This window comes from Micromonospora sp. NPDC005299, assembly GCF_042872345.1.
In the GTDB taxonomy this organism is placed as follows: Bacteria; Actinomycetota; Actinomycetes; order Mycobacteriales; family Micromonosporaceae; genus Micromonospora.
The window spans coordinates 365,447-422,075 of record NZ_JBIAKG010000004.1; the positions used below are offsets into that span (position 1 = coordinate 365,447).

General features: G+C 73.1%; 48 protein-coding genes and 4 pseudogenes (2 of these 52 cut by a window edge). 25 read left to right on the forward strand and 27 right to left on the reverse strand.

Annotated elements, in window-relative coordinates; genetic code table 11:
* The 3 genes in view from ACFYPD_RS14800 to ACFYPD_RS14810 are tightly spaced (at most 8 nt apart) and all read right to left on the reverse strand, a layout consistent with a single transcriptional unit that may run on beyond the window.
* On the reverse strand, positions 1-655 hold the beginning of the coding sequence (locus tag ACFYPD_RS14800) for a tripartite tricarboxylate transporter permease (protein WP_387113047.1). The gene continues 875 nt to the left of window position 1, outside the view; 655 of the gene's 1,530 nt are visible here — the first part of the coding sequence; its start codon is at positions 653-655; its stop codon lies off the left edge, out of view.
* An 8-nt stretch (positions 656-663) separates the two neighbouring features.
* Positions 664-1,266: a tripartite tricarboxylate transporter TctB family protein gene (locus tag ACFYPD_RS14805; protein WP_387113049.1), complete on the reverse strand. Its 603-nt coding sequence runs from the start codon at positions 1,264-1,266 to the stop codon at positions 664-666.
* Positions 1,263-2,270 (reverse strand): Bug family tripartite tricarboxylate transporter substrate binding protein, encoded by a 1,008-nt coding sequence (locus ACFYPD_RS14810; RefSeq protein ID WP_387113051.1) that lies wholly within the window; start codon positions 2,268-2,270, stop codon positions 1,263-1,265. The genes ACFYPD_RS14805 and ACFYPD_RS14810 overlap by 4 nt, the downstream gene beginning before the upstream one ends.
* A gap of 139 nt (positions 2,271-2,409) precedes the next feature.
* Here ACFYPD_RS14810 and ACFYPD_RS14815 point away from each other — a divergent pair, with 139 nt between their 5' ends.
* The 10 genes from ACFYPD_RS14815 (at position 2,410) to ACFYPD_RS14860 (ending at position 15,067) form a co-directional block, all read left to right on the forward strand.
* Entirely contained in the window at positions 2,410-3,300 is an 891-nt protein-coding gene (locus ACFYPD_RS14815; RefSeq protein WP_387113053.1) for a LysR family transcriptional regulator, read from the forward strand.
* A gap of 134 nt (positions 3,301-3,434) precedes the next feature.
* The gene (kdgD, locus tag ACFYPD_RS14820; protein ID WP_357937304.1) at positions 3,435-4,382 is read left to right on the forward strand and encodes a 5-dehydro-4-deoxyglucarate dehydratase; all 948 of its coding nucleotides are present in this window, start codon (positions 3,435-3,437) and stop codon (positions 4,380-4,382) included.
* Complete coding sequence (locus tag ACFYPD_RS14825) at positions 4,379-5,710, forward strand: enolase C-terminal domain-like protein (RefSeq protein ID WP_387113055.1); 1,332 nt, start codon at positions 4,379-4,381, stop codon at positions 5,708-5,710. The genes kdgD and ACFYPD_RS14825 overlap by 4 nt, the downstream gene beginning before the upstream one ends.
* Before the next feature lie 27 nt (positions 5,711-5,737).
* Positions 5,738-6,883: a mandelate racemase/muconate lactonizing enzyme family protein gene (locus ACFYPD_RS14830; RefSeq protein WP_387113057.1), complete on the forward strand. Its 1,146-nt coding sequence runs from the start codon at positions 5,738-5,740 to the stop codon at positions 6,881-6,883.
* A gap of 23 nt (positions 6,884-6,906) precedes the next feature.
* On the forward strand, positions 6,907-8,421 hold the full coding sequence (locus ACFYPD_RS14835; protein ID WP_387113059.1) for an aldehyde dehydrogenase (NADP(+)): 1,515 nt from the start codon (positions 6,907-6,909) through the stop codon (positions 8,419-8,421).
* Positions 8,422-8,505: 84 nt separating this feature from the next.
* Positions 8,506-9,432, forward strand: coding sequence for an AEC family transporter (locus tag ACFYPD_RS14840; RefSeq protein ID WP_387113060.1), 927 nt, complete (start codon positions 8,506-8,508; stop codon positions 9,430-9,432).
* 76 nt (positions 9,433-9,508) lie between these two features.
* On the forward strand, positions 9,509-11,017 hold the full coding sequence (gene mqo, locus ACFYPD_RS14845; RefSeq protein ID WP_387113062.1) for a malate dehydrogenase (quinone): 1,509 nt from the start codon (positions 9,509-9,511) through the stop codon (positions 11,015-11,017).
* Positions 11,014-12,441, forward strand: coding sequence for an FAD-binding oxidoreductase (locus tag ACFYPD_RS14850; RefSeq protein WP_387113064.1), 1,428 nt, complete (start codon positions 11,014-11,016; stop codon positions 12,439-12,441). Before mqo ends, ACFYPD_RS14850 begins: the two co-directional genes overlap by 4 nt.
* A gap of 205 nt (positions 12,442-12,646) precedes the next feature.
* Positions 12,647-13,933, forward strand: coding sequence for a dicarboxylate/amino acid:cation symporter (locus ACFYPD_RS14855; RefSeq protein WP_387113403.1), 1,287 nt, complete (start codon positions 12,647-12,649; stop codon positions 13,931-13,933).
* Between the two features lie 66 nt (positions 13,934-13,999).
* Complete coding sequence (locus tag ACFYPD_RS14860) at positions 14,000-15,067, forward strand: NADH:flavin oxidoreductase/NADH oxidase (protein ID WP_387113066.1); 1,068 nt, start codon at positions 14,000-14,002, stop codon at positions 15,065-15,067.
* 95 nt (positions 15,068-15,162) lie between these two features.
* Here ACFYPD_RS14860 and ACFYPD_RS14865 read toward each other — a convergent pair whose 3' ends face one another.
* The 6 genes from ACFYPD_RS14865 to ACFYPD_RS14890 form a co-directional block, all read right to left on the reverse strand.
* Positions 15,163-18,657 (reverse strand): ATP-binding cassette domain-containing protein, encoded by a 3,495-nt coding sequence (locus ACFYPD_RS14865; protein WP_387113068.1) that lies wholly within the window; start codon positions 18,655-18,657, stop codon positions 15,163-15,165.
* Between the two features lie 89 nt (positions 18,658-18,746).
* On the reverse strand, positions 18,747-19,340 hold the full coding sequence (locus ACFYPD_RS14870; protein ID WP_154225200.1) for a TetR/AcrR family transcriptional regulator: 594 nt from the start codon (positions 19,338-19,340) through the stop codon (positions 18,747-18,749).
* Positions 19,341-19,350: 10 nt separating this feature from the next.
* The gene (locus ACFYPD_RS14875) at positions 19,351-21,501 is read right to left on the reverse strand and encodes a YhgE/Pip family protein (protein WP_387113070.1); all 2,151 of its coding nucleotides are present in this window, start codon (positions 21,499-21,501) and stop codon (positions 19,351-19,353) included.
* Positions 21,498-22,190, reverse strand: a complete 693-nt coding sequence (locus ACFYPD_RS14880; RefSeq protein ID WP_387113072.1) for an ATP-binding cassette domain-containing protein — start codon at positions 22,188-22,190, stop codon at positions 21,498-21,500. Before ACFYPD_RS14880 ends, ACFYPD_RS14875 begins: the two co-directional genes overlap by 4 nt.
* A 187-nt stretch (positions 22,191-22,377) precedes the next feature.
* Entirely contained in the window at positions 22,378-23,217 is an 840-nt protein-coding gene (locus ACFYPD_RS14885) for a GNAT family N-acetyltransferase (RefSeq protein WP_387113074.1), read from the reverse strand.
* Positions 23,218-23,295: 78 nt separating this feature from the next.
* The gene (locus tag ACFYPD_RS14890; protein ID WP_387113075.1) at positions 23,296-24,522 is read right to left on the reverse strand and encodes an MFS transporter; all 1,227 of its coding nucleotides are present in this window, start codon (positions 24,520-24,522) and stop codon (positions 23,296-23,298) included.
* Between the two features lie 121 nt (positions 24,523-24,643).
* Between ACFYPD_RS14890 and ACFYPD_RS14895 the strand changes: the two genes are divergently transcribed.
* Positions 24,644-25,234 (forward strand): PadR family transcriptional regulator, encoded by a 591-nt coding sequence (locus ACFYPD_RS14895; protein WP_387113077.1) that lies wholly within the window; start codon positions 24,644-24,646, stop codon positions 25,232-25,234.
* 63 nt (positions 25,235-25,297) lie between these two features.
* Here ACFYPD_RS14895 and ACFYPD_RS14900 read toward each other — a convergent pair whose 3' ends face one another.
* Entirely contained in the window at positions 25,298-26,119 is an 822-nt protein-coding gene (locus tag ACFYPD_RS14900; protein WP_387113079.1) for a class I SAM-dependent methyltransferase, read from the reverse strand.
* Between the two features lie 127 nt (positions 26,120-26,246).
* On the opposite strand from ACFYPD_RS14900, the gene ACFYPD_RS14905 reads away from it, so the two are divergent.
* Positions 26,247-26,933 (forward strand): winged helix-turn-helix transcriptional regulator, encoded by a 687-nt coding sequence (locus ACFYPD_RS14905; RefSeq protein WP_387113080.1) that lies wholly within the window; start codon positions 26,247-26,249, stop codon positions 26,931-26,933.
* Between the two features lie 60 nt (positions 26,934-26,993).
* On the opposite strand, the gene ispG is transcribed toward ACFYPD_RS14905, so the two are convergent.
* From ispG to ACFYPD_RS14925, 4 genes are read right to left on the reverse strand one after another with little or no spacing between them, the layout of a single operon-like run.
* A complete protein-coding gene (gene ispG / locus ACFYPD_RS14910) occupies positions 26,994-28,169 on the reverse strand; it encodes a flavodoxin-dependent (E)-4-hydroxy-3-methylbut-2-enyl-diphosphate synthase (RefSeq protein WP_387113082.1) in 1,176 nt (391 codons plus the stop codon).
* Positions 28,170-28,178: 9 nt separating this feature from the next.
* Positions 28,179-29,426, reverse strand: coding sequence for a M50 family metallopeptidase (locus ACFYPD_RS14915; RefSeq protein WP_387113083.1), 1,248 nt, complete (start codon positions 29,424-29,426; stop codon positions 28,179-28,181).
* Complete coding sequence (dxr, locus tag ACFYPD_RS14920; RefSeq protein WP_387113085.1) at positions 29,426-30,637, reverse strand: 1-deoxy-D-xylulose-5-phosphate reductoisomerase; 1,212 nt, start codon at positions 30,635-30,637, stop codon at positions 29,426-29,428. The genes ACFYPD_RS14915 and dxr overlap by 1 nt, the downstream gene beginning before the upstream one ends.
* Positions 30,634-31,302: a GNAT family N-acetyltransferase gene (locus ACFYPD_RS14925; protein WP_387113087.1), complete on the reverse strand. Its 669-nt coding sequence runs from the start codon at positions 31,300-31,302 to the stop codon at positions 30,634-30,636. The genes dxr and ACFYPD_RS14925 overlap by 4 nt, the downstream gene beginning before the upstream one ends.
* Between ACFYPD_RS14925 and ACFYPD_RS14930 the strand changes: the two genes are divergently transcribed.
* Both ACFYPD_RS14930 and ACFYPD_RS14935 read left to right on the forward strand, forming a co-directional pair.
* On the forward strand, positions 31,208-32,050 hold the full coding sequence (locus ACFYPD_RS14930; protein ID WP_387113089.1) for a YhjD/YihY/BrkB family envelope integrity protein: 843 nt from the start codon (positions 31,208-31,210) through the stop codon (positions 32,048-32,050). The two genes, ACFYPD_RS14925 and ACFYPD_RS14930, sit on opposite strands and share 95 nt — an antisense overlap.
* Before the next feature lie 76 nt (positions 32,051-32,126).
* Entirely contained in the window at positions 32,127-33,728 is a 1,602-nt protein-coding gene (locus ACFYPD_RS14935; RefSeq protein WP_387113091.1) for a phytoene desaturase family protein, read from the forward strand.
* Here the strand turns inward: ACFYPD_RS14935 and ACFYPD_RS14940 are convergent.
* Both ACFYPD_RS14940 and ACFYPD_RS14945 read right to left on the reverse strand, forming a co-directional pair.
* The gene (locus ACFYPD_RS14940) at positions 33,709-34,362 is read right to left on the reverse strand and encodes a TMEM175 family protein (protein WP_387113405.1); all 654 of its coding nucleotides are present in this window, start codon (positions 34,360-34,362) and stop codon (positions 33,709-33,711) included. The genes ACFYPD_RS14935 and ACFYPD_RS14940 overlap by 20 nt on opposite strands.
* Before the next feature lie 106 nt (positions 34,363-34,468).
* Entirely contained in the window at positions 34,469-36,049 is a 1,581-nt protein-coding gene (locus ACFYPD_RS14945; protein ID WP_387113093.1) for a Rieske 2Fe-2S domain-containing protein, read from the reverse strand.
* Positions 36,050-36,284: 235 nt separating this feature from the next.
* Here ACFYPD_RS14945 and ACFYPD_RS14950 point away from each other — a divergent pair, with 235 nt between their 5' ends.
* Complete coding sequence (locus ACFYPD_RS14950; protein ID WP_387113095.1) at positions 36,285-36,509, forward strand: DUF2631 domain-containing protein; 225 nt, start codon at positions 36,285-36,287, stop codon at positions 36,507-36,509.
* A gap of 75 nt (positions 36,510-36,584) precedes the next feature.
* Here the strand turns inward: ACFYPD_RS14950 and ACFYPD_RS14955 are convergent, their stop codons facing one another.
* From ACFYPD_RS14955 to ACFYPD_RS14990, 8 genes are all read right to left on the reverse strand, one after another.
* A complete protein-coding gene (locus ACFYPD_RS14955) occupies positions 36,585-37,676 on the reverse strand; it encodes a DivIVA domain-containing protein (RefSeq protein WP_387113097.1) in 1,092 nt (363 codons plus the stop codon).
* Between the two features lie 29 nt (positions 37,677-37,705).
* Entirely contained in the window at positions 37,706-38,851 is a 1,146-nt protein-coding gene (gene rlmN / locus ACFYPD_RS14960) for a 23S rRNA (adenine(2503)-C(2))-methyltransferase RlmN (protein ID WP_387113099.1), read from the reverse strand.
* A 104-nt stretch (positions 38,852-38,955) separates the two neighbouring features.
* The gene (locus ACFYPD_RS14965) at positions 38,956-40,368 is read right to left on the reverse strand and encodes a phosphatidate cytidylyltransferase (RefSeq protein WP_387113101.1); all 1,413 of its coding nucleotides are present in this window, start codon (positions 40,366-40,368) and stop codon (positions 38,956-38,958) included.
* A 256-nt stretch (positions 40,369-40,624) separates the two neighbouring features.
* The gene (gene frr, locus ACFYPD_RS14970; RefSeq protein WP_387113103.1) at positions 40,625-41,182 is read right to left on the reverse strand and encodes a ribosome recycling factor; all 558 of its coding nucleotides are present in this window, start codon (positions 41,180-41,182) and stop codon (positions 40,625-40,627) included.
* An 87-nt stretch (positions 41,183-41,269) separates the two neighbouring features.
* On the reverse strand, positions 41,270-42,037 hold the full coding sequence (gene pyrH / locus ACFYPD_RS14975) for a UMP kinase (RefSeq protein WP_091268664.1): 768 nt from the start codon (positions 42,035-42,037) through the stop codon (positions 41,270-41,272).
* 165 nt (positions 42,038-42,202) lie between these two features.
* Positions 42,203-43,030, reverse strand: coding sequence for a translation elongation factor Ts (gene tsf / locus ACFYPD_RS14980; protein ID WP_387113105.1), 828 nt, complete (start codon positions 43,028-43,030; stop codon positions 42,203-42,205).
* Positions 43,031-43,157: 127 nt separating this feature from the next.
* A complete protein-coding gene (gene rpsB, locus ACFYPD_RS14985; protein WP_387113107.1) occupies positions 43,158-44,084 on the reverse strand; it encodes a 30S ribosomal protein S2 in 927 nt (308 codons plus the stop codon).
* A gap of 411 nt (positions 44,085-44,495) precedes the next feature.
* Positions 44,496-45,587: a hypothetical protein gene (locus tag ACFYPD_RS14990; protein ID WP_387113109.1), complete on the reverse strand. Its 1,092-nt coding sequence runs from the start codon at positions 45,585-45,587 to the stop codon at positions 44,496-44,498.
* A 173-nt stretch (positions 45,588-45,760) separates the two neighbouring features.
* Between ACFYPD_RS14990 and ACFYPD_RS14995 the strand changes: the two genes are divergently transcribed.
* Positions 45,761-46,537, forward strand: a complete 777-nt coding sequence (locus ACFYPD_RS14995; protein ID WP_387113111.1) for a recombinase family protein — start codon at positions 45,761-45,763, stop codon at positions 46,535-46,537.
* A 194-nt stretch (positions 46,538-46,731) separates the two neighbouring features.
* On the opposite strand, the gene ACFYPD_RS15000 is transcribed toward ACFYPD_RS14995, so the two are convergent.
* The gene (locus ACFYPD_RS15000; protein ID WP_387113113.1) at positions 46,732-46,923 is read right to left on the reverse strand and encodes a hypothetical protein; all 192 of its coding nucleotides are present in this window, start codon (positions 46,921-46,923) and stop codon (positions 46,732-46,734) included.
* 238 nt (positions 46,924-47,161) lie between these two features.
* Here ACFYPD_RS15000 and ACFYPD_RS15005 point away from each other — a divergent pair, with 238 nt between their 5' ends.
* From ACFYPD_RS15005 to ACFYPD_RS15015, 3 genes and pseudogenes are all read left to right on the forward strand, one after another.
* A complete protein-coding gene (locus tag ACFYPD_RS15005; protein ID WP_387113115.1) occupies positions 47,162-47,884 on the forward strand; it encodes a TIGR02391 family protein in 723 nt (240 codons plus the stop codon).
* Positions 47,885-47,954: 70 nt separating this feature from the next.
* Positions 47,955-48,341 (forward strand): hypothetical protein, encoded by a 387-nt coding sequence (locus ACFYPD_RS15010; RefSeq protein ID WP_387113117.1) that lies wholly within the window; start codon positions 47,955-47,957, stop codon positions 48,339-48,341.
* Positions 48,342-48,455: 114 nt separating this feature from the next.
* Positions 48,456-49,393, forward strand: a pseudogene (locus ACFYPD_RS15015) (DNA-processing protein DprA); the annotation flags it as partial.
* 3 nt (positions 49,394-49,396) lie between these two features.
* On the opposite strand, the gene ACFYPD_RS15020 reads toward ACFYPD_RS15015, so the two are convergent.
* Positions 49,397-49,738, reverse strand: coding sequence for a hypothetical protein (locus ACFYPD_RS15020; RefSeq protein ID WP_387113119.1), 342 nt, complete (start codon positions 49,736-49,738; stop codon positions 49,397-49,399).
* A 569-nt stretch (positions 49,739-50,307) separates the two neighbouring features.
* Between ACFYPD_RS15020 and ACFYPD_RS15025 the strand changes: the two are divergent.
* From ACFYPD_RS15025 to ACFYPD_RS15040, 4 genes and pseudogenes are all read left to right on the forward strand, one after another.
* Positions 50,308-50,722: pseudogene (locus ACFYPD_RS15025) on the forward strand (site-specific integrase); the annotation flags it as partial.
* A 140-nt stretch (positions 50,723-50,862) separates the two neighbouring features.
* A pseudogene (locus ACFYPD_RS15030) lies at positions 50,863-51,363 on the forward strand (tyrosine-type recombinase/integrase); the annotation flags it as partial.
* A gap of 169 nt (positions 51,364-51,532) precedes the next feature.
* Entirely contained in the window at positions 51,533-53,023 is a 1,491-nt protein-coding gene (locus ACFYPD_RS15035) for a recombinase family protein (protein WP_387113121.1), read from the forward strand.
* Between the two features lie 305 nt (positions 53,024-53,328).
* Positions 53,329-54,519 (forward strand): aminotransferase class V-fold PLP-dependent enzyme, encoded by a 1,191-nt coding sequence (locus ACFYPD_RS15040; protein WP_387113123.1) that lies wholly within the window; start codon positions 53,329-53,331, stop codon positions 54,517-54,519.
* A 76-nt stretch (positions 54,520-54,595) separates the two neighbouring features.
* Here ACFYPD_RS15040 and ACFYPD_RS15045 read toward each other — a convergent pair.
* Positions 54,596-55,141: pseudogene (locus ACFYPD_RS15045) on the reverse strand (M23 family metallopeptidase); the annotation flags it as partial.
* Positions 55,142-55,366: 225 nt separating this feature from the next.
* Between ACFYPD_RS15045 and ACFYPD_RS15050 the strand changes: the two are divergent.
* Together ACFYPD_RS15050 and ACFYPD_RS15055 are read left to right on the forward strand one after the other, a co-directional pair.
* Positions 55,367-56,017, forward strand: coding sequence for a class I SAM-dependent methyltransferase (locus tag ACFYPD_RS15050; protein ID WP_387113125.1), 651 nt, complete (start codon positions 55,367-55,369; stop codon positions 56,015-56,017).
* Positions 56,018-56,037: 20 nt separating this feature from the next.
* Positions 56,038-56,629, forward strand: the 5' portion of a protein-coding gene (locus tag ACFYPD_RS15055) for a sulfite oxidase (protein ID WP_387113127.1). It continues 515 nt past the right edge of the window; 592 of the gene's 1,107 nt are visible here — the first part of the coding sequence; it begins with the start codon at positions 56,038-56,040; the stop codon falls past the right edge of the window.

The window sequence follows — 56,629 nt, forward strand, 5'->3', positions numbered from 1 at the left end:
GGATCTCGCCGAGGCCGAAGAGACCCATCGCGATCGGCACGAAGTCCAGGCCGTCGGCCAGCGACAGGTTCTCGAAGGTGAACCGCTCCGCGCCGGTGAAGCTGTCCCGGCCGACCGTGGCCAACAGCAGGCCGACGCAGGCGGCGATCACGGCCTTGAGCCGTCCGCCGCTGCTCACCGTGGCCACCAGCAGGATGCCGAGCAGTGCCAGGGCCGTGTACTCGGGTGGACCGAAGTCCAGCGCGAAGCCGGCCACCACGGGCGCGACCAGCGTCAAGGCGATGATCGAGACGGTGCCGCCGATGAAGGAACCGACGGCGGCGACGCCGAGGGCGGTACCGGCCCGACCCTGCCGGGCCAGCGCGTGGCCGTCGAAGACGGTCACCACCGAGGACGCCTCGCCGGGCAGCCGGAGGAGCACCGAGGTGATGGTGCCGCCGTACTGGGCGCCGTAGAAGATGCCGGCGAGCATGATGATCGCGGTCACCGGCTCGATGCCGAAGGTGACCGGCAGCAGGATCGCGATGGTGGCCGCGGGACCGAGGCCGGGCAGGACGCCGACCAGCATGCCGATGACGACGCCGATCAGGCAGTACAGCAGGTTCGTCGGTTCGAGTACGACGCCGAAGCCGTCGAGCACGGGCGCGAAGTCCACGGGCCCTCCTAGAAGAGGTGCGGGATGGGAACGGAGAGGGCCGCGACGAAGACGAGGTAGAACCCGACCACCACGCCGAGGCTCGCCAGGACGGACGTCCGCCAGCCCTCCCGGCCGAGGAACCGCAGCCAGACGAAGGCGAGCAGGGCGGCGGGGATCTCGAAACCGATCGTCCCGATGACCGCGACGAACACGACCATGGTGGCCAGGCCGCCGAGGACCAGCCAGCTCGCCCTGGAGAAGCGTTCCGCGTCCGTCGTCCGTCGGGCGGCGGCGAGGAGGCCGAGGCCCAGCACGACGAGCGCGGCGCTCACCAGCAGCGGCCAGGTGCCGGAGTCGGGGCTGCGCACCGTCCCGAGTCCGAGGCGGGCGGAGCCGACCAACGCGGCGACACCGAGTGCGACGACGGCGACAGCGACGAGAACGTTGCTCCGCCGCCCGGCCGCGGGCGGCCGGCCCTCGTGCTCGGCCTCCTCGACCCGGTGGATCGCCTCGTCGAGGCTGAGCTCTTCGAGGGGACGTTCCTCGTCCGTCTCCGCCCGGGTGGCCCCGGCGGCCGCGTGGCCACCGGGGCTTCCCTGGATTGGCAGGCCGCCGTGGGCAGCGGTCACTTCGCTCCGCCGAGGTTGATGGAGTACTTCTCGACCACGCCGCGGTACTTGTCCAGGTTTCCGGTCCACTGCTTGCGCAGCTCCTCGCCGTCGGCCTCGTTCGGGGTGAGCTGGTTGTCCTCGTTGAACTTCTTGTACGCGTCGGCCTGGAACGCCTTCTGGAAGGCCTGACGGAGCCGGTCGATGACCTCCTTCGGCGTGCCCTTCGGAGCGAAGATCGCCCGCGACTGCTGCACCGGCACGTCGTGGCCCGCCTCCACGGCGGTCGGGGTGTCGGGCAGGTACGACGGCCGCTTCTCGGCGAAGGTGACGATCGGGGTCAGCTTGCCGGCCTGGATCTGCTCGATCGCCTCGCCCAGCTGGATCGACCCGACGTCCACCTGGCCACCGAGGACCGCGGTCAGCGTGGGCGACCCGCCGTCGAACGGAACGGCCTTGGCGTTGATGTTGGCCTGCCTGAACAGCAGCTCCTGGGAGAGCTGGCTGCCCGTCCCGACACCCGTGGTGCCGAAGGTGATCTGCCGCCCGGCCTTGGCCAGGTCGTCGACGGTCTTGAAGCCGGACTTCGGCGCCGTCACGAGCACGTAGTCGTCCTGGCTGATGCCGGTGACGATCTCGTAGTCCGCGATGTCCGGCGCCTGGCCCTTGGCGACGGCCAGCGGCGTGATGTACGCCAGGCTGCCGTTGTAGACCATCAGGGTGTGCCCGTCGGCCTTCTTGCCGGCCAGCTCCTTCGCGGCGAGGGCGCCGTTCGCGCCGGGCTTGTTCTCCACCGTGACGGGCACACCGAGGTCGGTCTTGACCTGGTCGGCCAGTGCCCGGGCGATGAGGTCGGTGCTGCCGCCCGGGTCCTGCCCGACGAGAATCGTGATCGGGGAGTCACCCGGGAACTTCGCCTCGTCGCTGGATTCCCCGCCGACGTTGCCGCCGCAGGCGGCGAGCGAGAGGGCCAGGGCCATCCCGGCACCCGCCGTCGCCCACTGGCGCACGCGGTTGATGCTCATGTCGTTCTCCTCTTAGCAGAGCCATGTTTCAGCCGTGGGCGCTGTGAGTGGGGTCACGGACGCCTGGATGACGGCAGCGTAAGAACCTCGGCTCATGCCTGTCCAAATCCAATGGAGCATCAATTGATACCTTCTTGACATGGCGTTCACGCTGGAGCAACTTCGCGGTTTCGTGGCCGTCGCCGACGAGCTGCACTTCGGCCGCGCTGCCGCCCGGCTGCAGATGACGCAGCCTCCCCTGAGTCGTCAGATCCAGAAGCTGGAACGGGTGGTGGGTGCCCAGTTGCTGGAGCGGGACAACCGTCGGGTCACCCTCACGGCGGCGGGCACGGCGTTCCTGGTCGAGGCCCGCCGCCTGCTCATTCTCGCCGACTCGGCACCGGAGCTGGCCCGGCGGGTGTCGTCCGGGGCCAGCGGTGTGGTCCGGATCGGGTTCACGGCCGCGTCGGCGTACGGGGTCCTCGGAGAGCTGCTGAACGGCCTGAGCCGGGAGCTGCCCGACGTCGCCGTCGACCTGACCGAGATGGTGACCCGCGAGCAGGTGGCCGGCCTGCTCAAGGAGGAGGTCGACCTCGGGCTGGCCCGACCACCCTTCGACGAGGAGGCCTTCGGCTCTCGGCTGCTGCACCGGGAGGCGCTGCTCGTCGCCGCGCCCGCGGGTCACCGGCTGCTCGAGCTGGGCCGGCCGGCGGTGGCCGCGGACCTGGCGGGCGAGCCCGTCGTCATGCACTCGCCGACCAAGGCCAAGTACTTCTACGACCTGGTCGCGGGCGTCGTGCCGATCGCCGCCGAGAACACCGTGCACACCGTGAGCCAGGTGCTCACCATGCTCTGGCTCGTGGCAGCAGGTCGTGGTGTCGCGTTCGTCCCCGCGTCCGCCGCACGCCTGCCCATCGAGGGGGTGGGGTTCGTCCGGCTGGAGACACCCACACCCGAGCCGGTCGAGCTTCACCTGTTGTGGGCCAGGAGTTCGAAAAACCCGGCCCTGTGGCGGGCGCTGGCCGCGCTGGAGCGGCCGGTCGCCTCCTGATACCTGGTGGGCATCGTTCGATGCGGAACTGCTCTTGGACATGCATCATGGCCGGTTCTTACCGTGATCGTGACCACCGTCCGCACCGCCGGCTGACTCCGGCGCGGACCCGGACCCCCAAGGACACGATCACCGTGACGCTGCTGCCCCCGGACGTTCTCGCTGACCGGCTGAAGTCGGGCCTGCTCTCCTTCCCGGTCACCCACTTCGACGCCGACCTGCAGTTCGACGAGGCCCGGTACCGGGAGCACCTCGCGTGGCAGGCGAGCTTCGACGTGGCCGGCCTGTTCGCCGCGGGCGGCACCGGCGAGGGGTTCTCGCTGACCTCGGCCGAGATGGACCGCGTCGTCCGGGCCGCCGTCGGCGAGGTGGCCGGGAAGGTTCCCGTCATCGCGCCGGCCACCGGCGGCACCGCCGTCGCCGTCGCCCAGGCCCAGGCCGCCCAGGCCGCCGGTGCCGACGGTCTGCTGCTGTTCCCGCCGTACCTCACCGAGGCCAGCCAGCAGGGCCTGGTCGAGCACGTCAGCGCCGTGTGCCGCGCGACCGACCTCGGCGTCATCGTCTACAGCCGCGCGAACGCCGTGCTCACCGACGCCACCGTGGCCGAGATCGCCGACCGCAACCCCAACCTGATCGGGCTCAAGGACGGAATCGGCGACATCGAGCAGATGACCCGGACCTACGCCCGGGTCGGCGACCGGCTGATCTACGTTGGTGGGCTGCCGACCGCCGAGACGTTCGCACTGCCGCTGCTCCAGCTCGGGGTGAGCACGTACTCCTCCGCGCTGTACAACTTCCTGCCCGAGTTCGCGCTCCGGTTCTACGCCGCCGTACGCGCCCAGGACCGCCCGGCGGTCTACCAGATGCTCACCGACTTCGTGATCCCGTACCTGGACATCCGGGACCGGACCAAGGGGTACGCCGTCTCCATCGTGAAGGCCGGCCTGACCGCGGTCGGCCGCGACGGCGGCCGGGTCCGCCCCCCGCTGGCGGACCTGACCGAGACCGAACTGGCCGAGCTGACCACCCTGGTCGAGAAGATCTCCCTGACCCAGCTCCCGGCCCCGCGAGGACGGCGATGACCGGCCGCACCCCGACCGTGGCCCGCGTCGAGGCGGTGCCGGTCGCCGGGTACGACAGCATGCTGCTCAACCTCAGCGGCGCCCACGGGCCCTTCTTCACCCGCAACATCGCCGTCGTCACCGACAGCGAGGGGCGGATCGGCGTCGGCGAGGTGCCGGGCGGCGAGGCGATCCGCCGGACCATCTCCGACGCCGGCGAGCTGCTCGTCGGGCAGCCGGTCGCCCGGTTCGCCCGGCTGCTGCGCGCGGTGGCCGACCGGTTCGCCGACCGCGACGCCGGCGGGCGCGGGCTGCAGACCTTCGACCTGCGCACGACGGTCCACGCGGTGACCGCGCTGGAGTCGGCGCTGCTGGACCTGCTGGGTCAGCACCTCGGCGTGCCGGTGGCGGAACTCCTCGGCGACGGGCAGCAGCGCGACACCGTACCGATGCTCGGTTACCTCTTCTACATCGGTGATCGCCGCCGCACCGACCTGCCCTACCTGGCGGAGGCCGCACCGGCCGACGACTGGGAACGGCTGCGCCGCGAACCGGCACTGACCCCCGACGCGATCGTGGCGCTCGCCGAGGCGGCGCAGGCGCGCTACGGGTTCACCGACTTCAAGCTCAAGGGCGGCGTGCTGGCCGGCGAGCAGGAGATCGCCGCGGTCCGGGCCCTCGCCGAGCGGTTCCCGGACGCCCGCATCACGCTCGACCCGAACGGCGGCTGGCTGCTGGCCGAGGCCGTCGAACTCTGCCGGGACCTGGCCGGCGTGCTCGCGTACGCCGAGGACCCGGTCGGCGCCGAGGGCGGGTTCTCCGGGCGCGAGGTCATGGCGGAGTTCCGGCGGGCCACGGGGCTGCCGACGGCCACCAACATGATCGCGACGGACTGGCGGCAGATGGCCCACGCGGTCCGGTCGAACGCGGTCGACATCCCCCTCGCCGATCCGCACTTCTGGACGATGCGCGGCTCGGTCCGGGTCGCGCAACTGTGCCACGACTTCGGCCTCACCTGGGGTTCGCACTCCAACAACCACCTCGACATCTCGCTGGCGATGTTCACCCACGTGGGCGCGGCCGCACCGGGCGAGATCACCGCGCTGGACACGCACTGGATCTGGCAGGACGGGCAGGCGCTCACCCGTGCGCCACTGTCGATCCGGGACGGGCGGATCGCGGTCCCCACCGCACCCGGACTCGGCGTGGAGCTGGACCGCGACGCCCTGGCCGCGGCGCACGAGCTGTACCTGGAGCACGGCCTCGGCGCCCGGGACGACGCCGTGGCGATGCGGTACCTCGTGCCCGGCTGGGCGTTCGACCCCAAGCGACCCTGCCTGGTCCGCTGACCCGCTGTTCTCTGACGAAGGAGAGACATGACCACCGCCCCCGCAGTCCTCGACCGGATCGAGTCGGTGACGCTCTCGTCCGTCACCCTCCCGCTGCCCACCGGGATCAGCGACGCGAAGGTCCTCACCGGCCGACAGCGGCCGATGACGGAGATCGCGTTCCTCTTCGCCGAGATCCGCACCGAGGCCGGGCACGAGGGCGTCGGCTTCAGCTACTCCAAGCGGGCCGGCGGGCCGGCGCAGTTCGCGCACGCCCGCGAGGTCGCCCCGGACCTGATCGGCGAGGATCCGAGCGACATCGGCCGGCTGTGGACGAAGCTCGTCTGGTCCGGCGCGTCGGTGGGGCGCAGCGGCGCGTCCACCCAGGCGCTCGCCGCGATCGACGTCGCGCTCTGGGACCTCAAGGCCAAGCGCGCCGGGCTGCCGCTGGCGAAGCTGCTGGGCGCGCACCGCGACTCGGTCCGTTGCTACAACACGTCGGGCGGCTTCCTGCACGAGTCGATCGGGCAGGTGCTGGAGAACGCCACCCGCACCCTCGAATCGGGCGTCGGCGGCATCAAGATCAAGGTCGGTCAGCCGGACTCGGCGGAGGACCTGCGCCGGGTGCGCAAGGTGCGGGAGCACCTCGGCGACGGCGTCCCGTTCATGGTGGACGCCAACCAGCAGTGGGACCGGCCGATCGCCATGCGGGTGGGCCGGGCGCTGGAGGAGTTCGGCCTCGTCTGGATCGAGGAGCCGCTGGACGCGTACGACGCGGTGGGGCACGCCCAGCTCGCCCGGTCGCTGGACACCGCCGTCGCGACGGGTGAGATGCTGACCAGCGTCGCGGAGCACTACGAGCTGATCCGGGCCGGCGCGGTGGACATCCTGCAGCCGGACGCCCCCCGCATCGGCGGCATCACCCAGTTCCTCAAGCTCGCCACCCTGGCCGACCACAGCAACCTGCAACTGGCGCCGCACTTCGCGATGGAGATCCACGTGCACCTGGCGGCCGCCTACCCGCACGAGCCGTGGGTGGAGCACTTCGACTGGCTGTACCCGCTGTTCAACGAGCGCCTGGAGACCCGCGGCGGGCGCATGTACATCTCGGACCGCCCCGGACTCGGCATCACCCTGAGCGATCAGGCCCGCGCCTGGACCGTCGACAGCGTCCACGTCGACGCGTCCCGCTGAACCACAACATGGAGGTACCCCGCATGTCCGACGTCGTGAGCATCGACCCCCGGACCGGCCAGGCGGTCGAGGTCGTCGCCCGGGAGACGACCACCGAGGAGGTGGACCGGCTCTGCTCGGCGGCGCAGGCCGCCGCCGCCGGACTAGAGACGCTGGGCCGCGACGGGCGCGCGGCACTGCTGCGTGCCCTGGCTGACGCGCTGGAGGACCGGCGGGAGGACGTCGTCGCCGTCGCCGACCGGGAGACGGCGCTCGGACCGGTGCGGCTGAACGGTGAGCTGACCCGCACCTGCTACCAGCTGCGCCTGTTCGCCGAGGTCCTGGGCGAGGGCAGCTACGTCGAGGCGGCGATCGACCACGCCGGGGACACTCCGATGGGTCCCCGCCCCGACCTGCGCCGGATGCTCGTCCCGATCGGCCCGGTCGCGGTCTTCGGCGCCAGCAACTTCCCGCTGGCCTTCTCCGTGCCCGGCGGCGACACCGCCTCCGCGCTCGCGGCCGGCTGCCCGGTCGTCGTCAAGGCGCACGGATCCCACCCCGCGACGTCGCAGCTCGTGTTCGACATCCTGGCCGCGGCGGCGGAGAAGGCCGGCGCCCCGGCCGGCACGCTGGGCGTCGTCCACGGCGTCCAGGCCGGCGCCGACCTCGTCGCTCACCCGGCGATCCGCGCCGTCGGTTTCACCGGCTCGGTCACCGGCGGACGGGCGCTGCTGCAGATCATCGAACAGCGCCCGGACCCCGTGCCGTTCTTCGGTGAGCTCAGCAGCCTCAATCCGGTCGTCGTGACGCCGAAGGCCGCCGCCGAGCGCGGCGCGACGATCGGGATCGAACTCGTCGGCTCCTTCACCCTCGGCGGCGGCCAGTTCTGCACCAAGCCGGGGCTGGTGTTCGTGCCGGCCGGCGCCGACGGCGACGGGGTGGTCGAGGCGATGGCCGCGGCGGTCCGGGAAGCCGGAGCGCCGGTGCTGCTCAACGAGGGCATCGCCACCGCGTACGGGCGCATCGCCGGTGGGCTCGCCGACGCCGACGGTGTCGAGGTGCTGGCCCGCGGCGCGCAGCCGGCGGGAGCCGGCTTCCAGGCCGCGCCGCTGCTCCTCACCACGACGGCCGCCGACCTGCCCGACGAGGTCACCGAGGAGTGCTTCGGGCCGGTGTCGGTCGTGGCCCGCTACGAGGGCACGGCAGACCTGTTCGGGGCGCTGGCGGAGATGCCATCGTCGCTGACCGCGACCGTGCTGCGCGGGCAGGGCGAGACGGAGCTGCCGCTGGCGGTCTCCGCGAAGCTGCGTCCGCGGGCCGGCCGGATGATCTACGACGCCTACCCCACGGGCGTGGCCGTCTCCTGGGCCCAGCACCACGGTGGACCGTGGCCGTCGACCAACTCCCAGCACACCTCGGTGGGCACCACCGCGATCCGGCGCTTCCTGCGTCCGGTCACCTGGCAGGGGGCGCCCGCCGACCTGCTCCCGCCCGAGCTGACCGACGACTACCGCGGCATCCCGCGGCGCGTCGACGGCGTCCTGGAGCTGCCGCGATGACCATGCGGTGCACACCACCGGCGCGGCCGGCGGACACCGCGCCCACCCCCGTGGCGTGAACCGCGCGGCGGCGGGCACGGCCGGGTGAACGGGGTCATCGGCGGCTTCGCCGCCCTGGTCGCGGTGATCGCCGTCGGCTGGATCGTCGGCAGGACAGGCGCGCTGGGCGCCGACGCCGGTGGCGTGCTGTCGCGGCTGTCCTACTTCGTGGCGACGCCGGCCCTGCTTCTGCTCACGCTCGCGAAGGCGGATCCGGCGGCGCTCCTGTCGGCGGCCCTCGTGGCGACCGCCGGCAGCGCGGTGCTCAGCGCGCTGCTGTACGTGGCGCTGGCCCGCTGGCGCTGGCGGCTGTCGCCGGCCGAGCTGACGGTCGGCGGCCTCACCTCGTCGTACGTCAACGCGGGCAACCTGGGCGTCCCCATCTCGGTGTACGCCCTCGGTGACGCGTCGTTCGTGGCCCCGGTGCTGCTGTTCCAGGTGCTGGTCATGGCACCGGTCGGGCTGGCCGTGCTGGCCGGCTCGCGCACGGCGGGCGACGCCCCGCCCCGCTGGCGGCTGCTCACCCAGCCGCTGCGCACGCCGGTCGTGGTGGGCTGCGGCCTGGGCGTGCTCGGAGCGGCCACCGGCGTGGACCTGCCGCCGCTGGTGCGGGAGCCGGTCGAACTCACCGCCGCGCTCGCGGTACCCGCGGCGTTGCTGGCGTACGGCATGAGCCTGCACGGCGCACCACGCCCGGCGTCCGGCGACGGAGCCCGCCGGGTGTGGCTGGCCGTAGCGCTCAAGACCCTCGCCCAGCCGGCGCTGGCGTACGTACTCGGTCGGTGGGTTGCCGGGCTCTCGGGGGTGGCGCTGCTGGCAGTCACCGTCACCTCGGCCCTGCCGACCGCGCAGAACGTCTTCGTCTACGCCGCGTCCTACGACCGGAGCACCCTGCTGGCGCGGGACGTCATCCTGCTCACCACCGTCCTGTCCGCTCCCGTGCTGGTCGGCATCGCCGTGCTGCTCGGCTGACGCGATGTCGCACGGGTATCCACCCATGCCCGGGCGGACTTGGACAGGCATCGCCGTGGGCTCCTAGCGTGGCACCGTGATCAGGTCGAGGAGCGGCCCGAGCGAGGACTGGGACGTCGTCCTCGTCGGCGGCGGCATCATGAGCGCCACCCTGGGGGTGCTGCTCATGGAGGTGCAGCCGGACTGGCGGATCCTCGTCGTCGAGCGGCTCGACGACGCCGGGCTGGAGAGTTCCCACGCCTGGAACAACGCCGGCACCGGCCACGCCGGGCTCTGCGAGTTCAACTACACCCCCCGGCGGCCCGACGGCACCGTGGACGCGTCGAGCGCCGTACGGATCGGTGAGCAGTACGTCTCGTCCCTGACGTTCTGGGCGGCTCTGGTGGAGCGCGGGGTGCTCGGATCACCCGAGGCGTTCATCCGGTCGGTCCCGCATCTGGGCTTCGGCCACGGCGCCGACGGCGTGGCGTACCTGCGGGCCAGGTGGGAGGCCCTGCGGGGCCATCCCCTCTTTGCCGGCATGGAGTTCAGCGACGACCCCGCCGTCCTCGCCTCCTGGCTGCCGCTGATGTTCGACGGCCGAACCGGGGACGAGCCGGTGGCGATGACCCGCTCAACGCAGGGGACCGACGTCGACTTCGGCGTCCTCACCCGGCAACTGCTGTCGGCCCTCCGGCAGCGCGGCGGCGTCACGCGAACCGGCCAGGAGGTGACGTCCCTACGCCGGCACGGGGCGACCTGGCTGGTGCGGGTACGCGACCGCGACACGGGGCGTCGCCGAGAGCTGCGGACCCCGTACGTCTTCCTCGGGGCCGGGGGCGGGACGCTGCCGCTGCTCCAGTCGGCCCGGGTACCGGAGATCCGGCGGTACGGCGCTTTCCCGGTCAGTGGTCAGTTCCTCCGGACCGACCGGCCCGAGCTCGTCGCGGCCCACCGGGGAAAGGTGTACGGGCATGCGCCCGCGGACACCCCGCCGATCTCGGTGCCGCATCTCGACCTGCGGGTGGTGGACGGGCGGGAGGCGCTGCTCTTCGGGCCGTTCGCGGCCTTCTCACCCCGCTTCCTCACCCGCGGCCGACCGACCGACCTCGTGCGCTCGGTCCGGCCCGGCAACCTCCCGGTCCTGGTGGCTTCGGTGCGGGACAACCGCTCGCTGGTCGCCTTCCTGGTCCGGCAGGTGACCCAGTCGGCGGACGCCCGGATGGCCGCGCTGCGCCGGTTTGTGCCGGCGGCGCGGGCGGAGGACTGGGAGCTGATCACCGCGGGGCAGCGGGTCCAGGTCCTGAAGGAGACCGGGGGCCGGGGCACGTTGGTGGGCTTCGGCACCGAGATCGTCACCGCCGCGGGCGGCTCGCTCGCCGCCCTGCTCGGCGCCTCGCCCGGCGCCTCGACCGCCGCGTCGACGCTGCGCGACGTGCTGGCGGCCAGCTTTCCGCAGCGCCTGCCCGAGTGGGCGGCACGGCTGGACCGGCTGGCGCCGCCGGCGCGGCAGCTCGACCCGGACCGGCTCGGGCAGGCGGTGGCGCAGGCCCGGCGGGTGCTCGGGCTGGCGCCGGCGCCCACGACGGGAGTGGGGGCCCGGTGACCGGGGACCTCGTCGGCCGGCTGCTACAGGCCGTCGGGCCCGCCGGCGTGATCAGCGACCCCGACGGGATGGCCGGCTACCTCACCGACTGGCGCAACGCGTACTCGGGACTCGCCGCGGCCGTCGTGCGGCCGGGCGACACCGGGGAGGTGGCCGCGGTCGTCGCCCTGTGCCGCGACGCGGGCGTCGCGGTGGTCCCGCAGGGCGGCAACACGGGGCTCTGCGGCGGTGCCGTCCCGGACTCCTCGGGCCGGCAGGTGGTGCTGTCCCTCACCCGCATGCGGCGCATTCGCGACCTCGACGTCGCCAACCAGACCATCACCGTGGAGGCCGGCGCGGTCCTGCGGTCGGTGCAGGAGGCCGCGGCCGCCGCCGGCGGCCTCTTCCCGCTCTCCCTCGGCGCGGAGGGAAGCTGCACGATCGGCGGCAACCTCGCGACCAACGCCGGCGGCACCGGCGTGCTCCGCTACGGAACGATGCGCGACCTGACCCTCGGGCTGGAGGTCGTGCTCCCGGACGGGCGGGTCTGGAACGGGCTCCGCGGGCTGCGGAAGGACAACACCGGCTACGACCTCAAGCAGCTGTTCATCGGCGCGGAGGGCACGCTCGGAGTGATCACCGCCGCCGTGCTGAAGCTCTTTCCCGCCGTGCGCAGCCGCGCGACGGCGTGGCTCGCCCTGCCGGGTCCGCACGCCGCGGTGGACCTGATCGGAGTCCTCCGGGAGATTGCGGGCGACCGGCTGACCGGCTTCGAGATCATGTCCCGGCAGAGCGTGGAGTTCGTGCTGCGCCACTCGTCGGGCGCGCGCGACCCGTTCGGCGACCACCACCCCTGGTACGCGCTCGTGGAGCTGAGCGACACGCTCCCCCGCGCCGGCCTCGACGAGGTGATCGAGTCGGCGCTGGGCGAGGCGTTCCACCGGGGTGCGGTGCGGGACGCCGTGGTCGCCTCCGGCCCGGCGCAGGCCGGCGCCCTGTGGGCGCTGCGCGAAAGGATCTCCGAGGCGCAGAACCACGAGGGCCCGAGCCTCAAGCACGACGTCACGGTGCCGGTGAGTCGCATCCCGGCGTTCGTGGAACGCACCGACCGGGCCCTGCGGGAGGCCGTCCCGGGCATCCGGATCGTGACGTACGGGCATGCCGGCGACGGCAACCTCCACTACAACCTCAGCAAGCCGGTGGGCAGCGATGACGAGGAGTTCCTGGCGCGGGCCGAAGCCCTCACCCGCCTCGTCTACGACTCGACCCGTGCGTTCGACGGCAGCATCAGCGCCGAGCACGGGCTCGGGCAGTCGAAACGGGACATCATCGCCGACTACGCGGACAGCCACGGGCTGGACCTGATGCGAGGGCTCAAGCAGCTCTTCGATCCGGGCGGGCTGATGAATCCCGGCAAGGTGCTGCCGGACCGGCAGACGCTGTAAGGAGCGTCACCCCGGTCGATCCTTCCGCCACCGGGCCGACCGGGAGTAGCTTCGGCAGGCGATGACCAACGTCTGGCACCTCACCGTGCGCCTGTATGTCGACCTCCGACTGCAGGCCAGCGGCATCTGTCCGGCGCAGCCCCGTTCCTGACGCTGCCCTGACCGACCCTCTCCAGACCTTGGACACCTCTTCATGGCTTCCGCCCTGCGCAAATTCCCCTTCTCCGTGCAGATCCTGCTCGGCCTCGTCCTCGGCGTGGCGCTCGGCTTCCTCGCCCGCGCCAACGACCTCGCCTGGCTGACCAGCACCCTCGACACCGTCGGCGGCCTCTTCGTCCAGCTGCTCAAGCTGGCCGTGCCGCCGCTGGTCTTCACCGCCATCGTGGTCAGCGTGGTCAGCCTGCGCGGCGTGGCCAACGCCGCCCGGCTCGCGCTCAAGACGCTTCTCTGGTTCGGCATCACCGCGCTGGTCTCGGTCGGCATCGGCATCGGCCTCGGCCTGCTCACCAACCCGGGCAAGGGCGTCACCCTCGACCTGGCCGGCGCCACCGCGCCCAAGAAGACCGGCTCCTGGACCGACTTCCTCACCGGCATCGTGCCCACCAACCCGGTCGGCGCGTTCGTCGAGGGCAACGTCCTCCAGATCGTCTTCCTCGCCCTGGTGGTCGGCGCCGCCGCGCTGCTCATCGGCGACGCCGCCGAGCCGTTCGTGAACCTCAACCGCTCGGTGCTGGCCATCGTGCAGAAGGCGCTCTGGTGGGTCATCCGGCTCGCCCCGATCGGCACCCTCGGCCTGATCGGCAACGCCGTCGCCTCGTACGGCTGGGACCTGCTCGCCCCGCTCGCGAAGTTCACCACCGCCGTCTACATCGGCTGCGCCATCGTGCTGTTCGTGGTCTACCCGGTGGTGCTGATCGCCGCCGGCCGGCTCAACCCGGTCCGCTTCTTCGCCGGCGCCTGGCCCGCCATCGAGCTGGCCTTCGTGTCCCGCTCCTCGGTGGGCACCATGCCGGTGACCCAGCGCTCGGTCGAGCGCCTCGGCGTCCCCCGCGAGTACGCCTCCTTCGCCGTGCCGTTCGGCGCCACCACGAAGATGGACGGCTGCGCCGCCATCTACCCGGCCCTCGCCGCGATCTTCGTGGCGCAGGTCTTCGGGGTGCACCTGGGCGTCACCGACTACCTGCTGATCGCCTTCGTCTCGGTGGTCGGCTCGGCCGCCACCGCCGGCCTGACCGGCGCGATCGTCATGCTCACCCTGACCCTCAGCACGCTGGGCCTGCCGCTGGCCGGCGCCGGTCTGCTGCTGGCCATCGACCCGATCCTGGACATGATCCGCACCGCCACCAACGTGGCCGGCCAGGCCCTGGTGCCGACCGTCGTGGCCGCCCGCGAGGGCACCCTCGACCGGACCGCGTACGACTCGGCCGGCAAGCGCGACCTGGTCGACGCCGACGAGACCGACGCAGACCGGCTGGCTCCCGTTCCCGCCTGAGCATCGGTTCACACCCGGGGGGGAGGGCTTCGGCCCTCCCCCCGACGCCTGTTGAAGGATGACCGTATGAGTGCCCTGTTCACCCCGCTCGCCCTGCGCGGCGTCACCCTGCCCAACCGGGTGGCGCTCGCCCCCATGTGCCAGTACAGCGCCGGGCCGGACGGCCTGCCCACCGACTGGCACCGCGTACACCTCGGCTCCCGCGCGGTCGGCGGCGCCGGACTGATCATCACCGAGGCGACCGCCGTGGTCCCCGAAGGGCGGATCACCCCGCAGGACACCGGGCTCTGGTCCGAGGCGCACGTCGACGCGTGGCGGCCGATCACCGCGTTCATCACCGCCCAGGGGGCGGTGCCGGCCGTGCAGCTCGCGCACGCCGGGTTCAAGGCGTCGACGTACCGCCCGTGGGCCGAGCACCGCGGCGGCGTCCCGGACGCCGAGGGCGGCTGGACCCCGGTCAGCCCCGGCGCCGAGCCGTTCCTGCCGGACTACCGCACGCCCACCGCGCTCGACGAGGCCGGCATCGCCGGGGTGGTCGAGGCGTTCGCCACCGCCGCCCGCCGGGCCCTCGACGCCGGCTTCGCCGCCGTGGAGATCCACGCCGCGCACGGCTACCTGCTGCACGAGTTCCTCTCCCCGCTGACCAACCACCGCACCGACGGCTACGGGGGCGACCGCGCCGGCCGGATGCGCCTGACGCTGGAGGTGGCCCGGGCGATCCGCGCCGCGGTCGGCGAGGCCGTGCCGGTGCTGACCCGCATCTCCGCCACCGACTGGGTGGACGGCGGCTGGACCGTCGAGGACAGCGTGGTGCTCGCCGGCGAACTGGCCGCCGCCGGCGTCGACCTGGTGGACGCCTCCTCCGGGGGCGCCGCCGCCCGGGCGAGCATCCCGCTCGGCCCCGGCTACCAGGTGCCCCTCGCCGCCCGGATCCGCCGCGACGCGGGCGTGCTGACCGGCGCGGTCGGCCTGATCGTCGAACCCGAGCAGGCCGAGCAGATCGTCGCCACCGGCGAGGCCGACCTGGTCCTCCTGGGCCGCGAACTCCTCCGCGACCCGTACTGGGCGCACCGCGCCGCCGCCAAGCTCACCCCCACCCCCACCTGGCCCCACCAGTACACCCGCGCCTTCTAACCCCCCGCCCCTGGGGAGGCGTCGAGATCTTGGACAGTTTCCGTTCGCGGTGAACGGAAACTGTCCAAGATCCGCGCGAGACCCGCGCAACGCGGTCAGCCCGCCAGGTGGCCCCAGCGGGACTCCAGGTCCTGCCACGGTCCCTGGGCCGCCACCGCGCCGTCGACCAGCACCACCACGTGGTCCGCGCGCACCAGGGCCGCCCGCTTCGCGGTCGAGCCGACCACGGTCACCCCGTGCTCGCGCAGCGCCGCCCAGAGCGCCAGCTCCGTCGTGACGTCCAGCGCGGACGAGACGTCGTCGGCGACCAGCAGTTCGGTACGCGGCGCGAGCGCCCGGGCCAGCGCCAACCGCTGGAGCTGCCCGCCGGAGAGCCGGGTGCCCTTGTGCCCGATGAGCAGCCCGAGCCCACCGCCGGCGGCCGCCAGGTCGTGGTCCAGCTGGGCGGTCGACACCGCGCCGGCGGCGTCCACCTGGTGCCCGAGCGCGATGTTGTCGGCCACCGTCCCGGAGAGCACCCGGGGCAGCTGACCCACGTAGCCGACCTGGTTGGGGCGGAGGAACAGCTCCGGCTCGGTGACCGGCTCGCCGTTCCAGCGCAGCGTTCCCGTGTGGTGCACGATCCCGGCGAGGGCCCGCAGCAGCGACGACTTCCCCGCGCCGACCGGCCCGACCACCAGCACCAACTGCCCACGCTCGACACTCAGGTCGACGTCGCGGACGGCGAGGGTGCCGTCGGAGTGCAGCGCGCCGAAGCCGGTCAGCTCCAGCCGGCGCAGCGGGTGCCGCGGCGGCAGTTCCGGCGCCGGGGCGGTGCCGGCGGCCAGGTCCAGCCCGGGCACCGCCGCCGAGTAGGTGGCCACCCCGGCCATGGCCACGGTCCGCCTGGTCCACACCCGGGCCGACGGGTACTGCGAGACCAGCGACGCGGTGGTCCAGGCGAACCAGCGGGCCGCGCCGAGGGTGGAGACCGCGACCAGGGTCGCCCCGGCGGAGAGCCCGCCGGCCAGGTAGAGCGCCCACGCCCCGATCGGCAGCAGGCCGCTGGCGATCGACGGGGTGGACCGGGCCCACACCTGCATGGCGATCTCCCGGCGCTGCCGGTCGCTGCGCACGGTGTCCAGCTTCGCGAGGTGGTGCAGCACCGGGCGGGTGGCGCCGGCGAGCTTCACCGTGCGGGCGGCGGAGAGGGAGGAGACCAGGGCGGTGGCGAAGGCGGCGCGGGCCTTGACGGTGCCGCCGGCCGTGCGCTCCAGCCGGGGCCCGAACAGGGTCGCCGCCAGCCCGGAGACCACCATGGTCCCGACGAAGAACAGCGCCGGTACGACGCTGCCGGTCACCAGGGTCATGGTGATCACGATGGCCAGCGAGATGAACTGGTCCATCAGGTTGTCGGCGAGCTGCACCACCCGGTCGGTGTCGCCGCCCTGGGCCACGACCTCCGCCGGGGTGTGCCCGCTGACCCGGCGGGCCCCGGTCTGCCCGTGCACCAGCCGTGCGCTGATCCGCAGCATCTGCCGGATCCACCACTGCGGGAACCAGAGGTTGGTCAGGTACGGCAGCGGCAGCACCACCAGCAGCGCGGCGGCGATGCCCAGCGCCGGCAGCCACGGGTCTCCCCCGCCGACCACCTCGGCCCAGAGCCAGGGCAGCACCGAGCCGTCCAGCCCGAGCAGGGTCATCACGATGAACAGGCAGACGGAGACCAGCCCGTACCGCGGGTCGTTGGTGCCGAGCCGCAGGATCTCCCGCAGGGTCCGCGCGGGCGGTGGGGCGGGCAGCGGCGGCGGGTCGGTGCGCGGCACCGCGACCTGACGCGGCGCGGTGGCCGGGGCGGCCGGATCGGCCGGCTCGTCGGGCCACCCGTCGGGGCCGTCCAGCAGCTCCACCCCGCCGCGGCGGGTGCCGGCGCCCGCGTAGGCACTGGCGTGGCTGGTGGCCAGCAGTTCGGCGAAGCGCGCCGACTCGCGCAGTGGGCCGGCCTCCAGCACCGCGCCGTCGGCCATCACGACGACCTCGTCGCAGCGGCGCACCGAGGAGAGCCGGTGCGCGATGACGATGCCGATCCGGTCGGTGAGGAGCCGCTCGGTGGCCTGGCGTACCCGGTTCTCGGTCACCGGATCGAGCCGGGCGGTGGCCTCGTCGAGGATCACCACGTGCGGGTCGCGGACCAGGATCCGGGCGAAAGCGACGAGCTGCTCCTGCCCGGCGGAGAGCACGTGCCCGCCCTCGCCGAGCCGGGTGTGCACCCCGTCGGGGAGTTCGGCGATCCAGCCGGCCAGCCCGAGTTCCGCCAGCGCCCGGGTGGCGTCGTCGAGCAGGTCCGGGTCGAAGAGCGCGACGTTCTCGGCGAGGGTGCCGGCCAGGATCTCGGTGCGCTGCGGCACCACGGCGATCCACCGGCGCAGCGCCTCGATGTCCAGGTCGACCAGGTCGGTGTCGCCCAGGAAGACGGTGCGGGATGGCACGTCCACGGCCCGGGTGAGCACCTTGGCCAGCGTCGACTTGCCGGACCCGGTCCGGCCGACCAGGGCGTAGGACCGACCGCGGGCGAAGGCGAGCGTGACGTCGCGCAGCGCCGGGCCGCGGTCCTCGCCGGTGGCGGGGTAGCGGAAGGTGAGCCCCCGGACGGTCAGGTCCCCGTCGACCGGGGCGGCGCCGCCGGTCGGCTCCTGCCGGGAGTCGGCGAGCAGTTGCACCCGCGACCACGCGCCGAGCGCCTGTTGCAGGTGCGGCACCCAGCGGGCGATGTGCTCGACCGTCGCGCCGAAGGCCAGGGCGAGCAGCCAGATCGCGGTGAGCCGGGCGGCGTCCACCCGGCCGGTGGCCAGCGCCCACGCCCCGGCCAGGACCACGGCGGCGATGCCGACCCGGACGCCGCCGGCGGCCAGCGCGGTGACCCGGGCGGACAGCCGGAAGACCCGGCCGCCCCGGGCGATCACCTCGGCGGCCCGCCGGGCGTAGAGGCGCAGCACGTACGGGCGGGCCAGGCTTGTGCGCACGTCGTCCTGGCCGTGCACCGCCTCCTCCATCACGGCGGCCAGGTCGGACCAGGCCTCCTCCTCGACCATCCGGGCCGGGGCGATCCGGGCGGTGGGACCGCGCAGCGCCACGCCGAGCAGCGCGGTGAGCAGGATCATCCCGACGCCGGCCGGCCACCAGACGACCAGCGCGCTGACCGTGGCGAGCAGGCAGACGGCGATGCCCTGCACGAGTCGTACGCCGGTGTTCCGCATCTCGGCGGCGACCTGGTAGACGTCGTTGTCGATGCGGTCGAGCAGCTCGCCGACCGGGGTGGTCTCCAGGGTGGGCAGGTCCTGCCCGAGTGCGACGCGGCAGAGCCGGCGGCGGACGTCGGCGGACCAGTCGGCGGTGAGGCCGGCCATCAGCAGGCCGATGAGCAGGTCGGTGACCACGGCGGCGACCAGCGCCACGGCCAGCGCCGTGAACCAGCCGGGCGAGCGGTGCACCAGCACCGGCCCGGCCAGCGCCGAGGCGGCGGCCTGCCCGCCGGCGCCGAGCAGGATCAGCACCAGGGCGACCGCCATCCGACGCGGCGCGGTGGCCCAGAGGTCGCGGAGCAGGCGCATGGACGGTCCTCCGGACTCGGGTCGGTGGGGGCGGTGCCTCCAGCCTCACCCGTCCGGCCTGGCCTTTCAAACGATTTACCGCCGCGGCGTCACGTCTGGGCGACCCGGCGGACGATGCCGAGCAGGGCCTCCTGCACGTCCTCGATGGGCCGGTCCGGCTGGAAGACCAGCCAGTCCACGGCCACCACCAGCCCGACGCCGAACAGCGCCGAGCTGGCCGTGCGGACGTCCAGGTCGGCGGGGAGGTCGCCGCTGGCCACCCCGGCGCGTACGGTCTCCGCGATCACCTCGATGGCCTCGCCGCGCAGCAGCCGCAGGGTCTGCTGCCACTCCCGGTTGGTCCGCCACATCTCCGAGAGCAGGAGCTGGGCGAAGGCCCGGTAGCGGCGGATGTAGTCCAGCTCGGCGCGGACCAGCGCGGCGAGCGCCTCGCGCGGCGGCAGCCCGGCGACGGCGGCCCGGAACTCGGCGGTGAGCAGGCCGATGCCGTGCCGCAGCAGCTCCTCGAAGAGGACCGTCTTGGACTCGAAGTTGTAGTAGACGGTTCCCTTCGCCACCCCGGCCCGGGTCGCGATGTCGTCGACCGTGGTGGCCGAGAAACCCTGCTCGGCGATGAGCTCCACCGCCGCCACGAAGAGGCGCTGTCGGGTGTCCTCCCGCCGGCGGGTCCGTCCGTCCGTCACCCGCCCATCCTCACATGGTCAGTTCGGGGTGCAGCTTGGCCGGGGTGAGCCGGCGGGACCGGCGGGCCGCGCCGACGGTGAGCGCCATGGCGCCCGCGCCGAACGCGAGCAGCACCAGCGCCCCGGTGACCACCGGCCCGGCCGGCCCGCCGTTGATCGTGTGCCGCAGGCCGCCCACCACGTACGTCATCGGGAGCCAGGGGTGGACGACCTGGAAGAAGCCGGGTGAGGTCTGCACCGGGTAGGTGCCGCCGGAGGAGGTGAGCTGGAGCATGAGCAGGGCCAGCGCGGCGAGCCGGCCGGCCGGGCCGAGCGCCACGCCGAGCAGCTGCATGATCGTGGTGAACGCCAGCGAGGTGAGCGCGAGCAGCCCGAAGGTCGCCGGCCCGTGCCGCGGGTCGAGGCCCAGCGCCAGGGTGACCACGGTGTAGAGCACCGCGACCTGGGCCAGCCCGATCGCCGCGGCGGGCAGCCAGCCGGCGAGCACGACCCGCCAGCCGGGCGCGCCGGACATGACGTGCCGCCGGTTCACCGGCCGCAGCAGCATGTACGTGATCATCGCGCCGACCCAGAGCGCCAGGGCCAGGAAGTACGGGGCGAAGCCCACCCCGTATGAGCCGGCCGGGTGGTCGGAGTGCCGGATCAGCCCGACCGGATCGCCGAGGATGTCGGCGCGGCTGCCCGCGTCGTCGTATCCGGGCAGCTTCCTCTCCCCGGCGGCGAGCCCGTCGGCGAGGTCGCCGGCGCCGCCCTCCAGCTTGGTCAGCCCGTCGGCGAGGCGGTTGCTGCCGGTGCTGAGCTGGGCCAGGCCGCCGTCGAGCTGCCGGGCGCCGGTGGCGAGCCGGTAGAGGCCGCCGCGGAGCTGGTCGGCGCCGTCGGCGGCGTCGCCGAGCCCGTCGCGGAGCTGCGCGCTGCCCTGGGCCAGGGTGGTGAGTCCAGCGGCCAGCTTGTCCACCTTGGCCCGGGCCGAGGCCACCTCGTCGGCCAGGTGCGGCGCGGCGGCGGCCACCTCGCGGGCGGTCTGCGCGACCTCGGTCATCTGCTTCTTGAGCGCGGCGAGGTCGGTTCGGTCCAGCGCGGCGACCATGGCCCGGGCCGCGGTGACCGCCTGGTCGGCGGCCTTGCGGGCGGCGATCAGGTTCGGGTCGTCGGCCAGCTCCGGGTGCTCCTTCACCAGCGCGTCGAGCCGGTCGCGCACCTTCTCCGCCTGGCCGACCACCTCGTCGGCCCTGGCCGGCAGCGCGTCGAGGCCGTCGGCGAGCGCCTGCGCGCCCTCGGCGACCAGGGTGGCGCCCCGCTGGATGTCGCCGGCGTTCTTGCGGAGCAGCGGTTCGTATTTGTCCGCGGCAGCGTCGACCTGCTTCGCGGCGGCCCGCGTCTCGGTGGCCGCCCGGTTCGCGCCGTCGGCGATCTGGGCCGCCCCGGTGTAGAGCTGGTCCAGGCCGGTGGCCAGCTTCGTCGCACCCTGCACGGAGGTGTTCAGTCCGCCGGCGAGCTGCCCGGCGCCGTCCTCGGCGGTGCCCAGCCCGTCGGCGAGCTGCCCGGCGCCCTGCTGCGAGGTGTCGAGCCCGTCGTGGATCCGCCCGGCGCCGTCGGCGGCCCGGCCGGTCTCGGCCTTGGCGTCGGTGAAGCCGATGAGCATCTTGTCGAAGTACGACGCGGCGGTGCTCTCGGCGGCGGCGGCCCGGATCTCGCTGAACGCGGAGCGGGCGAGCAGCCCGGAGAGGTAGTTGGTGGCGTCGTCGTTGACCACCTTCAGCTCGCCCCGGCGGGCCGGCCGGTCCGGCTCCGGGCTGGCGGCCAGGGTGGCGGAGAAGTCCGCCGGGATGGAGAAGACCAGGTGGTAGCGGCCGTCGCGGAGCCCCTCGGTGGCGTCGGCCTGGTCGGTCACCGTCCAGCCGAAGACCTTCCGGTCGATCAGTTCGTCGGTGAGGTCGCGACCGGCGTGCACCTCGCTGCCGTCGCTCGCCTTCGCGGGCCGGTCGGCGTTGACCAGGGCCACCGGGATCCGGTCGAGGTTCCCGTAGGGGTCCCAGAAGGCGTAGAGGTAGAGGGCGCCGTAGAGCAGCGGGATGACGGTGAGGACGGCGAGCGCGGCGCGCGGCAGCCGGCCCCGGGTCATCCGGCGCAGCTCGAACAGCGCGAGTCGTACGACACTCATGCGGTCACCTCGGAGGTCAGGGCCGGGCTGGGCAGGGTCGGGTCGCCGATCCGGTGCGCGACGGCGGTCACGCCCGGCTCGACGGCGCGGGCGCTGGCGACCACGGCGTACCCCTGGTCGGCGAGGCGGGCCAGAGCCGCCCAGATCCACGCCCGCTCGGGCGCGTCGGCGCCGGCGTCCACGTCGTCGGCGACGATCAGGTTCGGGCCGCTCAGGCTGGCCAGCACCAGCCCGAGCACCTGCCGCTCGACGGGGGTGAGGTCGCGGCCGTACCGGTCGGGGTCGAGCGGGGCGTCGGTGAAGCCGGCGCCGGCGATCGCGGCGGCGAAGGCGTCGCGGCGGTAGGCCCGCCGGGCCCGCACGGCGGCGACCGGGACGAGCTGCCGGCGGCGGCGCGGCACCGGCCCGAGCAGCAGCAGCCGTTCCTGGATGTGCTCGGCGACGGTCAGCGTGGGGTCGGGCTCGTGCACCCCGGCGACCTGCCCGAGCGCGGCCGGCCCCCGCCGGCGCAGCTCGCCGTGGGTGTGGGGGAAGCGCCCGGTCAGGGCGAGCAGCAGCGAGGTGCGCCCGCTGCCCGGCGGGCCGGTGACGGCGTGCAGCTCGCCGGCCTCGGCCGTGAGGTCCACGTCGCGGTAGACCCAGCCGCGGCGGGTGCGCAGCCCCAGCCCGCTGGCTTCGACGATCTTCATCGCACCGTTCCCGACTTCTAGACTGACCGGTCAGTATAAAAACATGCCCAGCATAGCGTCGACTGTCCGGTTCGGCGCAAGGTGAAGCGACGTGATCCCGGCCATCCGGCCCGGCCTCGGCGGGCTCAGACCGGCCCTGGCGCGGGAGCGGCGGGCTCAGACCGGCCCTGGCGCGGGAGCGGCGTGCTTAGAACAGCACGGTGGCGAGCGTGCCGACCGGGCGGAAGCCGCAGCGCTCGTAGACCCGGCGCGCGGGCAGGTTGAAGTCGTTGACGTAGAGGCTCACCGAGGGGGCGACGCGCTCCAGCGCGTCCCGCACCACGGCCGCCATCGCCGCGGTCGCGATGCCCCGGCCCCGCCACTCCGGCGCCACCCAGACGCCCTGCACCTGCGCGGTGCGCCGGGTGACCACGGCCAGCTCGGCCTTGAAGACCACCTTGCCGTCCACGAACCGGGCGTAGGCCCGGCCCGCGCGGACCAGGTCGCCCACCCGCCGCCGGTAGCCGCGCCCGCCGTCCTCGGCCAGCGGCGACACCCCGACCTCCTCGGTGTACATCGCCACCGCCGCCGGGAAGAGCCGGTCGACCTCACCGCCGCGCACCCGGCGCACCTCCGGGTCGGGCCCCACGGCGGGCAGCGCGTCCGTGGCCAGCAGAGGCTGGTTGGGGCGTACGTCCCGAGCCGGCCCCCAGTAGGCGGAGAGGCGGTCCCACAGCCCGAGCACCGCGTCGGCGCGGCCCACGATCGAGGAGCAGAGCCGCTCCTCGGTGCTCAACTGGTCGGCGAAGGCGGCCACCGCCGACTCCGAGGCGAGCACCGGGGTCAGGTTGCCCCCGAGCCAGCAGATGGACTCCAGGTTGCGGCGCGAACCGTAGCCCAGGATCCGCCCCTCGGCCCGCCACCAGGCCAGCCCGCGCGCCGCCACCCGCTCGGCGACCTGCGCCCCGGCGTACGGGTCGAGGTCGAGCAGCCGCTCGACCGCACGGCGCTCCGACTCCCCGAGTTGGCGTACCGGCAGCGTGAGCACGGATACCAGCCTGCCAGATGCACCCGGCCCCGCGCGGGCCGACCTGAAGACGCCGGACGATCGGTGGTGAGTGGCGGCTCAGCCGACCGGAACCGGTTCCGCTTCCGGCACGGCGGGCCGGGTCCGGGCGGCCCAGCGCACCACCGGCGGCACCAGCACCCCGAGCACCAGGAACAGCCCGCCGAGCAGCAGCCATCCCGGTACGCCCCAACCGACCGCGAGGGTGGTCACCACCACCGGGGCGACCATCGAGCCGAGCTGCATGCCCATCCCGTACGCGCCCTGGTACTGGCCCTGCGCGTGGGCGGGGGCGAGCCCGAAGGAGATGCCCCAGCCGGCCGCCGCGTGCCACAGCTCCCCCACCACGTGCACCAGCGCGCCGCCGAGCAGCAGCGGCACCGCCACCGCGACCGGCACGCCTCCGCCGGCGGCGAAGAGCGCGCAGGCGACCGCGATCACCGCGCCGGCCCGGCGGGCCGCCCGACCGGCCCCGGCGAGGTCCTCGGTGCCCCGCGAGGCGCGGACCTGGAACAGCACCACCACCACGGTGTTGACCAGCAGGCAGGCGGAGATCAGCCACCGCGGCGCGGTGGTGTGCCCGGCGATCCAGAGCGGCAGGGCGATGTTGATCAGACTGAAGTGCATCGACATCAGCCCGTCGAGCACGGTGAAGGCGAGGAACGGCCGGTCCCGCAGGGCGATCAGCCGCGGTCCGTGGGTTGGCGCCGGCACCGGCGGCACGGGTGGCAGCCGGAGCAGCACCGCCGCCGCCACCAGGTAGGTCGCGCAGTCGAGCAGGATCAGCGACACGTACGCGGTCCGGGTGTCGGCGGCCAGGCCGAAGCCGGCCAGCACGGTGCCCACCGAGATCCCCACGTTGGTGACCGCGCGCAGGTAGGCCCGGGTGCGCACCCGCTGGTCCGGCGGCACCGCGCCGGCGATCAGCGCCCCCCGGGCGCCCCGGGTCGCCGAGTCGGCGACCGCCATGAGCACCCCGACCGCCAGGAACCCGGCGAAGGAGCGGACGGCCACCAGGGCGGCGGTGAATCCGGCGGAGGCGAGCAGCGCGGTGATCTGGAGACCGCGCGGGCCGAGCCGGTCGGCCAGGTAGCCCATCGGCGTGCTGGTCACGAGGCTCACCAGCGCGGTGAGGGTGAGGGCGACGCCGACCTGGGCCACCGTGAGCCCGACCGAGTGGGTGAGGAAGAGCGCGCTGGCGGTGAGCCAGGTGCCCCGGCCGACGGTGTTGATCAGGGAGGACAGGGCGAGGGTCCGGGACGGGCCCGGTTCGGGAAGCAGGCGCACGCCGACACCCTAGCAAGACGTACGTACGGTTTGCGGTCCCGTCCCACATGTTGACTTGTCGGCGATGCATTGCCGATATATCGTTGATGCATCAGTGATAGGACGATAGAAGGAGAGCCCGATGGGTTTCCACCGACGGATGCACGCCGTGCACGACGAGATGCGGATGCGGGGCTTCGGCTTCCCGCCCGTACCCCCGGGGCCGCCGCCGTTCCCGCCCGGACCGCACGGCCACGGCCACGGCCGGGGTGGGCGGGGCCGCGGGCGCGGCCGCCGGCCCAACGTGCGCGGTGCCGTGCTGGCCCTGCTCACCGAGCGGCCGATGCACGGCTACGAGATGATCCAGGAGATCGACTCCCGGACCGGCGGGGCCTGGCGGCCCAGCCCCGGCTCGATCTACCCGACGCTGCAACTGCTGGAGGACGAGGGCGCCATCGCCGCGGCCGCCGACTCCGACGGCGGGCGGAAGCGGTTCGCCCTCACCGAGCAGGGGCAGGCCGAGGCCGCCGAGGCGGCGCAGACCCCGCCCTGGGGCGAATTCGCCGAGCAGACCGTGAACAGCTGGCACGACATCCGCGACGCCGGCGCGCAGGCCATGAACGCGCTGCGGCAGGTGATGATGACCGGCACCGACGACCAGCGGGCACGCGCGGCCCAGGTGCTCGACGAGACCCGGCGCAAGCTGTACGCCATCCTCGCCGAATCCGAGTGAGTCCCCGCACCGCGTTCGCCGGCCGGGGTGGCCACGGGACCGCCACCCCGGCCGGCCCCGCCGTCAGCCGCACCGATGGGCGGTGACCAGCAGATACTCCCAGCGCATCACCCCGGCCTCGAGGTGCCGCCGGGCCAGGTCCGCCAGGTCGCCGTCGAGCGCGGCGACCCGCTCGGGGTCCGCGGCGTTGGCCCGGTACACCGCGATCGTCGGCCCATAGTGGGCCTTGAAGTAGTCGCGGAACTCCTCGGGAGCGGCGAACCGGTCCACGGTGACCGCCTCGCGGCGCAGCACGAGATCGGTGACCCGGTCACCGAGAAGGACGCGGACGTGCTCCTCGTCGCCCCAGAGCGGCGGCGGCTGCGCGCCGGGCGGCGGCGGGGGCGCGTACGGCTTCATGGTGGCGAACAACTGCCCGATGAAGCCCTCGGGAGTCCAGTTGACCAGGCCGATCGTGCCGCCCGGCCGGCAGACCCGGACCAGTTCGTCGGCGGCGGCCCGGTGCCGGGGCGCGAACATCACCCCCACACAGGACAGCACCCGGTCGAACTCTCCGTCGGCGTACGGCAGCGCCTCGGCGTCGGCCTGCTGCCAGTCCAGTTCCGCACCACGCTCCGCCGCCAGCGCCCGCCCGATGTCCAGCAGCTCCGGGGTCAGGTCGCTGGCCACCACCTCGGCCCCGGCGAGGGCCGCCGGAACGGCCGCGTTACCGGTGCCCGCGGCCACGTCCAGCACCCGGTCACCCGGCCCCACCCCGGCCGCCCGGACCAGGGTCGTTCCCAGCTCCGGGATGACCTCCGCGGCGACCGTGGCGTAGCTGCCGAGGGCCCACATCCGCCGGTGCCCGTCCTTCACGGCGCGGTCCCGCTCCATCTCGTCGATCATTTCCCGCTCCTCTGTCTCGTCCTGAGGGGGACGGTAGGCAGCGGAGGAGCGGCCACCCAGTACGAGATCTGTACCGGTCCCGACAGGTTCCTGGTCCCGCGGTCGGCCCCGGCGTAGCGTCCCGGCCATGGGGGCCTCCTACCACCAGTTCTGCCCGGTCGCAAAGGCCATGGAGCTGCTCGACGAGCGCTGGACGCTGCTCGTCGTCCGGGAACTGGTGAGCGGGTCGGAGCGCTTCAACGAGCTGCGCCGGGGCCTGCCGCGAATGTCGCCCACGCTGCTGTCCCGGCGGCTGCACCAGCTCGTCCGCGCCGGAGTGGTGGAGCGGCACGTCGACGGCGCCGACGTGCGCTACGTCCCCACTCAGGCGGGACGCGAGCTGCGGCCGGTGCTCGAGGCGCTCGGCGCCTGGGGGGTGCGGTGGATCGGTGAGCTGGGCGACGCCGACCTGGACCCGAAGCTCCTGCTGTGGGACATGCACCGGCACGTCGACCACGGCGCCGTGCCGGCGGGGCGAACCGTCGTGCACTTCCGCTTCCGGGACGTGCCGGCGGCGCTGCGCGACTGGTGGCTGGTCATCGCCACCGGGGAGGCCGACGTCTGCGACGTGGACCCCGGGCACGAGGTGTCCGTGGCGGTGACCGCGAGCCTGCGCGCCCTGGTGCAGGTGTGGCTGGGCGACCTGGACTGGCCGGCGGCGCTGCGCGGCGGCGCCGTGGAGGTGGTCGGGCCGGAGTCGCTGCGCCGGGCCCTGCCCCGGTGGTTCACCCTCTCCGAGTTCGCCGCCGTGCCCCGGCCGGTAACGCGGGCCTGAGACGGCGCGTGCGGCCGCCCCCCGGTGGGGACGGCCGCACGTCGTCGGTGCATCGGTGCGTCAGTGCACGGTGACCGTGGCGCCGCCCGGCACCAGACCGCGCAGCTCCTCGGGGATCTCGGCGCCCATCTCGTCGGCGATCCGCAGCGCCTCCTCGATCAGCGTCTCCACGATCTGGCTCTCGGGCACGGTCTTGACCACCTGGCCCTTGACGAAGATCTGGCCCTTGCCGTTGCCGGAGGCGACCCCGAGGTCGGCCTCGCGCGCCTCGCCCGGGCCGTTCACCACGCAGCCCATGACGGCCACGCGCAGCGGCACCGGCAGCCCCTCCAGACCGGCGGTGACCTCCTCGGCCAGCTTGTAGACGTCGACCTGGGCCCGGCCGCAGGACGGGCAGGAGACGATCTCCAGGCCCCGCTCGCGCAGGCCCAGCGACTCCAGGATCGCGGCACCGACCTTGATCTCCTCGACCGGCGGGGCGGAGAGCGAGACCCGGATGGTGTCGCCGATCCCCTCGGCCAGCAGCGCGCCGAACGCCACCGCGGACTTGATGGTGCCCTGGAACGCCGGGCCGGCCTCGGTCACGCCCAGGTGCAGCGGGTAGTCGCACTTCTCGGCGAGCTGCCGGTACGCCCGGATCATCACCACCGGGTCGTTGTGCTTGACCGAGATCTTGATGTCCCGGAAGCCGTGCTCCTCGAACAGCGAGCACTCCCAGAGCGCCGACTCGACCAGCGCCTCGGCGGTGGCCTTGCCGTACTTGGCCAGGAGGCGCTTGTCCAGCGAGCCGGCGTTCACGCCGATGCGGATCGGCACGCCCGCGTCGCCGGCCGCCCTGGCGATCTCCTTGACCTTGTCGTCGAACTGCCGGATGTTGCCCGGGTTCACCCGGACCGCGGCGCAGCCGGCGTCGATCGCCGCGAAGACGTACTTCGGCTGGAAGTGGATGTCGGCGATCACCGGGATCTGCGACTTCTTGGCGATCGCGGGCAGCGCCTCGACGTCGTCCTGGGAGGGCACGGCCACCCGGACGATCTGGCAGCCGGACGCGGTCAGCTCGGCGATCTGCTGGAGGGTGGCGTTCACGTCGGCGGTCAGGGTGGTGGTCATGGACTGCACCGAGACCGGCGCGCCCCCACCGACCGGCACCGAGCCGACCATGATCTGGCGGCTGGCCCGGCGCGGGGCGAGCGGCGGCGGCGGTACGGGGGGCATACCGAGACTGACAGCGGTCACTTCAGGCACTCACCTTGAGAAGAGCGTGATGGGGTTGACGACATCCGCGGTGACGGTCAGCAGGGTGAACGCGCCACCGATGAGGATCACCGCGTACGTGACGGGCATGAGTTTGAGGTAGTCGACGCGGCCGGGGTCGGCCCGGCCGATCCGGGCGTAGAGCCAGGAGCGGGCCCGCTCGAACCAGGCGATGGCGATGTGGCCGCCGTCCAGCGGGAGCAGCGGCAGCAGGTTGAACACGCCGATGAAGAAGTTCAGCGAGACGAAGAGCATGAAGAACACCAGCCAGGCGTTGTTCTCCACGGCCTCGCCGCCGAGCCGGCTGGCGCCGACCACGCTGATCGGGGTGTCCACGTCCCGCTCGCCGCCGGTGACCGCGGTCCACAGGGCGGGGACCTTCTGCGGGATCCGCTGCATGGCGTGCAGGGTCTGCACCGCCATGTTGCCGGTGAAGTCGCCGGTGGCGCCGAACGCGGCGACCGGGCCGTACTGCACCCGGGTGGGGGTGGTCGGCTGGAGCGCGACGCCGAGCGCGGACACCGCCGAGGTGGCGCCCTTGGGGTCGCCCAGCGGCGGGCGCTGCACGGCGGCCAGGTCGACGGTGGCGGTGGCGGGCCTGCCGTCGCGCACGTAGTCGACGGTGGCCGCGCCGGGCTTGGTGGCGCGGACCACGTCCAGCATGTCGCCCCAGGTGGAGACCGGCCGGCCGTTCACGGCGGTGATCCGGTCGCCGTCCTTGAGCTGGGCCTTCGCGGCCGGGCTGGCCGGGTCGCCGGTCTGGCAGGCCCGGGCGGCGTTCTCCACCACCACGCACGGGGCCAGGGCGACCACGGCCGGCTCCGCCTTGAAGCCCTCCTCCGTGTTCGGGAACTCCGGGTTGGGCAGGCCGGCGGAGACCGCGATGATCCAGAGGGTCACCAGGGCCAGGGCGAAGTGGGTGATCGAGCCGGCGGACATCACGATCGTCCGCTTCCACACCGGGTAGCGCCACATGGCGCGCTTCTCGTCGCCCGGTTCGACGTCGTCGTCCTGCGGGGTCATCCCGACGATCTTGCAGAAGCCGCCGAGCGGGACGCCCTTGACCCCGTACTCGGTCTCGCCCCGCCGGAACGACCAGAGCGTCGGCCCGAAGCCGACGAAGTAGCGCGTGACCTTCATCCCGAACGCCTTGGCGGTGAGCATGTGCCCCGCCTCGTGCAGGCTCACCGAGATGAGGATCGCCAGGGCGAACAGCGCCACCCCGAGCAGGTAACTCATCAGGCTCCTTCCAGCGACCCGGCGATGATCGCCTGGGCGTGCGCCCGTGCCCACGACTCGGCGGCGAGCACGTCCTCGACGGTACCTGGTTCGTCGAAGTCCGGAGCGTCCTCCAACACCCGCTCCAGGGTGTCGACGATGCCGAGGAAGGGCAACCGGCCGGCCACGAAGGCCGCCACGCACTCCTCGTTCGCCGCGTTGTAGATCGCCGGCCGGCAGCGCCCGGCCGCGCCGGCCGCCTTGGCGAGCGCCACCGCCGGGAACGCGGCGTCATCGAGCGGGAAGAACTCCCAGCTGTGGGCCCGGGTCCAGTCGACCGCGGCGGCGGCCCCGGGCACCCGGTCCGGCCAGCCGAGGCCGAGGGCGATGGGCAGCCGCATGTCCGGCGGGCTGGCCTGGGCGAGCGTGGAGCCGTCGGTGAACTCGACCATCGAATGGATCACCGACTGCGGGTGGACCATCACCTCGATGTCGGCGTAGGGCACGTCGAACAGCTCGTGCGCCTCGATCACCTCCAGGGCCTTGTTGACCATGGTGGCGGAGTTGATCGTCACCACCGGCCCCATGTTCCAGGTGGGGTGAGCCAGCGCCTGCTCCGGCGTGACCTCGGTCAACTCGTCGCGCCGGCGGCCCCGGAACGGCCCGCCGCTGGCGGTCACCACCAGCCGGCGCACCTCGCCGCGGCTGCCCCCGCGCAGGCACTGCGCCAGCGCCGAGTGCTCGGAGTCGACCGGGACGATCTGCCCCGGTCGCGTCACCGCGGCCCTGACCAGCGGGCCGCCGGCCACCAGCGACTCCTTGTTGGCCAGCGCGAGGGTACGCCCGGCGCGCAGCGCGGCCAGGGTCGGCGCGAGCCCGAGCGAGCCGACCACCCCGTTGAGCACCACGTCGCAGGGCCACCCGGCCAGCTCGGTCATCGCGTCCGGCCCGGCCACGATCTTGGGCAGCTTGAAGTCGCCGGTGGCCCAGCCACGCCGGCTCGCCTCCGCGTAGAACGCGAGCTGGAGATCCTGGGCGGCGGACGCCCGCGCCACCCCGACCGCCTCCACGCCCAGCTCCAGGGCCTGCGCGGCGAGCAGCTCCACGTTGCCGCCGCCGGCGCCGAGGGCCACCACCCGGAACCGGTCCGGGTTGCGCCGGACGATGTCGATGGCCTGGGTGCCGATCGAGCCGGTCGAGCCGAGCAGGACGAGGGCACGGGGAGACGTCACCCGCCCATTCTTCCCCAGCCCTCCTGAGCGCCCGCTGGGAGCCTCACTCCCCCGCGTCCGACTCCCCGGGCCACCGCCATCGACGGCTCGTTGCCGGCCATCACCACCGCGTGGACCTGCCGGGTGCCGGTGGCGAACTCGCGCCCCAGCACGGCCCGGGCCGCCTCGGTGGCGTAGCCGTGCCCCTGGGCGTCGGGGTGCAGGTGCCAGCCGACCTCGATGTCGTCCGTCGGCGTGACCCCGGCCCGTCCGGGCAGCGGCTTGAGCAGGACGCTGCCGACCGCCCGACCCGCCCCGCGCGGCTCGATCGCCCAGAGGCCCCAACGGCCGGCGTACGGGCGTAGCGCTCGCGCCAGGAGTGCAGGCGCTCGCGCGCCTCGGCCGGGTCGGTCATCCGCCCCACGCCGCCGCCCAGCCAGCGCATCACCTCGTCCCCGGAGTAGATGTCGTAGATCCGGGCCAGGTCGTCCGGCGACTCCGTCCAGTCCCGGACCACCAGCCGCTCGGTCGAGGCGATCACACGCCGGATCGTCATGCGTGCCGGGCCGTCCCACGGGGAACGAGATGGCGATGGGTGCGGGGTGGCAGCAGGCGAAGCGGATCACCGGCGTGGCGTTCCGGCCGGTACGCGGGCGGGACCTCTCGCTGCACGCCGCCGCGATCACGTTCTACGGGGCGATCGCCGTGGTGCCGGTGGCGCTGCTGGCGATCTGGCTCACCGGGCTGATGGCCGGGGACGACCGGGTGCGCCGGCTCACCTCGTACGCCACCGACACGCTGCCCACCGACATCGGCGCCGACCGGGCAGTGGCCGCGCTCGTGGAGGCCGGGTTGGGGCTGACCCCGCTGCTCGCGCTGGCCTCGCTGCTGCCGGCGTCGCTCTACGGGGAGGGTCTCCGCCGGGCATTCGTGTCGGTCGCCACCCCACCCGGCCAGGCCGGGACCCTGGTCGGCTGGCGGGGACGGCTGCTGCTGCTCCCGCTGCTCGCACCGGCCCCGGCGCTGCTGCTGGCGGTGCTGCTGGCGCTGCCGCTCACCACCCACCTGGTCAAGCAGGGCGGCTGGGTGGGGGCGCTCGGTGTGGTGCTCTCCTTCCTGGCGACCTGGCTGGTGCTCACCCCGGTGCTGGTCTGGCTGTTCCGGGTGGTCGGGCCGGCCTCCCCGGACTGGCTCGCCACGCTGGGCCTGGGCTCGTTCACCGCGGCGAACCTCTCCGGCTTCCTGCACGGCTTCGTGCTGTTCTGCTCGCTGCCACTGGACCTGGGGGCGCCGTTCGGCGGGTTCGACGAGATCGGCGGCGGGGTGGCGGTGCTGCTCTGGCTCTACCTGTTCCACGTGATCGTGCTGGCCGGTTACTCCGCCACCCTGGCGCTCTCCCGCTGGCGGGCCACCCGGGCGGCCGCCCGCGCCTGATCGCCGGCCCCGGTTTCGCCCACGCTCCGCCGACCCCCTCCCCGGACGGGGCCCCGCGCCACTAGGCTGCCCGGGCATGAGCGAAGCGAGTGAGCTGCCGTCCCGCGCCGACGTCGTCGTGGTCGGCTCCGGGCACAACGGTCTGGTCTCGGCGATCCTGCTGGCCCGCGCCGGCCTCGACGTGCTGGTGCTGGAGGCGGCCGAGGTGATCGGCGGGGCCACCCGCACCGAGAACCCGTTCCCCAAGGTGCCCGACCTGCGGCACTCCACCGGGTCGTACCTGCTCGGGCTGATGCCGCCGGAACTGCTCGCCACCCTCGACGTGACGATCCCGGTGCTGCGCCGCGACCCGCACTACTTCCTGCCCACCCCCGGCGGGCTCGGCTCCCCGTACCTGCTCTTCGGCAGCGACACGGCGAGCACCCGGCGGCAGCTCGCGGAGTTCTTCTCGCCCGCCGACGTGGCCGCCGACGACGCGCTCCAGGCCGAGCTGGCCCAGCTCCGGGAGGACCTGGCGCCGGCCTGGCTGGCCGAGCCGCTGCCGGTGGAAGAAACCGCCGAACGGTACGTCCGGCCCGCCCTCCGGCAGGTCTTCGTCGACCTGGTCCGCGGCTCGGTCGCCGACTACCTGGCCCGCTTCGACTTCCGCTCCGAACTGCTGGTCAGCATGTACGCGGTCACCGACGGCCTCTCCGGGCTCAACGCCGGCCCGGACGACCCGGGCACCGGACACAACTTCCTGGTGCACAACATGTGCCGGCTGCCCGGCTCGGAGGGCACCTGGATGATCGCCCAGGGCGGGATGGGCACCGTCTCCCGGACCTTCGCCGAGGCGGCCCGCGCGGCCGGCGCCCGCATCGTGACCGGCACGCCGGTCACCGCGGTCACCCTCAACGGCGGCGCGGCCGGCGGGGTGGTGCTGGCCGACGGGCGGGAGGTGGCCGCCTCCGTGGTGCTCGGTGCCTGCGACCCGTACCGGTTGATGGAGCTGCTGCCCGACGGCGCGCTCCCGGCGGAACTGGGCGCGCGGATGGCGGCGGTCCGCCGGCCCGGCACCACCCTCAAGCTCAACCTGGCGCTCACCGGCCTGCCCCGCTTCTCCTGCCTGCCGGCGGACGCGCCGAGCCCGTTCGGCTCCACCATCCACCTGCTCCCCGGCTCGGCCTCGCTGGTCGGCGCCGGCGGCGAGGCGCCGATGGCCGCGCTGCGCGGCATGTGGGCGGACGTGCAGGCCGGGCGGCTGCCCGAGGAGCCGACCATCGAGTGGTACCTGCACACCACGGTCGACCCGTCGCTCTCCGACGGCGCCGGGCACCACTCGTCGGCGCTCTTCGTCCAGTCGGTCCCCTACGAGCTGACCGGCACCACCTGGGACGCGGCGCTGCCCGGCTACGTCGACCGGCTGATCGACATCTGCGAGCGGTACGCGCCGGGCACCCGCGACCTGATCGCCGACGCGGTGCCGCTGCCCCCGCCGGGCATCGAGGCGCACTTCGGCATCACCGGCGGGCACATCCACCACGTCGACAACACCGTCTCGTTCACCGACCGGATGCCCTACGCCACCGGGGTCGACGGCGTCTACGCGGGCAGCGCCGGCTGCCACCCGGCCGGCAGCGTGATCGGCGCCGCCGGGCACAACGCCGCACAGCGGATCCTCAGCGACCTCGGTCGCTGACTTCACCGCCGGCCCCGGCGGAGCGGGGCAGGTCGCCGGGGCGGCGGATGAGGGAGAGGCCGACGAGCAGCAGCAGGTAGAGGAGCAGGCTGAGGATCGGGTCGACGAAGACGAAGGCGAACGCGACCGTGTAGAGCAGCGGGCGCACCACCAGCCGCCGCGAGACCGCCCGGGCCAGTTGCGGGTCCAGGTCGGGGTGGAGCAGCCGGTGCCGGCGGGCCCACCACCAGCTCAGGTTGAAGAAGAGCGACTCGCCCAGCACGGTGCCGAGGTAGAGGGCGGCGGTCAGCCGCTGCTCGGTCGCGCTGCCGCGCAGGTTGTCCGACAGCAGGTCGGCGGTGAACGGGATCGCCGCCACGAAGAGCAGCACGAGCAGGTTGAACATGAGCAGCACCTGGTCGACCCGGACCACGTACCGCCACATGTTGTGGTGGCCGAGCCAGATCTGCCCGGCGATCCCGAAGGTGATCACGTAGGCCAGGTAGGTCGGCCAGGCTTGGACGAGGGCGTCGGGGAGCTCCCGCCCGGGATCCCGGGCCGGACCGTTCTGCAGCAGTTCGACGGCCATCACCGTCAGCACGACCGCGAAGACGCCGTCGCTGAACGTCTCCACCCGGGAGGCGTCCCGGGTCATCTCCCGGTCGCGCCCGAACCGGTACCCGCTCCCGCCCGCGCCGTCCGCCACGCCGCCCCCTTCCCGACCTGATGGTCACCCGGCGGGGGCGGCGGGCGGGGGAAATTCAGCTGATCGCCTCACCGGCGGGGGCGGGCGTCTCCGCGTCGGCGCGGTGCGCGCGGATCTTGTGCCCGACGCTGGTGAGGCAGCGGCCGCTGGCCATGTCGAACTTCCACCCGTGCAACTGGCAGGTGAGCTGGTCGCCCTCCACGATGCCGAACCGGCTCAGGTCCGCCTTCAGGTGCGGGCACCGGCGCTGCACCACCCAGCCGTCGAGCGTGATGTCCTCGGCGTCGACGGCCCGCTCGTGCTCGTCGTACCAGCCCTCGGCGTACTGGAGGCGCTCCTCCGAGAGGCACTTGAAGAACGCGTAGACGAACTCGTTGTACTGGCCGATCCGGGCCGCCGAGAACCGGCAGGAGAGGAAGAGCGAGTTGACCCAGTCCACCTCGCCGATGTGCAACAGGTGCTCGACCAGCGCCCGCTCGGTGCGGAACCGGTAGCGGACCTTCTCGTCCGCGTACGGCCGCACCTCCTTGCCGGGGAAGTCCACCACGATCGACTCGACCGACTCCCCGTCGTAGCCGACGAGGTCGAAACGGACCGGACCCCCGACACCCTTGGCCAGGTAGATCGACTCGTCCAGCAGCGGCTCGATCCGGCGCTTCATCTCACCGAGCACGTCCACCTCGGGGTGCCGCCAGGACGCCTTCTCCGCCTCGATGATCGGACGCTTGCGCTCCCGCATCTCCTCCAGGTGAGCCCGCTTGTTCGCGAAGAACTCCTCGACCGGCACCGGGTGGGTGGTCGTCGCGCCCTCGGTGGTGACCTCCGCGACGCTGCCCGGCAGCAGGACGATGCCGTTGGTCCCGCCGACCTTCGCGTACTCGGACAGGAACACCGACTGGTCGGGGAAGATGTTCCCCTCATCGCCGAAGACGTCGTTGAACTGGAACAGCTCGTCGTCCAGGAAGCACGGCGGGCCGGCGATCGGGAAGACGTGGTCGGCCTTCAGGTCGTCGATGTAGCGCCAGGTGCGGTCGAACTGCCGCTCCCGCTTCTGCTTGCCGAACGCGGTCTTCGCCGCCTGGGGCAGCTCGTAGACCATCGGGTACCAGATCGCGCCGGAGAACTGCAGCAGGTGGGCGTGCACGTGGCCCAGCTCGGCGAAGACGGTCAGGTCCGTCGGGCGGGCGTCGTTCTGGTTGAGCAGCCGGACCCCGTCGTACTCGACCCAGAGCGAGGAGTCGCCGATCGGGCCGTCGGTCGGGCTGGTCAGCGCCTGAATCATGATCTTCAGGCCGCCGGGCAGCTCCACGACCTGCTCGTTCGGGGCCTTGAGGAACTTGGTGAAGCCCAGTTCCCGCAGCTCGTCCTCCATCTCCGAGGTGGGGAACTCGGGCAGCAGGACGGTGGCGTCCTTGGAGATGTGGTCGCGCAGGTGCCTGGCGTCGAAGTGGTCCCGGTGCAGGTGCGACACGTACAGGTAGTCGCACTGGCCGAGGGTCGCCCAGTCGAGCTGGGAGTTGTCCGGGAACGGGAACCAGGAGGCGAAATAGGCGGGATTGACCCAGGGGTCGCACAGGATGCTGCCCGCGGCCGTGTCGATCCGCATGCTGGCATGGCCCGTACCGGTCACTCGCACCGCAGTCCCCCTCAAAAAGGCATCAGGCGTACGTCACGACGCTACCGGAGGCAGTGTGGTCGCCGTCCCGCGACGCCGGTAGTGGCCCTCCGCCCCGGGCCCGGCAGGTCCAACGGCCCGGGAGGCCGGGCGGGCCCGAAGATCCGGGCACCCCGATCAGGCCGGACCCCGCACCGGGGCCGCCACGGGGCGTGCCAGACTAACCGGAGATCCGATCGCGAGGGAAGGACCGACAGTGGCAGGAAGTGAGCCGGTAACCGCGCCCGATCAGCACAGGCCGGGGCACCGCAAGTCCGGGCGGATCGGCGCGGTGCTCTCGGCGGTGGCGTTGGTGCTCATGGCGCTCTGCGGCAACCACGAGGGCAACGTGGAGAACATCTGGCTGTTCGGGCTCGCGGCCCTGCTGCTGGCCATCGTCATCGGCGACGCGGTGCTGCGCCGCAACGGCCTGCGGTCCTGACCGGCACGCGCTCGACCGGTACACGCAAGGGCCCGCCCCCGATCGGGGACGGGCCCTTCGTCGTCGTGCGCGGGCTCAGCGGCCCAGCAGGATGTCCTGCACGTCCTTGAGCGCCGCGTCGACCTCGGCCTCGAAGTAACCGCCGGGCACCAGCCCGAAGCGCAGGGTGTCCAGGTCCTTCGGGTTCACCGGCATCGGATTGCGACCCTGCATGCCGCCGAGCAGCGTCTCGAAGAACCGGTCGACCTGGTCCGGGTCGTAGCCGCTGCCGAAGCGGCGCACCTGGAAGCTGCGGCGGATCTGGTCCACCCGGTAGAGGTCGCTGCCGGGCGGGCCGGCCATCGGCGGGCCCACCATCGGCGGGCCACCGACCGGCGGGCCGGCCATCGGCGGGCCGGACATCCCCGGGCCGCCGCCGTAGCCCTGCTCCGGGCCACCGTAGCCCTGGTCCGGGCCGTAGCCCTGCTGCGGCAGCGGCGGCGGGCCGGCCGGGCCACGGCCGCGCGGGTCGCGCTCCGGCATCCGGAACTCGGCGGTCATGTCGGCGTGGCCGTGCCGGCCGGCCTCGAAGCCGTCGAAGCGCTCGTCCTGGCCGTAGCCGCCGGGGCCGGGGCCGGGGGGAAGGCCGCGGGGCGGCGGGCCGCCGTGCCCCATCGGGGCACCCGGACCCATCGGGCCGGGGCCACCCGGGCCGCGGGGTGCGTCGTAGCCGCCGCGCGGGCCGTCGTACCCGCCGGCGAAGGCGCCGGTCGGCTCGTCGTAGCGGTTGCCGTAGCGGTCGGCGGGCGGGCCGGCCTGCGCGGGCATCGGCCGGGGCGGCATCGGGGGCTGCGGCACCGGAGAGAGGCCACGGTCGTCGCGCATCGGCGGGCCGAGCCGGTCGGCCATCCGGGGGTCGCCAGCCCGCCCGCCGGGGGCGCCGCCGCGCTCCTCCAGCTCGGCGAGCTGCCGCTCGACCCGGTCCAGGTGCAGGTCGACCTGCCACTCGTCGTAGCCGTTGAAGCGGACCCGGAAGACGACGTCGTGGACCTCCTGGGAGGCCACGGGCGCGCCGACCGGCTGGCCGGCGAGTGTCGCCTCCACCCGGTCCAGGAAGGCGTCCACCTCGTCGACCTTGTATCCCCGGCGGAGCGCCTTACGCCGGAAACGCTGACCCTGACTCGCCACTATGTCTCCTGGTCTCTACCGCTACGCCGTCACGCCGTTGCGGCGCGTGGGTCGCTGTCCCTGTCCTCGGCGGCGGCGAGCTGCCCACACGCCCCGTCGATTTCGCGACCCCGGGTGTCCCGAACCGTGGTGGACACCCCGGCGTCGCGCAACCGCCGGACGAACTCCCGCTCGACCGGCTTCGGGCTGGCGTCCCAGCGGCTGCCCGGAGTCGGGTTGAGCGGGATCAGGTTCACGTGGGCCAGCTTGCCGGCCAGCAGCCGCCCGAGCAGATCGGCTCTCCACGGCTGGTCGTTCACGTCCTTGATCATCGCGTACTCGATGGACACGCGACGCCCCGTCGTGTCCGCGTAGTCCCACGCCGCGTCCAACACTTCGGACACCTTCCAGCGCTGGTTGACCGGCACGAGTTCGTCGCGCAGCTCATCATCGGGGGCGTGCAGCGACAACGCAAGGGTCACTGAGAGGTCTTCGCTGGCCAGTCGGCGGATGGCCGGAACCAGGCCGACCGTGGAAACGGTGATGTGCCGCTGGGACAGGCCGAGCCCCTCCGGGGCCGGGGCGACCAGCCGGCGGATCGCCCCCACCACCCGCGCGTAGTTGGCCAGCGGCTCGCCCATACCCATGAACACCACGTGCGACAGGCGCGGCGGGGAGCCGGCCACCGCTCCCGAGGCGGCCACCCCGGCCAGGTAGACGGCCTGGTCGACGATCTCGGCGGTGGACAGGTTGCGGGTCAGCCCGGCCTGCCCGGTGGCGCAGAACGGGCAGGCCATGCCGCAGCCCGCCTGGCTGGAGATGCAGACGGTGACCCGGTCCGGGTAGCCCATCAGCACGCTCTCCACCAGCGAGCCGTCGTGCAGCCGCCAGAGCGCCTTACGCGTGGCGCCGTCGTCGCAGGCCATCTCGCGCACCGGGGTGAGCAGGGTCGGCAGCAGCGTGCCCGCCAGCCGCTCGCGGGTGGCCGCCGGCAGGTCGGTCATCCGTTCCGGGTCGCGGACCAGACGGCCGAAGTAGTGGTTCGAGACCTGCTTGGCGCGAAACGCCGGCTCCCCCAGCTCGGTGACGAGCGCCTGCCGGCCGGGCAGGTCCAGGTCGGCGAGGTGACGGGGCGGCATCGCGGGCCGGCGGCCGCGGGCGTCGGGGTCTACGGAGATCAGCGGGAGGCTCGTCATGGCGCGTCCAGTCTGACACGCCGAACGGGGGACGCACCTGTCCGTGGGTGCCGAATCGGCCCCGGCCGGCCGGCCGAGGAGGCGCCACCCGCGTGATTCACGCCTCAGCCCGCCATCGGTACGAAGACCGCCAACAGCAGGTACGCGGTCGGCACCGCGAACAGGATCGAGTCGAGACGGTCCATCAGGCCGCCGTGACCGGGGAGCAGATTGCTCATGTCCTTGACGCCGAGATCCCGCTTGATCATCGACTCGGCCAGGTCGCCGAGGACCGCCGCGCCGGAGATCGCCACCCCGAACAGCGCGCCCCACCAGGGAGCCACGTCGAGCAGCAGCCAGAGCAGCAGGGCGCTGCCCGCGGCGGCCGCGGTCACCGAGCCGGCGAAACCCTCCCAGGACTTCTTCGGGCTGATCGTGGGAGCCATCGGGTGCTTGCCGAAGGCGACGCCGGCCGCGTAGCCGCCGGTGTCGGAGAGCACCACGGCGACCAGGGTGACCAGCACCCGCAGGTGACCGTCGTCCGGGGCGGCCGCCAGCATCGCCGCGAAACCGCCGAGGAAGGGCACGTAGACCGCGATCAGGGTGGCCGCGGTGAGATCGCGCTGATAGTTGCCCGGGCCGTCGCCCAGCCGCCAGATCATCGTGCCCAGCACGGTGACCAGCAGGCCCAGGCAGAGCGCGTCCGGGCCGGCGAACCAGGCCAGCCCGACGGTGATCACGCCACCGGCGACCAGCGGCACCAGCGGCGGGTGGGCGCCGCTGCGGCGGACCGCGCCGGCCATCTCCCAGCAGCCGATCGCCACCGCGGCGGCGATCACGGCGAGGAACGCCGGCAGGTAGAAGAAGAGCGGCACCACGATGGCCGCGCCGAGGGCCAGCCCGACACCGATCGCGGCCGGCAGGTTGCGGCCCGCCTTGGACGTCTTCGGCTGGGCGGTCGGCGGACGGTCCGCGCCGGCCCGCCGCCGGCCCCTCGACCGGCGGGCCGCCGGCGGCTCCGGGTCCGGCCCGGGCTCGTCGCGGACCGCCGGGAGCTGAGTGGTCGGCTCGTCCCGTACCGGAGCGATCTGGGCCGTCGGGTACTCGTCGTCGGGGCGGTCGTAGCTCCGTCCCCCCGGGGTCGCGCCGTAGCGTCCCCGCGGGTCGGCGCCCCAGCCGCGGTCGCGCGGGTCGTGCTCCCACACGTCGCGGCCCGCGGTACCGAAACCGCCGGGACCGGCGTCCCGGTAGCCGGCGTCCACGTGGCCCGGGCCGCGGGGGGCCGGCTCGTCGCGCCAGCCCCGCTCAGGGGCCGGCGGTCCGTCGTACGGGCGGCGACCGTGCGGCGCGTCGTAGCCGTCAGCCGGTCGGGCGTGCGGGTCGGCGGCGGGGCGGCCGGGCGGACGCGCGTACGCCTCCGGGCCGGCACCCGGCCGGCGCCAGGGCCCGGGCTCCAGGTCGGTCTCCGGCCAGGGCAGCGGGGCCGGGCGGTCCCAGCCGCGCGGCTCGGCGTTGCCGTAGGGGTCGGGGTGGGACATCACGCACCGGCAGGCGGTACGGGAGCCACCACATGACGCAAGACCAAGACCATCCCCTACAGCCGCGAGCAGTTCCGGTTGACCGGCCCGACGGCCGGCCGACCCCCGCCGTTCACCCGGTGGTGGGCGGGAATCCTGCCGAGCCTACTGCACCCGGGAAGCCCGCACGGCGGACGTGGGCCGGCACGACGACGGCACCGGGCCGCCACCCGCGGCGGGGCGGCGGCACACCGGTGCCGTGGCGGTACGCGGGCACTCAGACCTCGAGCAGCTCGTTCTCCTTGTGCTTGACCAGCTCGTCGACGGTGGCGACAAAGCGCTGGGTCAGGTCGTCCAGCTCCTTCTCCGCGCGCCGGCCCTCGTCCTCGCCGACCTCGCCGTCCTTGACCAGGCGGTCCAGCTCTTCCTTGCCCTTGCGGCGGATGTTGCGGACGGCCACCTTGGCCTCCTCGCCCTTGTGCCGGACGACCTTGATCATCTCGCGGCGCCGCTCCTCGGTCATCTGCGGGAGCACGATGCGCAGCTGGTTGCCCTCGTTGTTCGGGTTGACCCCGAGGTCCGAGTCGCGGATCGCCTTTTCCATGGCGTTGATCTGCGAGTTGTCGTACGGCTTGATGATCACCATGCGCGGCTCCGGCACGGCGATGGACGCCATCTGCGGCAGCGGGGTCGGGCTGCCGTAGTAGTCGATGACGATCCGAGAGAACATGGCGGCGTTGGCGCGACCGGTGCGGATCCCGCCGAACTCCTCCTTGGCGTGCTCGATGGCACGCTCCATCTTCTCCTCTGCCTCGAGGAGGGTGTCGTCGATCACCGGTCTCCTCGCCTCCTTCTGTCGCTCGTCGTGGGCTGTGCTGGTGCTGCTGTTGTCGGAGGACCGCTGCCGGCTCGGCGGGGCCGCTCAGGCGGTGATCAGCGTGCCGATCTTCTCACCGCCGACGGCACGGACGATCGTGTCGTCGCCCTGGGCGCCGAAGACCAGCATCGGCAGGCCGTTCTCCATGCAGAGGCTGAACGCCGCGGCGTCGGCCACCCGCAGGTTGCGGCGCAGCACCTCGGAGAAGGTGATCGAGTCGAGCTTGCTCGCCGTCGGGTCGATCCGGGGGTCGGCGGTGTAGACCGCGTCCACGCCGTTCTTGCTCATCAGCACCACGTCGGCGCGGATCTCCAGCGCCCGCTGGGCGGCCACCGTGTCGGTGGAGAAGTAAGGCATCCCGGCGCCCGCGCCGAAAATGACCACGCGGCCCTTCTCCAGGTGCCGGATCGCCCGCAGCGGGATGTACGGCTCGGCGACCTGGGCCATGGTGATGGCGCTCTGCACCCGGGTCTCGATGCCCTCCTTCTCCAGGAAGTCCTGGAGGGCCAGGCAGTTCATCACCGTGCCCAGCATGCCCATGTAGTCGGCGCGGGCCCGGTCCATGCCGCGCTTCTGCAGCTCGGCGCCCCGGAAGAAGTTGCCACCGCCGACCACCACGGAGACCTGCACGCCGCGGCGCACCACGGTGGCGATCTGCCGGGCGATGGCCTGCACGACGTCGGGGTCGACGCCGATCGCGCCGCCACCGAAGACCTCACCGGAAAGCTTCAGCACCACCCGGCGGGCCCGACCGGGCGGCGGGGCCGTCGGGTCATCCGCCGCCAGGCTCCGGTCACTCACAACCTGCGTCATCCGACCCGCCCCTTCCGTCGCGCACCTCGTGGGCGCCGCGTACCGCGTACCTGCCGCTGCCGACCCTATGTGACGAGGAGGCCGCGGTGCCTGTCACGTACACCGGCGGCCTCCTCGTCGAAGAATTCCCTGCGCCCGGGCGCGTCAAGCGCCCGGTGCGGCGGCTCAGGCCTGGCCGACCTCGAACCGCACGAAGCGGGTCACCTCGATGCCGGCATCGGCCAGCAGCTGCTTCACCGTCTTCTTGTTGTCGGCGACCGACGACTGCTCCAGCAGGACGAAGTCCTTGAAGAAGGCGTTGACCCGGCCCTCGACGATCTTCGGCAGCGCCGCCTCGGGCTTGTTCTCCTCGCGGGCGGTCTGCTCGGCGATGCGCCGCTCCGACTCGACCGTCTCGGCCGGGACCTCGTCGCGGGTCAGGTACTTCGGGCGCATCGCGGCGATCTGCATGGCCACACCGCGGGCGTCCGCGTCGCCGGCCTCATCCGCCTTGCCGCTGTACTGCACCAGCACGCCGACCGCCGGGGGCAGGTCCTGGCTCTTGCGGTGCAGGTAGACCGCGGTGGTGCCCTCAAGCTTGGCGAAGCGGTTGAGCACCAGCTTCTCGCCGATCTTGGCGGACTGCTCCTGGATCAGGTCGGCCACGGTCTTGCCGTCGATGGCGCTGGCGAGCAGCTCCTCGGCGTTGCTCGCGCCGCTGGCCACACCGTGCTCGACCAGCTGCTGGGCCAGCGCGATGAAGGCGTCGTTCTTGGCGACGAAGTCGGTCTCGCAGTTGAGCTCGAGCAGCGCCTGCCCGGCGTGGGCGATGAGGCCGTTGGCGGCCGTGCGACCGGCCCGCTTGCCGACGTCCTTGGCGCCCTTGACGCGCAGGATCTCGATGGCCTTGTCGAAGTCGCCCTCGGCCTCGGTCAGCGCCTTCTTGGAGTCCATCATGCCGGCGCCGGTGAGGTCGCGGAGCTTCTTGACGTCCGCGGCGGTGAAGTTGGACATGACTCTCTCTTCGGTGTCTGAGACTGCGTTCGGATGTCTGGTTACCCGGATCCGGGCCGGTTCTGCCCGGCGTACCCGCCGCGCCCCACCGACCGTGAAAACGGACGGTGGGGACGCGACGGCGAGATCACTCCGCGGCGGCGGTCGCCGGCTGCTCGGCAGCGGACGCCGGCTGCTCAGCGGTCGCCGGCTGCTCGGCAGTCGCCGGCTGCTCGGCAGTCGCCGGCTGCTCGGCGGCGGCGGTCGCCGGCTGCTCGTCGGCCTTCTTCGGCTCCTCGAGCAGCTCGCGCTCCCACTCGGCCAGCGGCTCGTCGGCGCCGACCTGGCCCGGCTCCGGCTTCTCGTCGGCGCCACGGCCACGGCCGGAGCGGGCGATCAGACCGTCGGCGACGGCGGCGGCGACGACCCTGGTCAGCAGCTCGGCCGAGCGGATCGCGTCGTCGTTGCCCGGGATCGGGAAGTCGACCTCGTCCGGGTCGCAGTTGGTGTCGAGCACGGCGATCACCGGGATGCCCAGCTTGCGGGCCTCGTCGACGGCGATGTGCTCCTTCTTGGTGTCGACGATCCAGACCGCGGCCGGGAGCTTCTGCATGTCTCGCAGGCCACCGAGGGTCTTGGTCAGCTTCACCTTCTCGCGGGAGAGCTGCAGGGTCTCCTTCTTGGTGTAACCGGCGGCGGTGCCGCTCAGGTCACCCAGGCCCTCCAGCTCCTTCATCCGCTGCAGCCGCTTGTAGACCGTCTGGAAGTTGGTCAGCATGCCGCCGAGCCAGCGGTGGTTCACATACGGCTGGCCGACCCGGGTCGCCTGCTCGGCGATGGCCTCCTGGGCCTGCTTCTTGGTGCCGACGAAGAGGATGCTGCCGCCCCCGGCCACCGTGGTGCGCACGAACTCGTACGCCTTCTCGATGTAGTCGAGGGTCTGGCGCAGGTCGATGATGTAGATACCGTTGCGCTCGGTGAAGATGAAGCGCTTCATCTTCGGGTTCCAGCGCCGGGTCTGGTGCCCGAAGTGGACACCGCTCTCCAGCAGCTGACGCATGGTCACGACGGCCATGGTGGGTACTCCCTGTTTGTCCCTGGTTGTCCCGTCCGGCCGGCGGCCGGACGCCTGGCGCCCGGTCGCCGGCCATGATGGGCCCGATCAGGATCGGGACCAGGGAGGCCGCCGCCCCACGAGATCCGTGGAGAGGGCACGCGAGGTCGACCGCGCAAGGCGGTCGCCAGTCGACCAGTGTACGCCCCATCTCCGCCCCCCGGCCCCGGGGCTCGGGAACCCCCATCCCGCCCCTTTCCGGACGCCCGACGCCGCCACGCCGAGACCGGACATCCGGTACCGGCGGGGCGGCTCGCGCACCTGTCGGTTGACGGTGCCAACGGGCGGGACGGCGGGCGGCCACCCGCCGGCTCACCCGGTCGGCGACCGGCGGGTGCCGCGCGGCGCGGGCACCCTGCCGACTCGCCCGGGTCAGCGGGCGGCGAGGGCGGCGGCGAGGAAGAGCACGAGTCCGACCGTCAGGTAGGCGGTCGGCGGGCGGAGCCAGCCCCGACTGCCGTCGGCCAGGGCCAGCCCACCGGTGCGCAGCCCGTACAGGCCGGTGCCGAAGATCGGCAGCCCGACCACCAGGAACGTGCCCACCACGACGTGCGAGGTGGAGACCGGGTCACCGACCAGGCCGCGCAGCAGCACCCGCAGCGCGGGGATCTCCAGGACGAGCACCATCACCGCCAGCAGGACCGCGAGCGCGGGACGGCGGGTCCGGTAGACGCCGTCGCCGGGCGGCGGGCCCTCGATGCGGGGCGCGACCGACGGCATCGGGCCGGTCGGCATCTCCAGCGGGTGCGGGGTCGGCCCGGCCGCCGGCTCCGGCCCCGTGACACCCGGCCGCTCCCCGACGACCAGCGGGGTCGGCGCGCCGGGACCCGGGCGGTCCCCCACGGTGATCGGCGTCGCGCCGGCGTGGGCCGGCTCGACCGGCCGGCCCGGCTCGACGATCGGGTAGCCGCCCAACGGGCCGGGGCGCGGCGGCTCGGCGGCGCGGTTCGCGCCGAGCGGGTCGGTGGTGCTGTGCGACGTCGTGCCCAGCGGCCCGGCGTTGCTGTGCAAGGTCGTGCCCAGCGCCCCGGCGCTGCTGCGCGACCCCGGGCCGAGCGGGCTGCCGAGGCCGTGTGTGGCTGCGCCGAGCTGGTCACCGGTGCTGTGCGGGGCCGAGCCGAGGGGGACGGCGGTGCTGTGCGCCGGCGGGGCGAGCGGGTCGGCGACCTCGCGGGCCGCGCGCCGGCCGCCACGCTCCCCCGGCAGCTCGCCGGAGGTCTCCGACGGATCGTCCAGCCGGTGCGGGCGCCAGCTGCCCGTGTCGTCGCCCAGCGGGTCGGGGGTCCCGAAGCGGCCCGGTTCGCCGTACCGGTTCTCCCCCGTGCGCTGCTCCGGGACGCGGAAGTCGTCGTCGCGGTAGCGCGGTTCGCCGGCCGCACGCCAGTCCTGCTCGTATCCGCGGTCGCCCCGGTGCGACCCCTGCTCATCCTCGGGAAAGCTCCGTCGTCCGTCCACGACCGGCACGGTATGCGACCTGCACCACGCGCGCCATCCGGGCCGCCCGGACTGTCGTCGCTGGCCACGGCGGCATCGACGGGTCACCGCGAACACACGCCGAGTAATCGGGCGGCGGGGCTCCTGGGCGCTTCGTGCCGATGGGCTACCGACCAGTGCCCAACCCTGACGGTGCGGGCTACGTGCTCGAAGTCGACCCCGACGCCGCCGAGGTCGTGCGCGACATCGTCCGACGAATCCTCGACGGAGCCTCGGTTAACTCGATCGTGGCCGACCTCAACCGACGCGGCGTGCCGACGTCGCTGGACATCCAGCGGATACGCGCCGGGAAGGAGCCGAAGGGCGCCCTATGGCGGGTCGGGAACCTCGCGCGCCTGCTTCGCAGCGAGACGCTACGCGGGTACCTCGTGACTGAAGACGGGCGGCCGGTCATCGACGACGCGGGCCGGCGAGTGCGCCGGGCAGAGCCAATCCTGACGGGCGACGATTGGACAGCGCTTCAGCGCGAGCTAGACGACCGAGCGAACAACCGCAAGCCGCGCCCGCGTGTAAACGCCGCTCTACTGCTTCGCATCGCCTACTGCGACGTCTGCCCGGACGACCGGCCCATGTACGTCCGCCCCGGACGCTCGCGCAAGCACTACCGATGCAGCTCGAAGGCTGTCGGCGGTTTCGGGTGCTCGAACGGCGGCGCGTCGGCGGAGTGGCTAGAGGAGTACGTCGAGGCGGCATTCCTGAACCGCTTCGGGCACTACGAAGTCAAGCGGCGAGTCTTCGTGCCAGGCGAGAGCCACGCCGAAGAGGTCGCCGAGACAGAGGAGGCACTCGGGCGGCTCGTCGAGCGGCTGGAAAAGATTCCGTCAGGTGGGGCCGCAGAGCGAGCGGTGCTCGCTCGCACGGCAGAGCATGAGGAGCACCTCGCAGCGCTGCGAGCCTTGCCAGAGACGCCCGACCGCTAGGTCGACGAGCCCACGGGCGAGACGTTCGGGGAGGTCTGGCGGCGAGACCCGGACGGACGGCGCGACCTGCTGCGGGAGGCGGGCGTGCGTGCGCGTCTACGTGCGACGCGAAACAGGCAGACGAGGCAACGAGCCCGGAGTGCGCTTCGAGGTGGGAACCTTCGACGACCCCGAGGCGCAACGCCTCACCGAGATCACGGCCGAGGAAGCGATGCTTTAGAGCCTCGAAGGCTCGCCTTCGGGTGCTGCTTCGGGCGCTTCGAGGTCTGCTCGGGCGCGCGGCCGTTCACGATCTGCGCTTGTCGGTCGCCGAGGCGGTATCCAGCGATCCACTCGCAGAGCGCGTTGATGAGGTCGGGCGGGAAGCGGGGCGGCGGCGTCGTCACAGTGGGCTCCTTTGCGCGCAAGGGTCGCCAGCGTACGCGGATCGGAAGGATCTCGACGAGTCGCGGATTAACGCTTAGGTCGGCACCTTCGATGACCCGGAGGCGCAACGTATACGCGAGATTGCGCTGAGGAGTCGACGTAGGCAGGGCGAGAGCGCGGGGTAGCAGCCCTAATCGGGGCCGACGGGTACCGAGCAAGGAAAGGGACTTGCCGTACGTCTCACGTAGACTTGCGTCCATGCGCCCTGCGGTTGCCATCGAGGAGTTGACCAGACTCAAGGCGGAGGCCGAAGCTGCCGATCTCTTCCGCGAGCCTTCCGGTCTCGAGTCGTGGCGGCCCCGCGTTCGAGCGATCTTCGTTCGTGCCTTTGATGAAGACCATCACGTTGTGGAGAGCTTCGTTAAGGTCAAGTTCACGCCTGGTGTGATGTGGGGCGGTATGGAGCGGTCCTACTTCGAAAACGCGCGCCAGGGCGGCGTCAAGACGGTGCTTGGGCTGATCGATGCCGCAATCTACGAGCTCGGCCTCGTCGGTGGGGACGAGCCGGTAGACGAGCACGCGTACGACCCGGAGCTGTGGGCGCACGTGAAGACCGAGGTCGAAGACGGGGAGTGGGGGAAGGTCGCCAGCCAGACGGCGATCTTCGTCGAGAACCACATTCGGACGTGGGCGGGCAACCCGCAGGACCGCAACGGCAACAACCTCGTCGGCAAGCAGCTCTACCTAGAGGTGTTCGGAGACGCCAGCGACTACCGGCTGGGGCGGCAGGCGAGCGAGCGGGAAGGCTGGCGATACCTCGGGATGGGGTTCGCCCAGGCGCTCAGCAATGTCGACCGGCACCGGATCCAGAAGCGGGAGGACGCCAAGCGGTACGCCCTCGGCGTGCTCGGCCTGGGAAGCCTGCTGCTGACGCAGCTTCGGTACGAGCACGGTGAGATCCTTCAGAAGGCCGCCGAGTAGCCAGGCCCCTTGCATGTCAGCTATTAGATAGATGCTTTTCGCTATCCTCTGATCTCCGTACAGTGCCGCCATGAAGGGAATCGGTAAGTACTGGGGCTACCTCGCCTTCATCCTGCTCATCATGGGTTGGTGGACCCGCGCCATGGGGCCGACCGCTCTGATCGTCGTGTCGGTGCTCGTCGCGCTCTACTTCTTGTTTCAGGCCCCCGTCTGGTGCGCCGCAATCAACCGCGACGGCACTCTCTGCCGCAACAACTCATCCGGCCTACTCCTCGGATGCAGCATGCGGCAGCACAAGTTCCAGAAGCTCAAGATGACCTTCGTTAGGCATGGGTGGCGACGGATGAACCGCGGGCTCTGGGCTTCCCCCCGTGAATGTCTGACCACCATCGGCGCTGTAGTCGCCATCTTCTCCACTCTGGCCGGGACGGTCATGCAGATGCTGGGCATGAAGTAGAGGGAAGCAGGCTGGCAGGCAGCTGTAGCGCCGGGAGGCCGAGCAGGCGAGTGGCGGTCGTTGCTTGTTTGCTCCCGATGGGCAGAGCGGCTCCTCGCGTCGTAGAGCGGGCGGCCGCCAGAGTGCTTCTGGGTACGCGGCGCGTGGCCGCTGGGCGAGGCCCTGGCGCGCTCGGTCGCCGTGGTCGGTGCCCAGGCGGCCACGCCGTAACGGCACGCACGTCGCCACCGAGCTGGGCTACGGGCTGGCCGAGCGGGACTGGACGGTGGTCTCGGGCGGGGCGTTCGGCATCGACTCCGCCGCGCACCGGGGCGCGCTGACCGCGGGCGGGCTCACGGTCACTGTGCTGGCCTGCGGGCTGGACCGCCCGTACCCGATGGGCAACGCCGCGCTGTTCGACCGGATCGCCGAGACGGGCCTGCTGGTCAGCGAGTGGATGCACGGCGCCGAGCGGCTGCGGCCCCGCTTCCTCATCCGCAACCGGGTGATCGCGGCGGCGACCCTAGGCACGGTGCTGGTGGAGGCGGCCGCCCGCAGCGGCGCGACCCAGACCCTCAACCGGGCGATCGGCGTGGGCCGCCCGGCGATGGTGGTGCCCGGGCCGGTCATGTCCGCCATGTCCGTGGGCGCGCACGAGGCGCTCCGCGAGCACGACAAGGCGCGGCTGGTGACCGGCACGGCCCACGTCCTGGAGGAGGTCGGGCGGATCGGCTACGACCTGGCGCCGCCCGCCCGCGCGCCGGAGCGCCCCCGGGATCTGCTCGACGACGAGGCGGCCCAGGTGCTGGAGGCGCTGCCCCGGCGGAAGGCGATCGGCCTGGAGCGCGTCGCGGCGCGCGCCGGCGTGGACCTCCGCACGGCGATGCGCAAGCTCTCCATGTTGGAGGAACTGGCCATGGTCGTACGCCGCGACGACGGCTACGCCCTGGCGCCGCCGCCCGAGCGCGGAACCGGGGGTGGTCGGGCGCCGACTGCCCCCGGTCCGGACCCGTCAACGGCTCCACCGAGCTGAACCGGCGCGGCCCAGCCGACCCGCCGGGCGCCGTGCCGTGCGCTCAGTCGCCCTCGAACCGGATCTCGGTGTCGCGGCTGGCGAGGCAGCGCCGGGCGAGGAGGGCCAACCGGCGAAGGTGGTCCTTTTCCGCAGGCTCCCGCGCCACCTCGGCCAGGCAGGGCAGCTCGGCCAGCAGTTGCGGGACCGCCTCGGCGTCCACCACCAGCTCACCGCGCGGATCAACCCGGTCCAGCAGCGGCGTACGACCGCCGCCCCGCACCCGCTTCAGCAGGTCCAGCAGGACGTCGTGCGGGTCCGCCACCACCTCGGTCGAGACGTACGACGGCCGGCGCCGCGCCGGCCCGGCCCGCACCTGCCGGTAGAGGACGGCATCCACCCCCACGCTCGGTACCTCCTCCCACCGGCGTCGCCACCCCGGGGACGCCCGTTCCGATCGGTCTCGCGAATCACCCTTCCGCGCCGCCACCACGCCCGGTACGCACCAGCGCCCGGTCGCCCGCCATGCGCGGGGTGTCGGCACCTGCCGGCAACGCCGGTGGGTCGCCCGTCGGCGGACCCGGGACGTTGCCACCGTCCTCTTCGTAGTAACAGTTTCCCCTGTACAGGGCCTTCTCAGCCACCCCGAACGGCGTGCCGCGCCCACCGTCGGTTCCGGTGGCGTGGCGCTTGGCCCTCGGACCGACACCGGAAGCGCCACCCGGCGGCCCATCGGCACGAGCGTGGCGTCGCGCCTGCCTTCGCGGCGACACCCGCGGATCGGCACCCCGCCGGCCATCGGCACGAGCGGTGCTGTGGCGAGCGCTCAGTCAGCCGGGCTCGGCGCCTTGCCTGACTGACGGCGCCGGTGGGCGTTAGGCCGGAGCGGCGGCCGGCAGCCACCTGCCCACGCCCTTAGGCTGGACCGGTGTCTCCCGCCCACCCCTGGCACCGACGCGGCAGCCGGAGCCCTCGATGACTGACCAGCGGCGCGGCACGCGGGCGGCCCACGAGGCGCTGCCGGCGCCGATGCGGGAGGCGGTGGACGACTTCGCCGACCACCTGGCCCGGGTGCGCAACCGGTCGGCGCACACCGTGCGGGCGTACGTGACGGACCTCGTCTCGCTGCTCGATCACGCGGTGCGGATGGGGTGCGCGGACCTGTCGGAGCTGGACCTGACGGTGCTGCGGAGCTGGCTGGCGAAGCAGCGGACCATGGGCGCGGCCCGGACGTCCCTCGCCCGGCGGGCGGCCGCCGCCCGCACGTTCAGCGCCTGGGCGCACCGCGCCGGCCTGCTCGCCGCCGATGTGGCCGCCCCGCTGGCCAGCCCCAAGGCGCACCGGGAGCTGCCCACCGTCCTGCGGGCCGACCAGGCCGCCGCGTTGATGGCCGCCCCGGACCGGACGGATCGGGACGGCCACGGTACGCGGCTCCCGAGCGACGACGTCGCGCCGGCCGATGGGAGGACCGTCGACACCGCGGGCCGGGGAGACGCACCGGCCACGGGTGGTGACGACGAATCCGAGGCCGTGCTCCTGCGGGACCGGCTGCTGCTCGAACTGCTCTACGCCACCGGGGTGCGGATCAGTGAGGCCTGCGGCCTGGACGTCACCGACGTCGACCAGGCCCGCCGGGTGGTGCGCGTGCTCGGCAAGGGCGGGCGGGAGCGGGCCGTGCCCTACGGGGTGCCCGCGCAGCGGGCGCTGGACGCGTGGCTCGCCCGCGGGCGGCCGGCGCTGGCGGCGGCCCGCTCGGGTGGCGCGCTGCTGCTCGGGACGCGGGGCGGCCGGCTCAACCCGACCAGCGCCCGCCGGATCGTCGCCGGATACGCGGAGGCCGCGGGCCTGCCCCGGGTGACCCCGCACGGCCTGCGCCACTCGGCGGCCACCCACCTGCTGGAGGGCGGCGCGGACCTGCGCGCCGTGCAGGAACTGCTCGGGCATTCGTCGCTGGCCAGCACGCAGATCTACACGCATGTCTCGGTGGAGCGGCTGCGGGCGGCGTACCGGCAGGCGCACCCGCGGGCCTGACCGTGGGGGCGCCGGACGGCTCAACACCAGGAGTTGATGATCCACGGCGGGCTAGGATCAGCCGATGACGGTCCCGCAGCCGCCCGAGCCGACTCCCGGGGCTCGGCTGCTCTTCTCCCTCGACTCGTCGGGCCTGACGGATTCCTGAACCCCCGCTAACCTCTAGCGCATGCGTGTTCTTGGGGTGGTGCGGCTCAGCCGTGAGACGGACGAATCTACGTCGCCGGAGCGTCAGCGGGAGACGGTCACCAAGTGGGCCGACCTTCACGGGCACACGATCATTGGATGGGCGGAAGACCTGGACGTGTCCGGGGCCCTGTCCCCGTGGGAGCGCCCGGGGTTGGGTCCGTGGCTGTCCGGTCGCACGGATGAGTTTGACGGCCTGGTCGCGTGGAAGGTGGACCGCATTTCCCGGCGGCTACTCCATTTCGTGAGCCTGGTTGAGTGGGCGGACCAGCGGGGAAAGGTTGTCGCCTCCGCCACCGAACCGATCAACACCTCCGATCGTTTCGGCCGGATGATTGCGAGCATGCTCGCCATGTTCGCTGAGTTTGAGCGGGACGCGATGAAGGAACGGATTGCGGACGGCCGGGAAGCCCTCCGCCGTGAGGGCCGGTGGGGCGGGGGTCACCCGCCCTACGGATACCGTCCCATGAAGGTTGATGGCGGGTGGAAGCTTGAGCCTGACCCGGAAGCCGCCGAGGTTGTCCGGGAGTTGGCATCCCGGGTTATCGGCGGCGCCTCCGTTCTCAGTACGTGCCGTGACTTGAATGAGCGTGGCGTACGTACCCGGGGCGGCGCGGAATGGACGGCTAGTGCTGCGTTCCGTGTGCTGCGTTCCCGAACCATCATCGGGCAGGCTGAGTACAACGGTAAGCCGCTAGCGGACTCTGACGGCATCCTCCGGCGGATCGCTGAGCCGATCATTTCCGATACGGATTTCCGGAAGCTGCAGACCATCCTTGATGACCGGGCGAAAGCCCCGAGGATGCGGACCCACGGGGCCGCTTTGCTGCTCGGTGTTGGTTTCTGTGAGTGTGGCCTCCGGCTTTACCGTCAGGGCGGAGTGTCTAAGGGCAAGCTTTACGGCTATTACGTCTGTTCCGGCAGGAAAGGCGGAAAGAACGCACCGTGCGCGAACAAGCCGATTCCCTCCGCCGTGCTGGATGAAGCGGCCGAGGATGGTTTGATGGCGCTGACCGGTGGGCTTGAATTTACGGAGCGGCAATTCATCCCGGGTGTCAACCATGAGGAAGAGATCGCCCAGGTTGACCGGGCTATCCGGGAAGCCCGTGAGGAATGGGATTTGGGCCTGTACGGGGATGACCGGAAGGGCTACCTAGAGCGGCTTTCCCGGTTGAATGAGCGGAGGGGGCGGCTGGCGGCTGAGCCGAACACGCCGGACCGTTGGGAGGAAGTGCCCACCGGGCGGACCTTCCGTGAGGTGTACGGGGACCTTGAGACGGTGGAGGAACGGCGGGCGTTCCTGCTCGCCTCCGGGTTGCGGGTGGTGCTCCATTCCGCCCCGGCCCGCACTCCGAGCATGCTCACTGGTGAGCCTTCCCGTGAGGAAAGCAGGGTGTCCGTCGAGATTCCTCACGACCTACAGCAACGGGTGTTGGCGCACGCTCAGGGGTACGGGAAAACCGCAGATGCGTAGCCACTAAAGCGGTATCTGATGGCGGAGCCTGGCGACCTGCTGAGACAGCCGCTACAACTCCGGTTGTGGCGACGGCCGGTGCCTGACACCAAGTCACCAGCGGTGGCGGTTTCAGCGGCAACAGCGGCGGCCCTAGAGCGGCGTACGGGGCCCGGTCGGCAGCTCTCCCTACCCCGGGCCCCTGGCGGGCCCCTGACGGCCCGGTGGCGGGCCCTGCTGGTGTCGGGGTCTGCCCGGGCCCTCTGATGGCCCGGTGGTCCCGGAAAGCCTTACGTGGCAACGGGAGCGGCCGTACGCTCGGGCCCATGTCGGGACGGATGATCGAGGGTGTTTACGTCGGCTGGGATAATATTCGGGAATGCTTCTCACTCGATCCGTCGGTCAGCCACCTCAACCACGGATCGTTCGGCGCGGTCCCGATCGTCGTTCAGCGCGCCCAGCAGCGCCTGCGTGACGAGATGGAGGCCAACCCGCTGCGCTTCTTCACCCAGGGCCTGGTCGACCGGATCGCCCACACCCGGCGGCACCTGGCCACCTTCCTCGGCGCGGATCCGGACGACACGGCCCTGGTCGGCAACGCCACCACCGGCGCCGCCGTCGTGCTCCAGTCGCTGGCGCTGGGTCCCGGCGACGAGGTGGTGACCACCGACCACGGGTACGGGGCGGTCGGCCTCTCGGTGGAACGGGAGTGCGCGCGAACCGGGGCCGTCTCGCGGACGCTGCCGGTGCCGCTGACCGCCACCGACGAGGAGGTCGTGGAGATCGTGCGGGCCGGGCTGCGTCCCGGGCGGACCAGGCTGCTGATCGTCGACCAAATCACCTCACCGACGGCCCGGCTCTTTCCGACGGCGGCGATCGTCGGGGTGGCCCGGGAGCACGGGATTCCGGTGCTTGTCGACGCCGCGCACGCCCCGGGCATGCTGCCGACCACCGTGGCGTCGGTCGGCGCCGACTTCTGGGTCGGCAACCTGCACAAGTGGGCGTACGCGCCGCGCGGCACCGCCGCGCTCGTGGTCGCCGAGCCGTGGCGGGAGCGGATCCAGCCGTTGGTCGTCTCGTGGGAGCAGGGCAGCGGGTACCCGACCCGGTTGGAGTGGCAGGGCACGCTCGACTACACCGGCTGGCTGGCCGCCCCGGTGGGCCTGTTCACCCTGCGCAGCCTCGGTGTGGACCGGGTGCGGGCGCACAACGCGGCGCTGGCGGCGTACGGGCAACGGGTGGTCGGGGACGCGCTCGGGGTGGCGCCGGCCGACCTGCCGGAGCCCGGCGGACCGACGGTCGCCATGCGGCTGGTCCCGCTGCCGCCCGGCGTCGCCACCACGATGGACGCGGCTCGGGAGCTGCGGGCCCGGATCGCGGACCGGCTCTCGGTCGAGGTGTCGATCGCCGCCTGGAACGGTCGCGGCTACCTGCGCCTGTGCGGCCAGGTCTACAACACCCCCGACGAGTACGACCGGCTGGCCGTCCGGCTGCCCACGCTCCTCGCCCGCGCTTGAGTGGCGGGTCCGACGGGCGGCGGGCGGCGGGCGGCCGGTCGAGCAGGAGCTGAGCACCGGGTCCGGCGGGCGGTGGGTCGAGCGGGAGCAGCCGGACCGGGCCGAGTCCGAGCAGGGCGAGCGGATCCAGGTACTCCTCGCCTCGGCGCAGCCCCCAGTGCAGGCAGGCCGCCGCGGCGCAGCCGGGGTGCCCGGCGGTCAGCAGGCCGATCGGTGTGCCGGCGGTGACCCGGGCACCGGCCGCCGACCTGGGACGGACGGGCTCGTAGGTGGTGCGCAGCCCGTCGGCGTGCCCGACGGTCACCACCGGACGCCCGGCCACCGTGCCGGCGAAGAGGACCACCCCGGCGCCCGCCGACCGGACGTCGGTGCCCGGGGTGGCGGCCAGGTCCACGCCCCGGTGACCGGGGAGCCAGGGCTGCGGCGGCGGGTCGAACCGGCGCACGGCGCGGGGCGTGCCGGCCAGCGGCCAGCGGAAGCGCGCGGCGGGCGCGGCGGGCGCCGACGGCGATCCGGGCAGTGCCGAAGCGGCGGACGGCGACCGCCCCGCCCACCGATGGAGGGGAGCCGTTGGCGCAAGAATCGCGGCGTCGGGCGACGACGCCGCACGGGCCACGGACATCGCCCCGACGCCGGCGACCGGACGAGCAACCGCCAGGGAGGGGGCGACGAGCAGCACCAGGGCCGCCCCGGCCCGGCTCGACAGGATCCACACGGCCCGCACTCTTCCGGCCCCGCCGCTCTCTCGCGACCACACGCCCCGCGCCACTGTGGACAGCCGCCACCTGCGGACGCACCCCCGTCGACGGGGCGGATCTGCCACCGGCGCCCCGCCTATGCTGGCCGCGTGACGAAGGACTGGTTCGCCTGGCACACCGACTACGACCAGCCGGACTCGGCCCTGGCCCGGCGGCTCGCCGAGGTGCGGGACCGCATCGCGGAGGCGCTGGACGCAGCGCCGCCCGGGCCGTTGCGGGCGATCAGCCTCTGCGCCGGCCAGGGGCGGGACCTGATCCCGGTGCTCGCCACCCACCATCGCGGCCGTGACGTGACGGCGCGCCTGGTCGAGCTGGACCCGCGCAACGCCGAGGTGGCCCGGCGCGCCGCCGTCGAGGCGGGGCTGACCGGCGTGGAGGTGGTGGTCGGGGACGCGGCGCTGACCGACCGGTACGCCGACCTCGTGCCGGCGGACCTCGTCCTGGCGTGCGGGATCTTCGGCAACGTCACCGACGCCGACATCCGCGCCACCGTGCGGCACTGCGCCTCCCTCTGCGCCACCGGCGGCACGGTGTTCTGGACCCGGCACCGCCGCGAACCGGACCTGGTGCCCGCGATCTGCGACTGGTTCGCCGAGGAGGGCTTCGCGCCGGTCGCAGTGAGCAGCCCGGCCGACCGGGTGGGCGTCGGCGTGCACCGCTTCGCCGGCCCGCCCCGCCCGCTGGAGCCGGGCGCGGCGATGTTCGGGTTCGTCGGCTACGACCGCCTCACCCACCCCTGAACAGGCCGAGGAGCAGCGAGATGACCACCGTGGACGATGTCAGCCGGCCTTCCCGGGTCGCCGGCCCGGACGAGGCGATCAGCGCCGAGGAACTCCAGTTGGCCGCGCGCAACCACGGCATCCCGCTGGAGGCGCTGCGCTACGACGTGACCCCGGCCGGGCTGCACTACCTGCTCATCCACTACGACATTCCGGACGTCGACCCGGCGGCGCACGCGCTGACGGTGGGCGGCGCGGTCGCGCGGTCGCTCCGCCTCGACCTGGCGGCGCTGCGGGAGCGGCCCCGGGTCACCCACCGCGTGACGTTGGAGTGCGCCGGGAACGGCCGGGCGCTGCTGCACCCGCGCCCGGTCAGCCAGCCGTGGCTGGTGGAGGCGGTGGGCAACGCCGAGTGGACCGGCACCCCGCTGGCCCCGCTGCTGCGCGAGGCCGGGTTGGCGGCCGACGCGGTGGACGTGGTCTTCACCGGCGCGGACCACGGTGTGGAGCGCGGCGTCGAGCAGGACTACCAGCGGGCGCTGCCGGTGGCGGACGCGCTGCGCGAGGAGGTGCTGCTGGCGTACGAGATGAACAGCGCTCCCCTGTTGCCGCAGCACGGTGCGCCGCTGCGGC

Bases quoted from the DNA above. Each gene is read 5' to 3' on its own strand.
- ACFYPD_RS14895 (WP_387113077.1), top strand. From the start codon at position 24,644: ATGGGTTTCCACCGACGGATGCACGCCGTGCACGACGAGATGCGGATG.
- ACFYPD_RS14830 (WP_387113057.1), top strand. From the start codon at position 5,738: ATGACCACCGCCCCCGCAGTCCTCGACCGGATCGAGTCGGTGACGCTC.
- ACFYPD_RS14880 (WP_387113072.1), bottom strand. From the start codon at position 22,190: ATGAAGATCGTCGAAGCCAGCGGGCTGGGGCTGCGCACCCGCCGCGGC.
- ACFYPD_RS15005 (WP_387113115.1), top strand. From the start codon at position 47,162: ATGCGCCCTGCGGTTGCCATCGAGGAGTTGACCAGACTCAAGGCGGAG.
- ACFYPD_RS14865 (WP_387113068.1), bottom strand. From the start codon at position 18,657: ATGCGCCTGCTCCGCGACCTCTGGGCCACCGCGCCGCGTCGGATGGCG.
- ACFYPD_RS14965 (WP_387113101.1), bottom strand. From the start codon at position 40,368: ATGTCCCACCCCGACCCCTACGGCAACGCCGAGCCGCGCGGCTGGGAC.
- pyrH (WP_091268664.1), bottom strand. From the start codon at position 42,037: ATGACGCAGGTTGTGAGTGACCGGAGCCTGGCGGCGGATGACCCGACG.
- ACFYPD_RS14810 (WP_387113051.1), bottom strand. From the start codon at position 2,270: ATGAGCATCAACCGCGTGCGCCAGTGGGCGACGGCGGGTGCCGGGATG.
- ACFYPD_RS14860 (WP_387113066.1), top strand. From the start codon at position 14,000: ATGAGTGCCCTGTTCACCCCGCTCGCCCTGCGCGGCGTCACCCTGCCC.
- ACFYPD_RS14900 (WP_387113079.1), bottom strand. From the start codon at position 26,119: ATGATCGACGAGATGGAGCGGGACCGCGCCGTGAAGGACGGGCACCGG.
- ACFYPD_RS15010 (WP_387113117.1), top strand. From the start codon at position 47,955: ATGAAGGGAATCGGTAAGTACTGGGGCTACCTCGCCTTCATCCTGCTC.
- ACFYPD_RS14935 (WP_387113091.1), top strand. From the start codon at position 32,127: ATGAGCGAAGCGAGTGAGCTGCCGTCCCGCGCCGACGTCGTCGTGGTC.
- ACFYPD_RS14930 (WP_387113089.1), top strand. From the start codon at position 31,208: ATGGGTGCGGGGTGGCAGCAGGCGAAGCGGATCACCGGCGTGGCGTTC.
- ACFYPD_RS14815 (WP_387113053.1), top strand. From the start codon at position 2,410: ATGGCGTTCACGCTGGAGCAACTTCGCGGTTTCGTGGCCGTCGCCGAC.
- ACFYPD_RS14940 (WP_387113405.1), bottom strand. From the start codon at position 34,362: ATGACCCGGGACGCCTCCCGGGTGGAGACGTTCAGCGACGGCGTCTTC.
- ACFYPD_RS14905 (WP_387113080.1), top strand. From the start codon at position 26,247: ATGGGGGCCTCCTACCACCAGTTCTGCCCGGTCGCAAAGGCCATGGAG.
- ACFYPD_RS14825 (WP_387113055.1), top strand. From the start codon at position 4,379: ATGACCGGCCGCACCCCGACCGTGGCCCGCGTCGAGGCGGTGCCGGTC.
- rlmN (WP_387113099.1), bottom strand. From the start codon at position 38,851: ATGACGAGCCTCCCGCTGATCTCCGTAGACCCCGACGCCCGCGGCCGC.
- ACFYPD_RS15035 (WP_387113121.1), top strand. From the start codon at position 51,533: ATGCGTGTTCTTGGGGTGGTGCGGCTCAGCCGTGAGACGGACGAATCT.
- tsf (WP_387113105.1), bottom strand. From the start codon at position 43,030: ATGTCCAACTTCACCGCCGCGGACGTCAAGAAGCTCCGCGACCTCACC.
- rpsB (WP_387113107.1), bottom strand. From the start codon at position 44,084: ATGGCCGTCGTGACCATGCGTCAGCTGCTGGAGAGCGGTGTCCACTTC.
- ACFYPD_RS14915 (WP_387113083.1), bottom strand. From the start codon at position 29,426: ATGAGTTACCTGCTCGGGGTGGCGCTGTTCGCCCTGGCGATCCTCATC.
- ACFYPD_RS14875 (WP_387113070.1), bottom strand. From the start codon at position 21,501: ATGAGTGTCGTACGACTCGCGCTGTTCGAGCTGCGCCGGATGACCCGG.
- ACFYPD_RS14835 (WP_387113059.1), top strand. From the start codon at position 6,907: ATGTCCGACGTCGTGAGCATCGACCCCCGGACCGGCCAGGCGGTCGAG.
- ACFYPD_RS15040 (WP_387113123.1), top strand. From the start codon at position 53,329: ATGTCGGGACGGATGATCGAGGGTGTTTACGTCGGCTGGGATAATATT.